The sequence below is a fragment of the Umezawaea sp. NPDC059074 genome (genome assembly GCF_042738955.1).
Classification (GTDB): domain Bacteria; phylum Actinomycetota; class Actinomycetes; order Mycobacteriales; family Pseudonocardiaceae; genus Umezawaea.
This window is the reverse complement of the sequence record NZ_JBHYHC010000002.1, coordinates 22,105-78,262: the sequence shown is the minus strand read 5'-3', so window position 1 is coordinate 78,262 and position 56,158 is coordinate 22,105. Positions and strand designations below refer to the sequence as shown.

Genomic DNA, 56,158 nt, shown 5'->3' with positions numbered 1-56,158 from the left:
TCCTGTTCCCCACCAACCCCTGGGCACAAATCGGCTTGGTGGTGGCAATGCGCATCGCCCTCCCCGCAGCCACCGGCGGCTGGACACTGGGCGGCTGGCTGATGCGCTACCGCATGCGCCGCCTGGACGGCGGCCGAGCCGACCCAGCACGAATCACCGTCCGAGAACTGCTGGGCGTCACGGGCTTGGTCGCCTACGCAGTACTCCTATCACCAAGACTGACGTCCTGGACCGGCTTCGGAGTCGACCTGCTGGTGGTCTCACTGGTGCTACTGGGCTCCTTCGCCGCCCCGGTATTCCGCCGAGACCAGCTGGGCTGGCACGAACGAGTAGCGGGAACCAGAGGAATCATGACCACACGAACCCCAGCACCCCGCCCCAAGACCAGGGCATAACTCCCACCAACACCGCACCAACCGCCGGGGCCCTTCTGGGGCCCCGGCTCCATTTGGCACCGCCCCAGACCGCAGATGCCAGGCCCCCGGCCCCAACTCGCACCACCGACCGACTACCAGAGCCCCTTTGGGGCCCCCGGCCCTAACTCGCACCGCATCCCCACCGCAGGTGCCAGGGCCCCCCGCTCTAACTCGCACCGCACCCAACAGCAGCCATCTCGGGCCCTCGACCCCAACCTGCACCGTCGACTGGACCACTAGGGCCCCCTGGGCCCCGACCGCCACTCGCACCGCACGGAACTGGTCTTTATCTCTTCCAGCCCCGGCTGGCACCGGCACCGCACGGGACTGGCCTGTCTTCTTCCAGCCCTCGGCTGACACCCGCACCGCACGGGACTGCGCTGTTCTTCTTCCGGCCCCCGGCTGACACTCGCACCGATCGGAACTGGCCTGTCTTCATCCGGTCTCCGGCTGGCACCGGCACCGATCGGAACTGGCCTGTCTTCCGGCCCCCGGCCGGCACCAGCACCGCACGAAACTGGCCCGTCTTCATCCGGCCCCCGGCCGGCACCCGCACCGGGACCAACCGCCAGGGCCCTTTTGGGCCCCCGGCCGCCACTCGCACCGCTCGAGATCCGGACCGTGCCGGCAGGTTCTTTTAACCCCCACCCCGGCCGACCCCCGATTGTTTTTGCGCCCCCACCCTCTTTCGTCTTGTCAAGGCATCTTTCCCGCCTTGACAAGACGAAAGAGGGTGGGACAATCGGCGCAATCGGGGGTTAGCCCCCAAACCCCCGCAAAGCACCACATCCCCGCAGGTCAACACCCACCTCAAGCACTACGCCCCCGCCAACTCCCCCCACCCCCGAACCACCGAACGACCTCATCGATCCCCTCTTCCCCCAGAGGCGTCAACGGCCGAAACTCCGCCCCATCCCCCACCTCAACCTCACCCTCGACGACCTCTTCAGCCATCTCCGGCCTCAACCACGACTCCACAGCCTCCCGAACCCGCCCAACCCGAGCCCGAGAAGCCCTCCGCACCAACCACCGCCGAACCCCAACCCCCACACCCGCAACAACCATCACCCCGAGCACCGACGGCAACACGACCTCGACCACGTGCCACCTCCGCTCACCCTCGGCGAACCACCGACCGAACCACCGGCCCAACGATCGACCTAACCCCAACCCAGCCCCACCACACCCACCATCAACGACCGATATTCCTCCCGCAGCCTCATTGTGATGCACCCCACTGACATAACAAAGAACCATAAGCCTCTTGACGACCAGACCACCCAAGGTCGTTCACCGCGCTAATCATCTCCCGCCTCCCCTAGACCGGCAGAACCACTGGCAGAACGCGCCTAAACACTCGGGGAATGCACCCGATTCCCCTACGACATCTTGTTGCCAGCGCAATCTTCGTACCAGGCGTTTCACATTACCCACGAGTTACCCGTGACTTTGTTCCACATTCCTCGAAACCGAGGGCGTCCGGGCAGGTCACCGTGTGCATCAGGGCAAGGGGTTTGCCAGGGAATGAAAACCTGCCTAATGTGAGAGAAGCTCCAGGGACGAGCGCTGGGCGTCACAGCCCGCCGCGCATCCCCGGCGAATAAACAACTCGGGTACTTCGTCCTCGCCTTTTCGCACGCGTTTTTCCGGCGAGGACGTGAGCGCCGGCGGCGGCAGGGGCCGTTGTGCGCTGCAACCGGTCGAGGGGTCGGCAGGCCACGCCATCGTCTGCTGCCCCCTTGCCCGGCTCGAAGATGGTCAGACCTGGTCAGAGCGGTGTCACCGCAGCACAGGCGACGCGTCCACCCTGAAAGGCAGAGGACACGAACGATGTCTTGATCAGCATCCGACTTGTTCGACCTACGTCAGGAAAGATGGTTGCCACGAATGCGTAACTCGACCGACGAGCGGGCGCTCCCGACGCCCGCCGAGAACCCCGAGGACCTCGACGAAATTCTCGGTCTGGTCACCAGCACCTCCATGCGGACCACCCCCACGTGGACCTGGTGGACCGAGGAGGAGGACCAGGTTCTGGTCATGCGGATGCCGCACCCGGTCGGGACCGTCGTCGGGCAGCGGACCGTCCGCGAATACGGGCACACCGTGCGGGTCGAGCTGAAGGTCCGGCACAGCGACGCGCCCACCGGGCCGGTCGCCCGCGGCGCGATGGTGATGTCGACGCTGCGCACGACGCTGCACCGCCCGGTCGGCGGTCGGGAACTCGTGGTGTTCGCGAACGGCATTCCGCGGCCCGCCGTGCGGATGCTCGACGGATCGCACCAGGTCATCTCGGTCGAGGCGCACGAATACCCGGACGGCCCGCACCGGGCGTCCGACCCGGTTCGGGCGGGCATTCCCGACGACGGCCGCATCCCGCGCTACTACCGCGCCAAGACCCGGCTGCTCGACCTCCTTCAGGAACTCGGGCAAGGCGCCCCCCTACCCCCGGAGCGAGAACTGTCCGCCCAATTCGGCATCGCGCGCATGACGCTGCGCCAGGCCATCGGCGAGCTCGTCGTCGAGGGCAAGGTCCGGCGCAGGCAGGGCAGCGGCACCTACGTCGCGCCGCCCAAACTGGTCCAGCCGCTGGGTGTCGGCGGTCGGGAGCCCGGCGTCGAGGAGCCGGGCGAGGTCCGCAGGCTCGTCACGGCCGAGCACCTCGCCGCGGACGCCGAACTGGCGCACGACCTGGACATCGACCCCGGCGACCCGGTGGTGCACATCGAGCGGCTGAAGATCGTCGACGACGAGCCGATGCTGCTGGAGTCGAGCTACCTGTCGGCCAAGCGGTTCCCGGACCTCATCGAGGTGTTCGACGCGGACAAGCCGCTGCTGGACTGCCTGCGCGACCGGTACCGCGTGGTGCCGACCCGCACCGAGGAGCAGGTGGAGACGGTGCTGGCGTCGCCGCGCGAGGCCCGGCTGCTCGCCACCGCGCCCGCCGCGCCGATGCTGCTCCTGCACCGCGTGAGCCACGACGTCGACGGCAAGCCGGTCGAGCGGGTCCGGGCGCTGTTCCGCGGCGACCGCTTCACGTTCGCGGTGCGCTCGGAGTCGACGGACTAGCGGGCCGCGCCCACGGACTGGACGCGGTCACAAACTAGTCACCAGTTGTCCACTGGGGCTGTTCTACCGTCGTGGAACCGTGCCGCCGACTGCCTGTCGCGCTGTCGGCCGCGTCCGGACCAAGAGATCAGCAGAGTGAGGAGACCGGTGGTGTTCCGTTCCGCGCGTGCCGAGGCCGTCGCAGGCGAGTTGCTGGTGCGCAAGCTGTACGAGGAGCACGGCCGCGCGATCCTGGCGTACGCGACCAGGTTGACCGGCGACCGCCTCGTCGCCGAGGACGTGGCGGAGGAGACCCTCGTCCGCGCGTGGCGGTACTCCGAGGCGATCACGACCGGTGGTGACTGGGTGCGCGGCTGGCTGCTCACCACGGCCGAGAACGTCGTGCTGGAGCGGACGTGCTCCGCTTCGCCGTGGCGTGCCCGCTCGGAGCCCGCCGTCCGGTTACCAGCCGCGTTCCGGTCGGCCATCCGCAAGCTGAAGGTCAGCCGGATGAACGCCGTGCGCACGTCCGAGGCCCCGCTGTCGTCGATGCCCTGACGAGCCCCGTCAGGCGCCGCGCGGCACCGCGCGCGCCCGCTGGTCCGGCACGCCGCCGAACCGCCGGTCCCGGCAGGCGTAGGAGTCGACGGCCCGCCGCAGCGCGCGCCGGTCGAAGTCCGGCCACAGCGCGTCGGTGAACAGGATCTCCGCGTACCCGCCCTGCCACAGCAGGAAGTTGCTGATCCGCTGCTCGCCGGACGTCCTGATCAGCAGGTCGACCTCGGGCACGTCGGGCGCGTACAGGTAGCGGCCGAAGTCCCGCTCCCCCACCGCGTCCACGTCGACGCGGCCCGCGACGGCGTCGACCACCAGCCGCCGGGCGGCGTGCACGATCTCGGCCCGGCCGCCGTAGTCCAGGCACAGCACCAGCGTCAGCCGGGTGTTGGCCCCGGTCCGGCGTTCCGCCGCTTCCAGCGCGGCCCGCAGGTCCGCCGGTATCCGGTCGCGGCGACCGGCCCACACGAGCCGGATCCCCCTGGTGTGCAGCCATTCCACCCGGTCGCGCACCACCCGCGCGACGACGTCCGCCAGCCCGCCCACCTCGTCGGAGGGCAGCACCCGGTGCCGGGTGGAGAACGCGAACACGCTGAGGAACCGCAGGCCGATCTCCGCCGCGCCCTCGACCACGTCCAGCAGCGCCCGCTCCCCGGCGGGCCGGGACCGGCCGCGGTCGTCCATGATCACGGCGACGTGCCTCGGAACGTCCGAAGTGGACTCCTCCCGCCCGTCGACCCGCGGCGGCACCGTCCCCTCCACCTCGTCCAGGCCGAGGTGGTAGCCCGCGATGGCCATCTCCAGGAACGGCCGGCTCGACGGGTGCACGAGGTCGAGCACGGCCGTGCCCTCCTCGACCAGCAGCCGGGCCCGCCGCACCACGACGTCGACCGGCTCGTCCGGCAGGTAGCAGCGGCCGGTGCGCAGGTCGTGGCCGTAGCCGCGGCACACGTCCAGCAGCCGGAACACCTCGCCCAGCAGGGACATCTCGTGCGCGGCGGGCCGCAGCGGCTCGAACAGCGGCAGCGTCAACCGGGCGGGCGCGCCGCCCGCGCCGCGCAGGAAGCCGCGCAGGTCGTCGAACGTGGCGCAGCGCGGCGGGGCCGCGCGGTCGAGCCGGATGGCCTCCAGGAACTCCCGCAGCACGGCCACGTCCAGGCCCCACACCACGACGGTGTGCACGAACGCCTGCCGCAGCCGGTGGTCGCTGCGCCCCTCGGCGACCTCCTGGAGCGTTTCCACGACCCAGTCGGCGAAGCAGTCGTCGGAGATGTCCTCGGTGGCGGCGAAGTACGCGTGCAGCGCGTGGAAGTGCGGGTGCTTCGGCGCGGGCAGGTACGTCCTCACCAGGTGGTGGGTGTCCGGGTCCGCCGCCGCGTGCACCTTGTCGCACAGCTCGTAGGACGCCCGCAGCCCGAGGTCGAAGACCCCCGCCACGTCCAGCGAGTTCACCATCAGGTCACCCCGTTCTCCGCAGTGACCCCCGATCATTCAGCCGGCGCAAGGCGAAAAACGTTCACGGGCCCGGTTTCGGTCGAAAAGACCAAGGGATAGCCCGATGCGGTGACAGCCGGTCACCGATCGTCGCGGTGGACCGCGGCGACCGGTGACCGGGACGGCCTACTCGTCGTCGAACCCGAAGGATTCGCCGATCTCCTCGAACACCTCGCCCAGCACCATCCCGCCGACCACACCGGCCGCGACGCCGCCGACGACCGCGCCCATGCCGGGGCCGCGGCCGTGGTGGCCGTGGTCGTCGTACCCGCCGTGGCCGTACTGCTGGTGGTGGCCGCCGCCGCGCTCGGCGACCTGCGTCAGCCACTGGCCGACGACGGAGGACCAGTCGGTGCCCTCGGCGTCGCGGTGCGACAGCGCGAAGTGGCCGAACGAGTCGCCACCCGAGCTGAACATCCCGCCGCGCTTGTCGGCCTCCAGCACCACGTACAGCTCGTGCGGGTTCGCCACGAACGTCAGCTCGACCTGGCTGAGCGCGCCCGCGAACTGCGGCGGCGGGTAGAACTCGATCTCCTGGTAGAAGCCGAGGTCCTGCGGCACGCCGTGCAGGCGGCCCGCTTCGACGTCGGCCTTGCGGAACTGGAAGCCGAGCGCCCCGAAGGCGTCCAGCACGCGGTCCTGCGACGGCAGCGGGTGCACGGAGATCGGGTCGAGGTCGCCCTTGTCCGGCGCGCCCGCGATGACCAGCTCGGTGCGCACGCCGACCGTCATGCCGTGCAGGTGGGTCGAGCCGACCGCGGTGAGGGGCGTCTCCCACGGGACGTGCAGCTGGAACGGGACCGCGACCGGCTGACCCGCCGCGACCTTCACGGCCTGCGCCACGACCACCCGGTGGAACTCGGCGGTCTGGCTGCCCTCGTGGTCGCCGTGCTCGACCTCGACGCGGGTGACCAGCGACAGCACGACCTGGCCGATCTCCACGTCGTTGCTGCCGCCCTGGACGCGCACCTGCCCGGTGACGACCCCGCCGGGCGTGGCGTGCGGTGAGTCCAGCACGGTGTCGACGGACGGCCCGCCGACTCCGAACGCGCTCAGCATCCGCTTGAACATCAGGTTTTCCTCCGGGGATGGGGAGAGTGCCGGTGTCCGGCGACACCGGTCAACTTCGAGGATCGGTCTCGTCGTCGAACTCGCCGATCAGCTCTTCCAGCAAGTCTTCCGGTGCCGCGATGCCGACGACCCGCAACGTGGATCCCCGCCCCGGTCAGGCGTGCTTAGCGGTCAGGGCGTAGGACGGGAGCGGCGTGTTCCCCTTCTTCCTCGCCGTCGCGCGCAGCACGTCCACCTGGCTGGTCACGAAGTCCTGGGCCAGGTCCGTCAGGCCGGTCGTCGAGTCGACGAGGTGGAGGCAGGCCCCGATTTCCCAGTCCGCGTCCTGGAGGGCGGAGGTGTCCATCCGCCGCTCTCCCGTCGGGGTCCAGCCGGTGCGGTCCAAGCCGCGCAGGAGGGTCTCGCGGGAGAACGGGGTTCGGACGTTGCCGTCGCCCCTCACACCCATCGCCTCGATCTGGCCCTGCACCAGGACCGCCAGCAGGTGGGGCACCTGGTCCACCGCGTCGGGGCGCAGGTCCCATTCGGCGAAGCAGAGGCGCCTGGCCCACGGTCGGACGCGACGCAGGACCCGTTCCACCTGGTCCACGGAGTCGAAGTACCAGGCGCAGTGGGACAGGACGACGTGGTCGAACTCCTCCGCGGCGAACCGCACCCCGTCGTCCAGGACGTCCACCTCGAACCGCATCTCCACCCGCGCCCCCAGCGGGCTCGCGAGGAGGAACGCCGCCGAGTCGCCGATGGTGATCGGTGCACCGTAGTCCGGGCTCGCCACGTCCAGGCCCACGACCCGACCGGTAGGGCCTACGGCCTCGGCCAGCACGGCGGTCATGTCGCCCTGGCCGCAGCCGATCTCCAGGACCGACTCGCCCCGGCCGATCGCCCACCCGTCGACGAGATCCATCCGGAACCGGGTCTGGGCGAGTTGCACGGCGGGGTGTGTCGCCATGCCCGCGACGATCGTGTCGAGCCTGTCCACGCACTGCTCCGTTCGGCCGCCGAAAACCCGATCGTAAGGACCGTGCGCAACCCGAATACGCCGAAGGCCGCCACCGGGAGGTGACGGCCTTCGGGCGGAGCTCACGAGATCACATGTGGACGGCCGGGGCCGCGCCCTCCATGTTCGGCGCGCCGGAGCGCAGCAGCGCACCGGACACGACCGCGCCGACGAGGAAGATCGCCGCGGCCCAGGTGAAGGCCGTGGTGTAGCTGTGGATCGCCGCGTCCGCCATCAGCTGCGGGGTCGGCTGCTTGCCCGCCAGGAACGACGTGGCCGCCTCGGCGGCGAACGTGCTCAGCAGCGCGGTGCCGATGGAGCCGCCGATCTGCTGCGCGGTGTTCACCGTCGCGGAGGCGACACCGGCGTCGTGCGGGTCGACGCCGAGCGTGGCCACGTTCATCGCGGGGGCCATCGCCAGGCCGATGCCGATGCCGAGCACCATCAGCGGCAGCAGGACGCCGTTGGAGTAGGTGCTGGTGAGCGTGATCTGGCTGAGCCAGAACAGGCCCGCCGCGCCGATGACCATGCCCGTGGGCACCAGCGGCCGAGCGCCGAAGCGCGGCAGCAGGACGGCCGTGGCGGTGGTCGCGGAGATCATCAGCGTCGCGACCATCGGCATGAACGCCACGCCGCTCTCGATGGGCGTGAACTGGAGGTTCTGCTGGAGGTAGAACGTCAGGAACAGGAAGATCGCGAACATCCCGATGCCCAGCAGGAACACCGACGCGTAGGCGCCGCCGCGGTCGCGGTCGAGCACGACGCGCATCGGCAGCAGCGGGTGCGAGGACGTCACCTGGATGCGGACGAACACCGCGAGCAGCACGACGCCCGCGAGCAGGAAGCCCCACACCGACGCGGACGACCAGTCGTGGCTCTCCTTGTTGGCGAAGCCGTAGACGACCGCGAACAGACCGGCCGTCGAGGTCAGCGTGCCGGGGATGTCGATCTTCGGCCGGTCGCCGAGCACGGGCTCGTGGCGCAGCAGCAGGTAGGAGCCGACGAACGCGATCACCGCGAAGACGATGTTGACGAACATGCACCAGCGCCAGTCGAGGTACTCCGTCAGCACGCCGCCGAGCAGCAGGCCGACGGCCGCGCCGCCACCGGCGATGGCGCCGAAGATGCCGAACGCGCGACCGCGTTCCTTGGGATCGGTGAACGTCGTGGTGAGCAACGACAACGCCGCGGGCGCGAGGAGCGCGCCGAACACGCCCTGCGCCGCGCGGGCGACCAGGAGCATCTCGATGCTGTTGGCCGCGCCGCCCACCGCGGACACCACGGCGAACCCGGCGAGGCCGATCAGGAACGCGTACTTGCGGCCGAAGATGTCGCCGACCCGGCCGCCGATGAGCAGGAGGCTGCCGAACGCGAGCGCGTAGGCCGTGACGACCCACTGGCGGGCGTCGTTGCTGAAGCCGAGGTCGGCCTGCGCCGACGGCAGGGCGATGTTCACGATCGTCGCGTCGAGCACGACCATCAGCTGAGCGAGGCCGATCATGACCAGGATCAGCCAACGTCGAGCGTGGTGCGGGTTGTCGCCGTGCTGGGTGACGGCCCGCGGCGCCTCCACCGTGGCGGCCGGTGAATCTGGCATGAGCGTGTTCCTCACAGGTTTATGTGGAGTGGATACCTCCGGATACCCGATCAGCCTACACGCGAAGTGGAGGAGGGCCCTCAACTTGAGCTAGGCTAGGGGCATGACACGGGACACAGTCCCCGTCGCAACGGTGCGACCCCTGCGTCGGGATGCGGAGCTCAACCGCCGCAAGATCATCGAATCGGCGCGGGTCGTCTTCAGCGAACGCGGTTTCAGCGCGGCGCTCGACGACATCGCCCACCACGCGGGCCTCGGCGTCGGCACGGTCTACCGGCGATTCCCCAGCAAGGAGCACCTCGTCGAGGCCATGTTCGTGGAGCGCATGGACGAGGTCCGCGTCCTGGCCGAGCGGGCGCTGGAGGAGGCCGACCCGTGGGACGGCTTCGTGAGCTTCCTGACCCACACGGCCGAACTGCACTCCGACGACCGCGGGCTGCGGGAAGTCATGCTGTCCAACAACTTCGGCCAGGGCCGAGTCGCCGAAGCGAAGAACCGGATGGTCCCGCTCGCGATCGAACTCGTGCGGCGGGCCAAGGAGTCCGGCAGCCTGCGCGCGGACTTCGAGGCGACCGACCTCGCGGTCATCCACATGATGATCGGCTCCGTCGCCGAGTACACCCAGGACGTGCGGCCCGACCTGTGGCGGCGCTACCTCGGCGTGCTGCTGGACGGCCTGCGCGCCGACTGCGACCGCAAGAACCCGCTGTCGCCGCAAGCACTCGGCTTCGACGGGCTCGACGTCGCCATGTGCGCGTGGAAACCGCGCACCTGACCTGAGCCGAACGGGTGCGCGCCCCTTCGTCCACACCGCTTCGCTACGTTGGGCGGACAGCTTGGACGAGGGGGGACCCGCCCATGACCACTGTGCTCGCCGACGCGACGTTCGACCCGCCCGGAGTGCCGGACTTCTTCCCACCGGCGATCGTCGCCGGGATCACCAAACCGATGGTGCTGCTCGTGCTGTCGGTCGTCATCGTCGCGGCGTTCTTCCTCATCGCCACGCGCGACCTGAAGCTCGTGCCCGGCAGGCTCCAGTTCACCGCCGAATCCGTCTACGACCTCGGCCGCGACAGCATCGCCAGGGAGCAGATCGGCGGCAAGGACTTCCAGCCCTACGTGCCGCTCATCGTGACCCTGTTCAGCTTCATCCTGGTGAACAACCTCTTCGGCATCGTGCCGCTGGTCCAGTTCCCCACGATGGCGCACTTCGGGTTCCCGCTGGCGCTGCTGGTCGTCCTGTACCCGCTGTTCCACGTCGTCGGCATCCGGCGGCACGGCCTCGGCCGCTACCTCAAGCTCCAGCTGTTCCCGGCGGGCGTGCCGAAACCCGTCTACGTGCTGCTGACGCCGATCGAGCTGTTCCTGCGGTTCTTCATGGACCCGCTGGCGCTGGCGATCCGGGTGTTCGCGGCGATGTTCGCGGGCCACCTGATCCTGCTGGTGTTCACCCTCGGCGGCGAGTTCCTGCTGCTGGAGGCGAGCGCGGTCCTCAAGCCGGTGTCGGTGGTGGCCTTCGCGTTCGCCATCGCGATGACGTTCCTGGAAGCGCTCGTTCAGGTGCTCCAGGCGTACATCTTCGCGCTGCTCACGGCGAACTACATCGGCCGCGCGCTCGCCTCGGACCACTAGAGCCCGGCGAGGAAGTCCACGCAGCGCCGCCACACCAGTTCGGCGGCGCGCTCGTCGTAGTCCGGCAGGTCCTCGTCGGTGAAGAGGTGCCCGACGCCGGGGTAGCGGAACGCCTCGGCCTTCGCGACGGCCGCGTCCCGCATCCAGCCCGCGACCTTGTCCGGCGGGGCGTAGGCGTCCGGGTCGGCCACGTGCAGCTGCATCGGCAGGCCCGGCCGCACGTTCTCCGGCACCGCGCCGGTGCCGTGCAGGAACAGCACGCCCGCGCACTCGGGGCGTTCGGCCAGCAGGCCGCCCGCGATGCTCGCACCCATGGAGAACCCGCCGAGCACCGTGTCGTCCGGCAGGCCGCGCAGGACCGCGCGCGCCCGTTCCGCGATGGTCGGCCACCCGATCCACTCGGCCAGGGTGAACCCGTCGTCGAGGGTCTCGGCGATGCCGCCGTAGTACAGGTCCGGTGTCACCACGGCGTGCCCTGCCTGGCGGAACCGGCCCGCTGCTGCGAGCACGGCGGGCCTGAGCCCGTAGGCGGAGTGGAACAGCACGACGGTGGTCATGGACCCATTATCGACTTGATCGCGAACGCCGCGACCACGCCCATGGCGTAGACCACGCCGGGCGGGGTGACGCGCGGCACGCCGCCTCCCCGCTTGACCGCGGGGAGACGACCGCCCATATTGGCCGGAGGCGCCCAGCGGAGGAGTTCGTCATGGCCAGGCCGAGCGTGCGGGAGCAGATCGTCGACGCGGCGTCCGAGCAGTTCCACCGCCACGGGTACAACGCCTGCGGGGTCAAGCTGATCACGGACAGCGCGGGCGTGCCCAAGGGGTCGTTCTACAACCACTTCCCCAGCAAGGAGGACCTCGCGCTGGAGGTGATGGCGCGCTACGCCGCGTCCCGCCGGTTCGAGGAGCTCTCCGCGGCCACCCCCGCGCCGCTGGAGCGACTGCGCCGCAACTTCGAGTTCCTCGCGGGCGAGATCACCGGCTACGGCTACGAACGGGGTTGCATGTTCGGCAACTTCACCACTGAGGCCGCCGACCACAGCGCGGCCATCGGCGACGGCGTCCGGCAGGGTTTCGCGGACTGGACGACCGCTGTCGCCGCCGTGCTGCGCGAGGCGCAGTCGGACGGGACCCTGGCCGCGACGCACGACGCGGACGTGCTGGCGCTGTTCGTCGTGAACGCCTGGGAGGGCGCGATCGTGGGCGCGCGGGCGGCGAAGGACGGCTCGTCGTTCGCCGCCTTCTTCCACGTGGTGTTCGACTCGCTGCTGACCTGACGACCGAAGACCACGTTCAGCTGACCGGACTTCACGATTTCGGGGATCCCCCGAGTCCGAGCCGTGACAGCAGGCGTCGACGGCTCGGACCGCGGGCGAAGTCGTGGACCGTCCGAAGAGGACGGTGGGGCTCAGCCCTTGCCGATGACCCGGTGCAGCACGGACATGTCCTCCTCGCCGAACCCGGCCTCCACCGCCGCGTCGAGGTGGGCGAGGGTCGCCCGCGCGCCCGCGAGGTCGACGGCGTCGCCCCCGGCGTCGAGCACCAGCCGGGCGTCCTTCGCGGCGAGCCGGGCGGAGAAGCTGGCCGGGTGCTCGTCGGCGATCATCTGCTTGCCCTTGACGTGCGCGTACGGCGTGTCCACCGCGCCGCCCTTGATCGTCTCCAGGAACAGCGCCGGGTCGAGGCCCAGACTTCCCGCCAGGGCAAGGCTTTCCGCCAGCGCGTTGGTCAGCGACAGCACCCACGCGTTGGCCGTCAGCTTCAGCGCGCTGCCCGCGCCCGCCTCGCCGACCCACACCGTGCGGCCGCCGACGGCGTCGAACACCGGCGCGCAGCGGTCCCGCGCGTCCGACGGCCCGGACGCCAGCACCACGAGCTTGCCCGCCTCGGCGGGCTGCTTGGTGCCGACCACCGGCGCGTCCACGTACACCGCGCCCGCCTTCTCGGCGATCGCCGCCAGCGTCGCCGCCCACTCCACGCCGACGGTGCTCATCTGCACCCAGAGCTGTCCGGCCGCCAACCCGGCGTCCGCGATCACGGCCTCCACGCCGGGACCGTCGGCCAACACCGTGACCACGATGTCCGCCCCCTCCACGGCCTCGCGCGGGGTGTCCACGACCACGACGCCGTGCTCCGCCAGCGGTTCCGCCTTGGCGCGGGTCCGGTTCCACGCCCGCACGTCGAGCCCGGCCTTGGCCACGTTCGCGGCCATCGGGGCGCCCATGACCCCGGTCCCCAGAAAAGCGATCCTCGTCATGCCCCCGATCCTGCCCCTGTTCGGCGGCGCGCACGAACCGAGGCCCCGTCGCGCCAGAACGCCACGCCGTCCCGCCGCAGCTCCACGCCCTCGGACGTCACGACGAGCGCGTCGGCGGGACCGGCGACTTCCAGCACCACGCCGCCGTCAGCACCTCGCACCCGGAGCACGCCGTCGTCGTCGAGCACCAGGCTCGTGTTGTCGGCGCCCAGGTACCTGTCCCACTGCCACGTGCCGTCCGCGGCGTGCAGCACGAGCCGCTTGTCGTCGCGGTGCGCGAACACGACCGTCCCGTCGGCGGAGGTCAACGACTGCCGCCGCAACGACTGGCCGGGCAGCAGCGTGTCACCGCGGCCCACCTCGACACCGGTCGCGGCGCAGCCCGCGTGGCCGTCCAGCACCCACGACGTGCCGTCCAGCCGCACGGTCCCGTCGTCGGCCACCACGAGCCGGGTAGCCCCGGTCGTGCCCGCGCGCCACACCGGAGCGCCGTAGAACGTCCGCAGCACGAGGTCGCCGTCGGTGAGGTCCACCCAGCCGTCGCCCACCCAGTGCGTGCCCGTCGCCCACACCGCCCGGTCGCAGTACAGGACGAGGTTGCCGTCGTCCTGGTGCACGAGGGTGTGCGCCCCGTTCGGCGAGGTCAGCGACTGGTGCCGCAGCCTGCCGCCCGCGGGGAGTTCCGGGCCGCCGTGGGCGTACGGCGTCGAGGGCGGCGCCTCGGCGGGGGTGTTGTGGTTCACCTCCCGCCACAGCGGGTTCCCGTCCCGGTCGACCAGGCACAGCCGCCAGTACGCGACGCGCCGGTCCGGCAGCTTGCGCCAGGTCAGCTCCGCGCCGTCCTGGTCGAACCAGCTGGTCAGCGCCTCCGGCAGGTACATCCCCGAGATGCCGCCGGGCGTGTCCTCGCTCGCCCGCAGCAGCCCGCAGTGGCCACGGACGACGGTCCGCCTGCGACGGCCGGTCTGCACGAGGTGGGCGGACTCGGTGATCGCGCTCACCGGGGCGGACCCGCGCAGCACGGTGGTCTCCACGGCCCCGGTGCGGGAGTTGACCAGCCGGACCCGTTCGGTGCTGAGCAGCTCCAGGTCACCCGAGTCGGTGACGCGGAGGGCGTCGGCGTCGGGGTGTTCCAGGTCCGACGTCCAGACCAGCTCGTACGACGAGTCCCGGACCTCGACGGCGGTGTACCCGAGCGTCAGCGTGCCCGGCGCGCCCGCCCGCCAGGTGGCCTCGCCGGTGGCGGTGTCGACCAGCGTGGCGACGTGGTCGGAGTCGTAGCCCAGCACGTGCCTGCCGTCGCACGACGTGAGCGGATCGTCGTGGAGCTGCCCGAATTGACTCATCTCGTGCACCGGCCCACCGTAGTGCGCGAACGAGCGGGGTGAACGGCGAACAACTGCCGTCCACCAGCACCGCAGACGTCGCACCCGAGGAGAGTCATGATCTTCATCACGGCGAAGTTCCGGATCAAGCCAGAGCACGCCGAGGCGTGGCCGGAGATCTCCCGCGAGTTCACCGAGGCGACCCGCGCCGAGCCCGGCTGCCTGTGGTTCGACTGGTCCCGCAGCGTCGACGACGCGACCGAGTACGTGCTCGTGGAGGCGTTCCGCGACGACGAGGCGGGCGCCGCGCACGTCGGGTCCGAGCACTTCAAGAACGCGGGCAAGACCCTGCCCGCCTACCTGGTGGCGACGCCCAAGATCGTGAACTTCACCGTCCCCGGCCAGGAGTGGTCCGAGCTCGGCGAGATGGCCGTCGAGGCCTGAGCACGACCGAGCACCCCCGAGCACCCGAGCCCGCCGACCTCCCGAGGTCGGCGGGCTCGCCGCTTCCCAGGGGGTGCGGGTCCGCGACGGCCGTCGACATCCCGCGGTGGAACACCCGGACATCTCCACGGCTTGGGAAAGCGGCTTCCACCTGCCGGTTTACCGCGCCCTAGGCGAACGCTGACGCGCCACTCGCAGTATTCGTCGTGACAGGACACCCCCGGCCAGGAGTTCGGCCGCACCACCATCCGCTGGTGACCCACTCGGAGGCCCGATGCCCACCCGCACGTCCACCGCACTGCGCCGAGCGGCGACCGGCCTGCTGGCCCTCGCCTTCGTCGGATCGGGCATGGCCGCCTGGACCGGCTCCGCGACCGCCGCCGAGCGCACCTACCAGGTCAAGACCACCCTCGACGGCCGGACCGTCAAGGATCCCGACGTCCCGGTCGGCGCCAAGCGCGTCGCCGACATGTACGTCGCGGGCAGCCCCGTCACGCTGACGTGCCAGGACCGCGGGCCGAGCTACGGCGGCAGCGACATCTGGGACCTCACCGACGACGGCCTGTGGATCCCGGACGCCTACGTCGACACCGACTCCACGGGCATGGTGATGGCCAGGTGCGCCATCCCGAAGTCCTACCCGGCGAAGACCGACCTCAACGGGCGCAAGAAGAAGGGCGAGGCCGCCACCGCTCCCGGCGCCGTCGTCGACAAGTACCGGGAGGGCCAGTCGGTCCCGGTGGACTGCCAGGCCTTGGCCGGCGGGGCGATCTGGGACCACACCACGGACGGCCTGTGGGTGCCCGACGAGTACGTGAAGACCGGCATCACCGGGTTCGTCGAGGGCCTGCCCCGCTGCGACGTCGACGGCCTGCGCCCCGGTGGCGGGGACGGCGGCACGACCACCCACGGCCGCAACACCGGTCCGGCGGGCCCGACCACGGGCACCCGCCAGCAGAAGGTGGACCGCGTGATCGCGGCGGCGAAGTCCCAGATGGGCAAGGGGCTCCTCTACTCGTGGGGCGCGGGCGGCAAGGGCGGCCCGTCCTACGGCATCCACCACTACCCCGACGGTAACCCGGCCAACGGCGACGACTACGACCGCCGCGGCTTCGACTGCTCGGGCTTCACGCTCTACGCGTTCTGGAAGGGCGCGGGCATCGACATCGGCGCGAACACCACGGCGCAGTACAAGTCCGCGCACTTCGTTCCCCTGAGCCAACTCCAGCCCGGCGACCTGATCTTCTGGGGCGACGGCGACGACCGCAACACCACCACCCACGTCGCCCTCTACCTGGGCGACGACCAGATCCTCGAGGCCGCCCCGCCGCGCGACGGCAGCAGCGTCCACATCCGCGGCACGTACGGCAGGTCTTCCTGGACGGCCCACGCCGTCCGCTACCTCAGCTGATCCATCCGCACACCAAGATGGGGGATTCACCGAGATGAAGCTCAACGCGCTCGTGGCGGCGGGCATCGGCCTGCTCGTCAGCGTCGGCGGCATGGCCGTCGGCGCCGGGATGGCCGTGGCCGACCCGAACTTCCAGGTCCCGTTCCCGTGCAACCAGACGTGGGAGGGCCAGACCCGCAGCGACCACAGCCCCGCCAACGCGGTGGACTTCAACCGCGCCAACGACGACGGCGACGCCGTGGTCGCGTCCTCCTCCGGCACCGTGAGCCGGGTCGCCAACGAGGGCTCCACCAGCTACGGCAAGTGGATCGAGATCAACCACGGCGGTGGCTGGACCACCCGCTACGCCCACCTGTCCGCCCAGCGCGTGTCGGTCGGCCAGAGCGTCTCCACCGGCCAGACCATCGGCAACGTGGGCAGCACCGGCGGGTCGACCGGTCCACACCTGCACTTCGAGGAGCGCCTCGACGGCAGCGCGGTGAAGGCCAAGTTCAACGGCACCACCGCCCTCTACTGGGGTTCCAGGAGCTACAAGAGCAACAACAGCTGCGGTGGCGGCGGTTCCGACGACAACCCGTACGACGCCGAGGAGGTGTGCGGCTCGGGCTACAAGGTCGTCGACTCCGCGGCGCTGGGCACCAAGGGCCGCGTCTACCTGACCTACAACGCGGGCAACGGCAACAACTGCGCCGTCACGATGAAGCACACCAAGCTGGGCACGGCGTCGGCGTCCTCCGCCTTCCTGGAGGTCCAGGGCTCGGCGCGGACCACCGACTCGGGCAACTTCTCCTACTACGCCGGTCCGGTCCGCAAGGCCGCGCCCGGCAAGTGCGTGAAGTGGGGCGGCTCGGTGGACTCGGAGTCCTACACCAGCGGCTTCGAGCACTGCGGCTGACACCGGTGAGGGGAACGCCCCGGTCCACAGTGGACCGGGGCGGACCCGTTGGCGGGCAAGGGAGTGGGGGATGTCAGTCGACGAGCACCGGGTCGAGGTAGCCGAGGAACGACTCGAAGAACACGGGCAGCCGCACGTCCACCCCGTCGAACAGCACGCGCGCCGTCCGCTGGTGCAGCGCGGCCTCACCCGCCTGCCCCTCGGCCAGCAGCGCGCGGGCCAGCTGCCGGTGCCCCGCCGCCCGGCCGTACGCGCTGCCCAGTTCGCTGGTCATCGCCAACGACGTCCGCGCGTCCTCCAGCGCCGCGGCCGGGTTCCCCTGCCGCAGGTGGATCTCCGACCGGCTGAGCAGCGTCGTCCACTCGTCCTCGCGGTTGCCGACCTCCCGCGCCCGCGCCATGCACTCGTCGAGCAGCAGCAACGCCCGGTCGAGGTCGCCGAGGTGCCCGTGGAGCAGGCCGAGGTCCGCCACGCAGATCGCGATGCTGTGCGGCGCCCGGTTCTCCCGCGCCAGGTCGAGCGCGTGGCTCGCCAACGACACCGCCGTGGTGTCGCGGCCCGCCAGGTGGTGGGCGCGGGCCAGCACGTGCAGCGTGCCGACCCCGGCCCCCGGCGCGCCGTGCTCGTCCAGGATCGCCAGCGCGCGGTCCAGGTGCGGCACCGCCTCCTCCGCGAGGCCCAGGTAGTTCGTCAGCAGTCCGCCGAGGCTGACCAGCACCCGCGCCCGCGCCAGGTGGTCGTCCCCGGCCAGGTCCAGCGCCCGCTCGTACCGCTCGCGGGCGGGCCCGTACCGACCGGCGACCTGGTCGGCGAACGCCCGCACGACCAGCGCGAGCCGTTCGGTCGCCGGGTCGAGCACGGTCGTCGCCACGGCCGCGGCGATGCGGCCGGTCCGCGCGATCTCGGCGTGCAGGTCCTGCTTCCACAGGTGTTCCTGGAGCATCCGGGCGATCCGCAGCGCGAGCACGCCGCCGTCCGGCCGGGCCGCGGCCTGCGTCGCGGCCACGAGCAGGTTCGGCGTCTCGGCCGCCATCCACGCCAGGCACTCCCCGATGCCGCCGGGGTGCTCCGGCGCGCCGTCCGGGCGCGGGACGTCCAGCGGCCGCAACGTCGACTGCACGGCGCGGAGCGTGCGGTCGTAGTGGGTCAGCGCGCGCGTCACGGCCGCCGACCGGTCCTCCGCGGTCTCGTCCCGCTCGGCCTGCTCGATGGCGAACAGCCGGAGCAGGTCGTGCATCCGGTACTCCCCCGGCGCTCCCACGTCCACGAGCCCGGCGTCCACGAGCGGGTCGATCGCCCGTTCGGCCTCGATCGGGTCGAGCCCCAGCAGGGCGGCGGCGACCGGCAGCCGCAGCGTCGGCAGGGTCAGCAGCCCCAGCAGCCGGAACGAGTGCGCCGCGACCCGGCCGCGCGCGGAGCCGTCGCGGGTCAACTCCTCGTAGCTGAGCCGCACGCTGGAGCGCACCGCGAGGTCGTCGAACCGCAGCTCGTCCAGCCGGTGCCGCTCGTCGTCGAGCCGGGTGGCGAGCGAGGCCAGCGTCCAGTCCGGCCTGCTGCGCAGCCGGGCGGCGGCGATCCGCAGCGCCAGCGGCAGGTAGCCGCAGCTGCGGGCCACCTCGGCGGCGGCGAGCCTGCTCGGCTCGTCGGTGACCAGGCCGGTGACCGCGCTGAGCAGCGCGACGGCCTCGTGCTCCGGCAACGGGTCCAGCGCCAGGTGCAGCCCGTCCAGGGTGGCGAGCATCCGCCTGCTGGTGACCAGCACCGCGCTGCCGGGCCCCGCGGGCAGCAGCGGGATCACCTGGCCCGCGTCGATCGCGTTGTCCAGCACCACGAGCACCCGCCGTCCGGCGAGCGTCGACCGGTACAGCGCCGCGGCCTCGTCGGCCTCGGACGGGATCGCCAGCGGCGGAGCGCCGAGCGCGCGCAGGAAGTGCTGGAGCACCTGCACCGCCTCGACGGGGTCGCGGCCCGGCGTGGAGCCCTGGAGGTCGACGTAGAGCTGGCCGTCGGGGAACAGGTCGGCCGCCAGGTGCGCGACCCGCAGCACCAGCGCGGACTTGCCCCGACCACCGGGCCCGTGGACCGCGCCCACGACGGGGTCCGCGGCGGCGAGCGCCAGCAGGTCGAGCAGCACCTCCCGCTCGCGGTCCCGGTTGACGAACACCGCGGGGTTCGCGGGCAGCTCACGCGGCGCGAGCCGTTTGACCTCGGGCACGGCGTCAACGGGGGCGGGGATGTCGCCCGCCAGCACGGACGCGTGCAGCGCCCGGAGCTCCTGGCCGGGGTCGAGGCCCAGCTCGTCGGCCAGCAAGCGCTTGCCGTCGGCGAACACCGACAGCGCCTCGGCCTGGCGGCCGGAGTGGTGCAGGGCGAGCATCAGCTGGCCGCGCAGGCGTTCCCGCAACGGCTGCTCGGCGACCAACGCCGTCAACTCCGGCACGAGGTCGCGGTGCCGCCCGGCCCGCAGGTCGGCGTCGACCCGGTACTCGACCGCGCCGAGCCGCTCCTCCTCCAGCGCGTCGCCGAGCCGCCCGCCCCGGCCGGTGTGCCGCAGTTCGGGGACCGCCGTGCCGCGCCACAGCCGCAGTGCCTCGCGCAGCAGGTCGCCCGCCACCACCGGGTCGGCCGCGGCCGTGGCCCGCCGGACCAGCTCGCGGAACGCCTCCAGGTCAAGCGCGCCCGCCGGGATGTCCAGCCGGTACCCCTGGCGGGAGCCGGACAGCGTCGCGCCGGGCCCTTCGCCGAGGAGTCTGCGCAGCTGCGACACGTACACCTGGACGACCTTGCGGCCGCTCGCGGGAGGCTCGTCCTCCCACAGCACGGCGAGCAGGCTCTCCACCGACACGACGTGGCCCGCGCTGAGCAGCAGGCTGGTCAACAGCCTGCGCTGCTGCGGGGCGGCTATCTCGAGCGAGCGCCCGTCACACCGCACCTCCAACGGCCCCAGAACCCCGAACGACCAGCTCACAAGTCCACCCAGACACGCGTCGGCCGACCACCGTCCACAGGGCTGACCGCTCCCCGCCGCTACACACGCCGGTGGGGTCCACGGCGTTGCCCCGGTCAGCCGATCGCGACGATAACAGCACGGCCCGGTCTCGCCAGGTCGTTGAACGGTGCGCAAATCACCCCGGCGGGAGCCGCGGGATCGACTGCTCCGCCCGGCACGTCCGGGCCGAACGGGTCAGTGGTTCGGTGACGCGGGCGGGGTCTTCCCGCTGAACGCCGTCAGGAACTTGTCGCGGAAGGCGTCCATGCGCCACACGGGTGCGTTCGCGCCCGGCTTGAGGCCGTCGTCCCAGCCCCAGCCCGCGACCTTGTCGAGCACGGCGGGGTCCTTGGCGACGATCGTGATGGGCACGTCGTGGCCCGCGTCGGCCCCGGTGACGACCTGGGCGGGCTGGTGGTCGCCGAGGAACACCAGCACCAGGTTGTCGTCGCCGAAGTTCTTCACGTACGACACGAGGGTGTCGAGCGAGTACTCGACGGACTTGGCGTAGTTGGCCCGCACGGTGGCGGGATCGCTGCCGAAGATGGTTTCCGGGGCCTCCGCGCCGGCGGTCATCTTGTCGTACACGGACCCGTCGCCGACGTCCTTCCAGTCGATCGGCTCGGGGATCGGCGTCCACGGCGCGTGGCTGGACAGCAGCGGCATCGCGGCCATCACCGGCGCGTGGCCGGGCGTCGAGCGCTCGCGCTGCTGGAACGCGGACAGCGTGTACTGGTCGGGCATGGTGGCGTAGCCGAAGCGCGGACCCCGGTACCCGATGTCGTTGCCGGGGTAGATCTTGTCGTAGCCGAAGTACTCGCCCTCCGGCCACGCCTGCGTGATGCCGGGCATGACGCCGACCGCCCGCCAGTCCGCCTTGGCGAACGCGCTGGGCAGCGACAGCCGGTCGCTCGCGACGAGCGTGCGGTACCGCTGCTGGTTCTCGATCCACAGCCCGGACAGCAGCGTCGCCTGCGCCAGCCAGCTGCCGCCGCCCGCCGTGGGCGAGGTCAGCCAGCCGCTGCGGGAGCCGTACCCGGCCGCGCGCAGCTCGGCGCCGCCCGCGTCGAGCGCGGCGGTGACCCTCGGCGCGATGTCCGGGTTCTCCAAGGCGTTCTTGCCGTAGCTCTCGACGAACGAGATCAGGACGTCCTTGCCGTGCAACGAGGTCAGCAGCTCCGAGGGCGGGGTGTCGCGGAACGCGTCCACCGCCGCCTCCTTCGCGAACGCCTCGCGGTCGTTGAGGCCCGCCCGCACTTGACGCGCGTGGTCGTAGACGAACTGCGACGCGGTGCCCGTGGAGATCGGCACGCCGGGCACGGCGAGGGTGATCCAGGCGACGGCCAGCAGCGCGACCAGGCGGGTCGACGCGGTGCGGTGGCCGGAGACGACGCGCGACAGGCGCAGCACCGCCCGCGCGGTGAGGACGATCAAGCCGATCACCAGCGCGACGGTCGCGACCACCGCGCCGATCGACGCGACCCGACCGACCGTCACGTCGACGTAGTCGACCGCGGGCCCGAGCAGCGGCCAGTCCAGCACCAGGTCGAACGGCCGGTACAGCACGGCGTCGAAGCCGATGTCCATGATCTTCACCACGAGCAGCAGCCCCAGTGCCGCCCCACCGACCACCGCGAAGATCCGCCGCGCCCTGGGCGGCAGGACGAGCACGAGCACCACGCCCAGCAGGCCCTCCACCGGGATGCGCAGGAACGCGCCGGGCGTGAACTTCTCCAGGTCGGCGGGGGCCACCAGCGCCGCCAGCACGAACAGGCCCGCGAGCACGGTGGTCGCGTACCCCAAGCCCCGCCGCCACCCGCTCCGGCCGGTGGGCGCGGTGGTGTCGTCGTCAGTGGTCGCCGGTTCCTCGGCGGACCGCCGGAACCGAGTCAGGAACGACATTCTGCGAACCCTCCGCCGAGGTGGAACGACCGGTGCACTGACAGGGGTAACGCTTGCGGTCGCCGGATGGTTCAGCGAGTGGCGAACCCGATCCGGTGGGTACCGTGAGGCCCGTGACCCGTCCGCACGTACTGCTCAGCGTCGCCGTCAGCGTGGACGGCCACATCGACGACCGGAGCGGCCACCGCTTCCCGCTGTCCAACGCGGACGACTTCGACCACGTGGACCGGATCCGCGCCGAGTCGTGCGCCATCCTCGTCGGCGCGGGAACCCTGCGCGCCGACAACCCGCGCCTGCTGGTCAACGACCCCGATCGGCGGGCCGCGCGCCTAGCGGACGGCAGGGCCGAGTTCCCCATCAAGGTCACCGTGAGCGGGTCCGGCGATCTCGACCCGGAGTGGAAGTTCTGGCACCACGGCGGCGAGAAGATCGTCTACACCAGCGATTCCGGCGCTCGGAGGGCGTCCGCCGCGCTCGGCGGGCTGGCCGAGGTCGTCGCGCTCGGTCCTACCGTCGACTTCGGAGCGCTGCTGGACGACCTGGGCGGCCGCGGGGTCGACCGGTTGATGGTCGAGGGCGGCGAACAGGTGCACACGGCGTTCCTGGCGGCCGGGCTGGCGGACGAGATCCGCATGGCCGTCGCCCCGATGCTCATCGGGCAGGCGTCCGCACCGCGCTTCGTGGGCGCCGCCGACTTCCCCGGCGGGCCCGCGCACCGGTTCCACCTGGAGGAGGTCACGCGGCTCGGCGACGTGGCCGTGCTGCGCTACTTCCCCAAGCACTGACCGCGGTCAGACGTGGGCCAGCACCAGGGCCCGCTCGGTGACGACGCGGTGGCGGAACAGCCACGCGGTGTCCCGCCCGAACGACCACACCAGTGTCGCCAGCGCGAACCCGACCAGGTACTGCGCGAACGGCACGAGACCGGACGCGGCGACCACCAGCAGCACGCCCTGAACGGCGGCCACGGTCTTGCGGGCGAAGCTCGGCGGCAGGTCGGCCCGCAGCCACGGCAGCGCCCAGGACGCGGCCACGAAGGCGTAGCGCATCGCGCCGATCGCCAGCACCCACGGGCCGAACGAGAACGCCACGTGCGCGCTCAGCACCAGGATCAGGAACGCGTCGACCTCCATGTCGAAGCGCGCGCCGAGCACCGACGACGTGCCGGTGCGGCGGGCGACCTGGCCGTCCACGCAGTCGAGGGCGAGCGCGACGGCGGTGAACGCCACCATCATCGTCGTCGGCACCCCCTCGCCCACGCGGTCGACCACGATCGCGGTCACGGAGCCGACGAGCACACCTCTGCCGAGGGTGACCCGGTCGGCCGGTCCGAGCGCGGTTCCCGTGCGTTGCAGCGCGTACCCCAGCAGGGACCAGGTCGCGACGGCGTACAGGACTCCGGTGAGCCAGCCCAACGGGCCCAGCCCCACCGTGCGCTCGACGACGGCGAGCAGAATGATCTGCGCACCGGCCCACGCCGCGTGCTCGGGCACGGCGGACGCGGTCTTGCTGTGCTGGAGTGTGGTCATCGTGCCCCTCGTGATGTGGGCCCCGTTTTTTCGGAGGTTCTTGGATGACACGCGCAGCGAGGGCACTTTGGTTCACCTCAAGCGGAAAAAGTGAGATCCGACCCGTGGATCTGGCCGCGCCGGGGCCGGACGAGGTTCTGGTGCGCACGCTCTACTCCGGGATCAGCCGCGGCACCGAGACGCTCGTGCTCAGGGGCGGTGTCCCGGAGAACCAGCACGCCGTGATGCGCGCTCCGTTCCAGGAGGGCGACTTCCCGTGGCCCGTCAAGTACGGGTACCTCAACGTGGGCGTGGTCGAAACCGGTCCCGCGGATCTGGTGGGCCGCACCGTTTTCTGCCTCTATCCACACCAGACGCACTACGTGGTGCCGGTCAGCGCCGTGACGCCCGTGCCGGATTCCGTCCCGGCCGAACGCGCGGTGCTGGCCGGGACGGTGGAGACGGCGGTGAACGCGCTGTGGGACGCGGCTCCGCTGATCGGCGACCGGATCGCGGTCGTCGGCGGCGGGATGGTCGGGTGCAGCGTCGCCGCCGTGCTCGCGAAGTTCCCCGGTGCCAGGGTCCAACTCGTCGACAGCGACCCGAGTCGAGCCGACGTGGCATCGGCTCTGGGCGTGGACTTCGCGCTGCCCCAGGACGCGCGGGAGGGCTGCGACCTGGTCGTGCACGCCAGCGCGACCGAGCAGGGCCTCGCGCGGTCGTTGGAACTGCTGGTGCCGGACGGTCGGGTCGTCGAGCTGAGCTGGTACGGGGACCGCCGGATCAGCGTGCCGTTCGGCGAGTTCTTCCACTCCCGCAGGCTGACCGTGCGCAGCAGCCAGGTCGGCACGATCGGCCGTCCCAACCGCACGTACGCGCAACGGTTGGCGCTCTCGCTGGACCTGCTCGCCGATCCCGCGTTCGACGCGCTGGTCACCGGCTCGACCGCGTTCGACGACCTGCCGGACGTGCTGCCGAAGCTGGCGGACGGCAGCGTTCCGGCGCTGTGCCACCGGATTGACTACCGTGCGGGACATGCTCCCGTTTGACACCACCACCGACGTCCGCGACCGCGCGGCGACCACGGCCGTGCTGCCCGTCGGCAGCCACGAGCAGCACGGCCGGTTCCTGCCGCTGGCCACCGACACCGTGATCGCCTGCACGATCGCGCGCGGGATCGCGGCCGCGCACCGCGTGCAACTGCTGCCACCGTTGACGATCACGTGCTCGCAGGAGCACTCGGCGTGGCCCGGCACGGTCAGCATCTCGGCCCGCACGCTGCACGCCGTGGTGACCGACATCGCGGACTCGCTGCGCCGCTCCGGCGTGCGGAACCTGGTGCTGGTCAACGGTCACGGCGGCAACTACGTGCTGTCGAACATCGTCCAGGAGTCGGCGAACATGGCCCTGTTCCCGCAGATCGGGGACTGGACGGCCGCGCGCGCGGCGGCGGGCATCGAGACGTCCGCCGACAGCGACATGCACGCGGGCGAGCTGGAGACGTCGATCCTGCTGCACGCGCACCCGGAACTGGTGCGGTCCGGCTACGAGACGAGCGACCACCTCGCCGACGACCGCCCGCACATGCTGACGCTCGGCCTCGGCCCGTACACGGAGTCCGGTGTGGTCGGTCGCCCGTCGCTGGCGTCAGCCCGCAAGGGCGAGGCCCTGCTCGCGGGGTTGACCGACGCGTTCGGGCAGTACCTGCACCTCCTCGACGGGCTCGACGCGTGAGGTCCGGCCGCGCAGCAGCACGACCACGCCGGGCAGCGCGGCCACCATCGCCAGCACGCCGTAGACGACCCCGGTCGTGAGCCCCTGCGCGGCGCCCAGTCCCGCGGCGCCGAACGCCACGGCCAGGAACGCCTCGCGGGGGCCGAAGCCGCCGATGTTGACCGGCAGCCCCATCACCAGCAGCGCCAGCACGATCAGCGGCACGAGCTGCGCCACCGACGCCGTCGACCCGGCCGCCCTGGCGGAGACCAGGAACAGCGCGACGTGACCGGCCAGGGTCGCCGCGGACAGCACCGCGACCCTGGGCGCGGCGTGCCGGGAGAACAGCCCGACCCGAGCGTCCGCCCAGGTCGTGGCCAACGCGCCCCGCACCTTGGCCGACCGCGCCGCGACGACCGCGACGAGGGCGAGCCCGGCCAGGATCGCGACCAGCACGCCGGTGTTCGGCACGAGGTCCACGGCGAGCACGGGCTGCGTGAGCAGCACCGCTATGCCGACGGAGATCAGCACCACCTGGCCGGCGAACCGCTCGAAGACCACCGCGCGCACCCCGCGACCGACGTCGCCGGACGCCTTGCCGTGGTGCACCGCGCGATCCACGTCGCCGAGCACGCCCGCGGGCAGCACCGAGTTGAGCAGCAGGCCGCGGTAGTAGTCGCCCACCGCCTTGCCGAGCGTGAGCGGCAGGCCGAGGGCTCGGGCGATGACCACCCAGCGCCACGCGCTGAGCACGGTGGTCAGCAGCCCGATGCCGAGCGCCGCCGCGATGGTCCAGCCGTTGACCGCGCGCAGCCCGTCGAGGAACGCGTGGGTGCCCAGGCGGACGCCCAGCGCGACCAGGATGCCGACGGCGACGAGCAGCCGCAGCCACGGCCAGACCCGGCGCATCAGGCGGCCCTCGGCAGCGCGAGCAGGTCGGTGTGGTGGACGACGGCGGTCACGCCGTCGAGCCTCCGACGCAGGTACTCGGGGGCCTCCGCGGCGAGTCCGGGCTCCTGCTCGACGGCCGCGCCGACCCACCCCCGCAGCCACTCGGCCGTCAACGCGGCCTGATCGGGCCCCAGCCGCCACGGACTGGGCCGGGTGACCACCTCGGACCCGACGCGCTCGAACGCGGCCACAGCGGCCGTCACGGCGTCCGGGCCGAGCAGCCGACGGCCGTCGACGACCCGCCGCTGGTGGGCGTTGAAGGCGTCCTGGAACACGACGTCGAGGGGGTCGGCGGGCTCCAGCTCGACCCGGCCGGCGACGGACAGCGTGAACAGCACCGGGATGCCCGCGCACGCCTCGGCCAGCCCGTCCACCTCCTCGGCGGTGAACAGGTCCAGCAGCGCCGACGCGGTCACCAGCGAGGTGCCCGCGAAGTCGTCGCCCCGCAGCGCGGTGAGGTCACCCTCCCGCGTCTGCACGGTCACGCCCTCGCGCGTCATGCTCGCGCCCGCCAACTCGAGCAGACGGGGGTCCAGGTCGTGCAGCACCCAGTGCTGCCGCCCTGCCAGCCGTCCGGCGAGCCATCGCCCCATCGATCCGGTTCCACACCCTAAATCACGTACGACGAGGGGTGTTCGGTTCAGAAGTGCTTCGCGAAGGGGGTCGAGAAGATCCACCGCGCGGGCCTCGGCGTCGGCCTTCTCCCGCAGTGCCAGCCATTCCGGAGCGAAGCTCATCCGCGCACCCTAACCAGCACGCGGGCCATCTCCTCGGCGGCTTCTCGCCATCCCGCGAGCCGGTCCCGCCGCAGGTGAGCCGCGTCACGGAGGTCCCGGCGCACCCGCTCGTCGCCGAACCAGCGCCGGAGTTCACCGGCCAGCGCGGCGACGTCACCGGGCGGCACGAGCACCCCGCCGCCGCCCAGCGCGTCGGGCACGGAACTGGCCACGACCGGGATCCCGCGGGCCAGCGCCTCCGTGACGACCATGCCGTAGGTCTCGGCGCGCGACGCCAGCACGAACAGGTCCGCGGCCGCGTACGCCCGGTCGAGCGGCTCGCCGTCGAGCGGGCCGGTGAACCGGACGCGGTCGCCGAACCCGTCGGCCACGCGCCGCAGCCGCCGCACGTGCCCGTCGTCCCGCAGCGGCCCGACGCAGTCCAGCGTCCACGGCACGTCGACCAGCGTCGCCAGCGCGTCGAGCAGCACGTCGTGCCCCTTGCGCGGGGTCACCGACGCCACGCACAGCAGCCGCGACACCCCGTCCGTGCCGGGCGCGAGGTCCGCCGGGTCGACACCCGGCGTGACCGTGCGCACCCGGTCCGGGGCCAGGCCGTGGTGCTCGACCAGCCGCCGCGACGCCCACGGGCTGGTCCCGACGACCGCGGCGGCCGCGGCCAGCACCCGCCGTTCGGCGGCGTCCAGCCCGGCCGCGACACCGGGGTCGATCCCGGTCTCGTCGGCCAGCGGCAGGTGCACCAGCACCACCAGCCGCAGCCGGTCGGCGTGCGGCACGACGACGTCCGGCACCCCGCACGCCACCAGCCCGTCCAGCAGCACGACCCCGCCGTCCGGCACCTCCGCAAGCGTTCGCGCCAGCTCCTCGCACGCCTGGGGCCCCGGCCGTGGCCAACCCCCGGCGACGGCAGTCTCGCGCACGTCCACGCCCAGCCCGACCAGCTCCCGGAGGACCCGCCGGTCGTAGACGTTGCCGCCGCTGGGGATCGACAGGTCGTCGACCCCAGCGGGCAGCACGACGTGGATCGTCACAGCGCGCGTTCGTAGCTCGCCCACGCCACGTGCGACTCGTGCAGTGTGACCTCGATCGCCGACAAGCCCTTCGCGCCTTCACCGAGAGCGCCCGCGTGCACGCGCTCCGCGAGCCGGTCCGCGATGTGCTTCGCGAGGAACTCCGTCGAGGTGTTGACGCCCTCGAACTCGGGTACCTCGTCCAGGTTCCGGTAGTTGAGCGCGGCGAGGACGGTGCCGAGCTCCGATGTGGCCAGTCCGATGTCGACCACGATGTTGTCCGCGTCGAGATCAGTCCGTTTGAACCGTGCGTCCACCACGAACGTTGCTCCGTGCAAGCGCTGGGCCGGACCGAAGACCTCGCCGCGGAAGCTGTGCGCGACCATCACGTGGTCGCGGACGGTGATGCTGAACAGGGTGACCTCCACCAGGTGAGCGGGTTACGGTGCAATCCCGGCCGAGCGTAATGACGTCCGACCGGTGTCGGGTGACGAGGGGATCGGATGTACGAGCAAGCCATCAGTCACGAAGACGTCGCCGAGTCCGATCTGGTGACACGCCGCGGCACCTTCCGCGCCGTGGCCTTCCGGGCCGACGGGCACGAGCACATGGCGCTGGTCTACGGCAAGACGCGCATGCGCGAGAACGTGCTCGTCCGCGTTCACTCGGAGTGCATGACGGGTGACATCTTCGGCGCCATGCGCTGCGAGTGCGGCGAGCAGCTCGACGCCGCGCTCGACCGGATAGTCGCCGAGGGCAGCGGGATCCTGATCTACCTGCGCGGCCACGAGGGCCGCGGCATCGGGCTGGTGGAGAAGGTCCGCACCCACGTGCTCCAGGACGAGGAGGGCCTCGACACCCTCGACTCCGCCACGACGCTCGGCCTGCCGATCGACACCAGGGACTACGGCCCCGCGGTGAAGGTCCTCAAGCACCTGCGCGTCGCGTCGGTCCGGCTCATGTCCAACAACCCGGACAAGATCCAGGCGCTCGAGTCGAACGGCATCACCGTCGCCGCCAGGGTCCCGCTCCTGGTGCAGCCGAACGACCACAACATCGGCTACCTGACGGCCAAGCGCGACCGCTTGGGCCACGACCTCCCGCAGGTCGACGTGTTCACCACGGACCTGCACCACGCGGCCGACCGTTGACCTACCGCGACCTGCTCCCCATCGCTCGCGAAGCCGTGGCGATGGGGAGCAGGATCATCCACTCCCGCCCGTTCGACCACGTCACCGCGAAAACCGAACGCGACCTCGTCACGGACATCGACCTCGCGGTGGAGGACGCCCTCCGCACCTTCCTGCGGGCCGAGGCACCCCACGTGGGCGTACTGGGTGAGGAACACGGCCACACCGGCCCGACCGACCTCTGGTGGGCCCTGGACCCGGTCGACGGCACCACGAACTTCGCCCGCGGCATCCCGTTGTGCGCGGTCTCCCTGGCCTTGGTGGACGACACCACCAGCGTCCTGGCGGCCATCACGTTGCCGTTACTGAACGTCGACTACCACGCCGTCCGCGACGAGGGCGCGTACGCAGGCGACCGCCGACTCCACACGTCCCCGGTGACGGACGTGGCGGACGCCGTCATCTCCATCGGCGACTTCGCCGTGGGCAAGGACGCGACCACGAAGAACGCCGTCCGCATCGCCCTCCTGACCCGCCTGGGCGCGACCGCCCAACGCATCCGCATGATCGGCACCGCCGCCATCGACCTCGCGTGGGTGGCGGAGGGCAAACTCGACGCCACGGTGATCCTGTCCAACATGCCGTGGGACACGATGGCGGGCGCACTACTGGTCCACGAATCAGGCGGCCTGGTCCTGGACCTGGACGACACCCCGCACACCTCGGCCTCCACCGCCACGATCGCGGTCACCGCGGGCCTGCGCCAGGTGGTCATGAACACCCTCAACCAGTCCTTTGAGGACGCTCAGGCCTGACCCGCCACTCCTGCCGCACTCACCCCGCTCTCCCTTCCGGCTGACCCCTGCCCTTTCAGCCGCACTCACCCCGTCTTCCGACCCTTTCCCAACCGCGCCCTTCCCTCTTCCGGCCACCTCCTGCCCCACCAGCTACTCGCACAGGAGTACTCGCCCTTGACTACCTGAGGTACTCGTGTTTGAGTACCTCCCATGAGTGCTACCCGGTTGTTCATCCTCGGCGCGCTGGCCCGTGGCGGACCCATGCACGGCCACCAGATCCGGCGGGCCGCGCAGGAGGACCGCACCGAGCTGTGGGCCGACGTGAAACCGGGTTCGCTCTACGGGGCCCTGCACCGGATGGCGACCGATGGCGTGATCGAGGCCGTGCGGACCGAGCGCGACGGGAACCTGCCGGAGCGCACGGTCTACGGCGTCACGGACGCCGGGCGCGCGGAGTTGGCGAAGCTGCGGCTCGGGATCCTCACCGACGCGCGGCTGCGGCCCGACCCCATCGACCTCGCCCTCGTCTTCACCGACGACCTGCCGCGCGAGGAGCTGCGCGCGCTCGTCGAGACCCGGCGCGCGGCCGTCGACACGACGTTGTCGGGCTGGCTGGAGTTGCGCGAGCAGGCCGCCCCGTACCTGACCGGTCTGGAGCCGCTCGGCTTCGACCACACGATCATGCGGCTGGAGACCGAGCTGGCGTGGCTCGACCGGCTGCTCGACGAACTGGGGAGAGAACCATGACCAAGGTGCTCATCGCGGGCGGTGGTGTCGGCGGTTTGGCGCTGGCGCAGGCGTTGCGGAAGGCGGGCGTGCCGGTGGAGGTGTTCGAGCGCGACGCCGAGGCCGACGACTGGCTGCTCGGCTACCGCATCCACGTCAACCGCCATGGCGGCCAGGCGTTGCGCCGCTGTCTGCCGGAACCGCTGTGGGAGGCCTTCGTCGCCACCGCGGGCCGCCCCGGCGCGGGCTTGACGTTCCACACCGAGCAGCTCACCGAACTCCTGCACGTCGAGGAGGAGCTGATGACCGGCGGTTCCCCGGACGGCCACCACGCGGTCAGCCGCATCGCCTTGCGCCGCTTGCTCCTCACCGACCTGAACGTCCACTTCGGACGGACGTTCGAACGCTACTCCCACAACGACGACGGCACTGTCACCGCGCACTTCACGGATGGCTCCACGGCTGTCGGCGACGTCCTGATCGGCGCGGACGGCGCGAATTCCACGGTCCGCGGCCAACTCCTCCCCGACGCCAAGCGCGTCGACACCGCCGTCCACGGCGTGGCGGGCCGCCTCCCCCTCACCGACGAAACTCGTTCCTGGCTCCCGGACCGCGTCAAGAACGGCCTGAGCATCGTCCTGCCCACCGACGACGAGTTCTTCTTCAGCGCCGTGTTCGACGGCCGCCGCCGCACCGCCGACGCGCTGGCCGCGGGCACCCACTTGGTCGACGAGGAGATGCTGGACAACGTCTCGGACTACCTCCTGTGGGCGTTCGCCACCCGCCACTCGCCCGCGGACGGCGTGGCCCCGCTCATCCGCGACTGGCACCCGACGCTCCAGCGCATGGTCGCCGAAACCGACCCCGCCACCGTGCACACCATGCGGTTCAAGACGTCCGCCCCGGTCACCCCGTGGCCCACCACCAGGGTCACGCTCCTCGGCGACGCCATCCACAACATGACCCCCGTGATGGGCCTGGGCGCCAACACCGCCCTCCGCGACGCCGCCCTGCTCGCCCACCAGCTCACCGCCGTCCACCACGGCGCTCCCCTGCTCGACGCCCTCGCCGAGTACGAACGCCGCATGCTCGCCTACGGTTTCGAGGCGGTCACCACGTCCCGCGACCGCGCGTACGAGTTCACCTCGCCCAACCCGATCGCCAAACGCGCCATGCGCGCCTGGCTGCGCCTCTGCGCGGCGATCCCGCCGATGAAGCGCGCGGCCTTCGGCGACAAGTGGACCGACGACACCGCGGGCCTCCCACCCGTCACCGCGCCGTCCCGCTGATCAGGCCCGCACGACCGGCAGGCTCTCCAGCCCGCGCATGACCCGCGACGGCCGCCACCGCAGATCCCGCTCGTCGACGGCGAACCGCACGTCCCCCAACCGCTCCAGCAGCAACCGGAACGCCACCGCGCCCTCCATCCGGGACAGCGCCGCCCCGACGCAGACGTGCGGGCCCCGCCCGAACGCGAGGTGCTCGTTCGGCGTCCGCTCCAGGTCGAGCCGGTCCGGGTGCGGGAAGCGGATCTCGTCGCGGTTGGCCGACCCGATCAGCAGGCTCACGACGTCACCGGGGTTGATCACCTGGTCGCGCACCCAGATCGGCGCGACGGCCACCCGGAACGTCGCGTCCCGCACCGGCGAGTCGTACCGCAGCAGCTCTTCGAGCCCCGTCCGGATCAGCGCGGGGTTCCGCCGCAGCCACCGCATCTCGTCGGGGTGGCGCAGCAGCGCGTGCATCCCGTTGCCGATGAGGTTCACGGTCGTGTCGTGCCCCACCAGCAGCAACAGGTAGGCGGTGCTGACCAGTTCCTCGTCGGTCAGCTCCACCTTCGCGTTGACCAGCGCGCCGAGGAGGTCCAGTTCCCCGACGGGCTTGCCGCGCTTGCGCTCCACCAGCTGGTTCAGGAACGCCCGCAGCCGCTTGTCGCTGCGGTGGCCGCTGGTGGGCACGACGGTGTTGGACAGCATCTTCCGCGTGGCGGGGGTGTTCATCTCCTCGGGCACCCCGAGGATCGCGCAGATCAGCGCGAACGTCAGCGGCAGCGCGAACTCGCCGACCACGTCGACCCCGCGTTCCGGGTCGACCCGGTCCAGCAGCCGCGTCGCCGTCCGCTCGACCAGCGGCTCCAACGCCGCGATCCGCTTCGGCAGGAACGCCGCCCCCACCAACCGCCGCAACCGCGTGTGCTCGGGCGGGTCGGCGTGCACGAGGTGCTTGTTCAACCCCTCGGGCCCGGCCCGGTACCCGGCGACCCGCTCGGGGTCCTTGCTCAACCTCTCGTCCGCGAGCAGGCACTTCACGTCGTCGTACCGCGACACGTGCCACACGACCCGCCCGTCCCGCTTCACCTCGGGGTACGCGGGCGCGGTCTGCCGCAACCACCGGAAGTACGGGTACGGATCGCTGCCCCTCAACTCCAAGAGCACGGAAGGCGGCTTCACCAGCACAGGTGCGTCAGCCATGGACTCACGTCCCCTTCACTCCGGCGGATTCGCCCCGAAACTAATGACCCCCACCACCCCCGTCCACTCGATCACCACACCCCGCCACAGCCCTTCTCACTCCCCGTACAAATCCCCCACCACGAACGGGCAACCACCCACCACGAAAGACTGAACTTCCCCTCTGCGCTCCCACCACGCACGAGAAACGCGTCACCGCGACCAGCGCCTCACCGCCGCAAGAACAACCCGTTCGGGAATCGCGTCACCACGCACCCGACCACCAACGCAATCGGACACACGCGGAAAAGCCACGGATTCAAAACCTCTTACCCCGCACACGACGCTCACCGAAAAATCGAAATCCGCACCGTTCACCGGCGTGGGAATCAGTACCTAGTCCTCCAGGTCGATCCGCGCGTGCGGACCGCAGAATCCGGTGACCCGGTCGAGCACGTCGCGCAGCACTTCCGCCGCGTCGTCGTCCGCGGCCCGCTCGACGCCCGAGGTCAGTTCGGCGATCAGGTCGGACCGGCTCGTTCCCGCCGCGTTGGCCGACTTGAGTTCCGCGACCAGGGATTCGACATCGCCCCCGGACGCCGTGGCGTCGATGAGCGCCGCCCGTTCTTCTCCGTCCACTCCTGCTCCTGCCGTGTTCGCGCACGCCGAGCTGGTCGCCGTTGGCGTTTCCGATGACCGGCATGCCGCTGGCGGCGTCGAGCAGGATCCCGCGGAAGACGATCGGCATGGTCGCCCCTACCCGGCGTGGTGGTTGTACGCGACGAAGCAGTAGCTGGCCACGCCGGCGGGCTTGTCCTTCACGTCGTGCGCGCAGGCGGTGACCATGTAGCAGTCGACGATGAGCCCGTCGGGGAAGTTGTAGCGCTTGGAGAACGGCGTCCAGTCCAGCGACTCCTCCTTGAACCGCGCGGCGAACAGCCCGCCGAGGTTCTGCGACAGCTCGATCGAGTCGGAGGGCGCGATCGAGTCCTTGAACACGCCCTGGAGGTAGGCCGTGATGTCCTTGATGCCGTCGCTTTCGCGAGCGCCTCAAGCGCAATCGCCGCAAGAATCTTCACCACTGTAATAACGCCCTGCCCCATGACCGACCTCCAGCTGCCTCGACCTTTACCGCATTGCCGAATTCAGGAGTACGGCAGCACAAAGATCCAAACAAGTTCCCCCGACCCGAACACCCATTTGCGGCACCTAGTGGGTGACAGCGTGACATTTTACTGTTCCGACAGAAATTCACGGAACATCTTCACGTAAAAGGAAACGACAAGCGCCAACCGGGACGCGATCGCCCACCACAGCCACAAAACGAAGATCGCCCGCCGACCCTGTTCGCACAGGCCCAACGGGCGATTCTCCTACTACTGCATAAAATTGTGGAGCTGAGGGGACTCGAACCCCTGACCCTCACACTGCCAGTGTGATGCGCTACCAGCTGCGCCACAGCCCCGTGCTACTTACCACGTTTCCCGGTCGGTCACCCGTCGTTCTCGTGTGGTCATACCGTACAACATCGTCCCCACCGAATAAAAATCGGGCCCCCCCGCAACGGCGTTCGCGCTGATGGGGCCCGGTTTCCCGGCGACCGGCCCGGTGGTCCACAGGGCCGGTCGGCGGTGGTCGATCTCAGGCCTTGAGGAGGTCGGAGATCCAGTTCTCGTTGTCGATGCTGATGAGCTTGTCGCCCACGGCCACCGACGGGGTGCCCTGGAAGCCCTTGCTGCCGTCGCTGCGCTCCGCCTGGAGGTGCGGGGTGTTGTCGGCCTTGTCCAGGTCGGCCTCGAGGGCCTGGTGGTAGGTGCCGCTCTCGACGCAGGTCTTGAACGTGTCGCCGGTGATGCCCAGGTCCGTGCCGAGCTGCACGAGTTGGGCGATCGTGTAGCCGGCGCCGTTCTCCTCGGGCTGCTTGGCGTAGAGGGAGTCGTGGTACTCGGGGAACTTGCCCGCGTCGGCGGCGCAGACCGCCGCGTTCGCGGAGTCGCGGGAGTAGCCCTCGGGGTCGGAGAGGCGGACCAGGAGCGGCAGCACGTGGTAGCGGATCTTGAGGTCGCCCGCCTCGACGTGCTGGCGGAGCTGGTCGCCGTACTTCTTCTCGAACGTGCCGCAGATGGGGCAGAGGAAGTCCTCGTACACGTCCACGGTGACCTTCGCGGTGTCCTTGCCGACCAGGACCGTCGCGTCGGGCTGGCGTTGCACGGGGACGGACAGCGCCTTCAGGTCCGGGGCCGGGGTGAGGGCTTCGGGGGTGGAAGGCCTGGTCAGGAGCACGCCGCCGACGACCGCCACCGCGAGGACCACCACGACGACCACGCCGATGAGGACCTTGTTGCGGTTGCCGGACGACTGCCCGCGGGCCGCGGCGACCGACTTGGCCGCCATCTGCTGCTTCTTCTTGCGAGCGTTCCGCTCCGCGCCACCCACGTCGTCCAAGTCCTTCCGAAACCCGCGCCTGTACTCCCCGGAGGCTAGCGGCGAAGACTGAGCGGAACCTGAGCGATCAGGTGTCCGAGCGGCCCACGCGGACACCGGTCGGCAGCTCCGGACCCTCGTCGAGGCACTCGGCCGGGCCCTCGTCGGCGTCGTCGACGGGCCGGGTTTCCTCGGCCACCAACCAGAAGCCGAGCGCGAGGATCATCGTGACACCGGTCACCGTGAAGGCGACCTGGTAGGAGAAGGCGTCGGCGAGGACGCCCGCGAGCAGCGGGCCGATGATGACGCCGAGGTCGGTGACCATCTGGAACGCCGCGAGCACGGGGCCGCCCTTGGCCTTCGAGCCGATCACGTCGGCGACCACGGCGTTCTGCGGCGGGTTGAGGACGCCCGCGCCGATGCCCGCGACCAGCGAGGCGATCATGAACAGCGTGATCGTGCCGCTGAAGCCCATGCCGATCGTGCCGACGGCCGACACGGCGAGCCCGGCGATGCCCAACGGCTTGCGGCCGAGGCTGTCGGCGAACTTGCCGGACACCATGAGGGCGGCGGCGTTGCCGATGGCGAACACGGACAGGGAGATCGCGGCGACGGCCGGGCTGCCGTCCAGCGCCTTGGCCACGAACAGCGGCACCAGCGAGACGCGCAGGCCGAACACCGCCCAGCCGTTGGCGAAGCCGGAGGCGAGGGCGGCGCGGTAGGCGCCGGAGCGGAACGCGTCGCGCACGAGCATGGTCGGCTGGGTGTTGTTCTGGTCCAGCGCGGCGAGCGTGGAGCCGCGCAGGAACCACCAGACGAACACCGCCGCGACCACCAGCGACACCGCGTAGGCGATGAACGGGGTGCGGATGGAGACGCGGACCAGCGCCGCGCCGATGATCGGACCGCCGATGCTGCCGAGCAGGAACCCGGTGGCCCACAGGCCGGAGGCGCGGGCGCGCAGCGTCGGCGGGGTGAGCCGGATGAGCAGGCCGACGGCGGCGACGGTGAACATGGTCGAGCCGACGCCCGCGATCGAGCGGAACGCCACGAGCTGCCAGTAGTGGGTCGCGAAGCCGCACGCGCCGGTGGCGAGTGCGACGATCAGGATGCCCGCGATGTACGTGCGCGGCTCGCCGAAGCGCGTGACCAGCTTGCCGCTGACCGGCGCGAACGCCAGCCGGACGAACGCGAACGAGCTGATCACGACGGCGACGGCGGTGGTGCCGACGTTGAAGCTGTCCGCGTAGGCGGGCAGCACCGGGGCCACGATGCCGAAGCCGACGGCGATGATGAAGCTCGCCACGACGAGCACCCACACCTCTTTGGGCAGGCGGGGTCTGACGACGTCGATGCCCTGCACGCGCGGCCTCCCGTTATCGTTTAGCTGTGCTAAAGATATAGGCCGGGACCGGGGAATCTCAATCCAAAAGCTCGTCGACCCTTCGGGCGTACGCCGTCACCGGGTATCCACCGGCGAATCCACAGGCCTCGGCGAACCGCTCCCCCGCGCCACCCTCGTCCACGTGAGCCGCCACGAGCGCCGCGCCGGCCGACCGCAACGCCGCCACCGTGCTCGCCACCAGCTCCGACCCGAGCCCCCGCCGCCGACGGGCGGGCAGCACCACGACCTGCTCCACCAGCCCCACCCCGCGCTCGACGAACCCGCCGGCGAACCCGACGAGCCGCTCCCCGTCGTCGACCACGAGCTGCACGCACCGCGGGTCGTCCCACCGCTGCCCGAGATGCCTCACGAGCCGTTGCTGCCCACTCATCCGCAGCCCCAGCTCGTCCGCGACGAGCCCACCGACCTGTTCCAGATCGGTGTCACGTGCCACCCGCACCCGAGACGACACCTCCGCGGGCCCGCGGTGCAGCACGGCCATCGACTCCTCGACGGCGAACCACCCGGCGTCATCCGCGATGCCCTCGATCTCGGCCACGGTCGTCGGCGACGCGTACACCACGGCCTCCGCCCGCCCGATGTCGGCGAACGTCTGCTCGAGCCGCATCATCGTCCCCGCGACCTCAGCCGACGAGCCGTCCAGCGCACAGGCGAAGTTCCCGGACGGGAAGGGGTTGTCGCGGTTCACGACGACCGTCGCACACCCGACCTTCCCGACCTTGCCGTACCGAACAGCCCCGGACGCGACCCGCGCCCCCTCCACCAGCCGAGCCAGCTCACGGGCCCGGTAGGGGTCGAGCAGATCGGGATCATCGGGATCGTGCAACGGATCAACCACCCACCCAGCCTGACACGCCCCACCCCCTCCCCGTCACGCCGCCGAGCACTAGGGCTGTTGGCGTGACGGCGCGGTCACCGAGGGATGCCGACACGCCGCACTGGGGGCGATTGGGCGGGGAGGGGTGGTGACTCGGTGTTGGTGTGAAAGGTCCGTTCAGCCACGGGTTGCCGAGCGGGGATTCGCCGCGAGTCGATGAAAGGTCCGTTCAGAACAGGCGAGGACGAGGCAAGACCAGGCTGAGTTGGCCCGGCGAGGGGGCAGGCGGGGCGGAGCAGGGCGGGGCGGAGCAGAGCAAGGCGGGGCAGGGCGGAGCAGAGCAGGGTGGGGCAGAGCAAGGCGAGGCAGGGCAGGGCAGGGCGAGGCAAGGCGAGGCGGAGCAGGCCAAGCGGGCTGGGCGAGCGAGGCGAGGGCAGCGTGGTGTGAACGGTCCGTTCAGCCATCGGTAGCCGAGTGAGAAGTCGCCGCGAGCAGATGAACGGTCCGTTCAAGCCGGACCGAGTCGAGCTCGACCAGGCATGGCCAGGGCCGGGGCGAGCAGGTTGAGCCGCGCGAGCAAGCAGGTTGAGCCGCGCGAGCAAGCAGGTGGGGCTGCGTGGGTGGGTGTGAAAGGTCCGTTCGGCCCGCGGTGGTCGAGGTTCTGCTTCCTCCTAGGTGTGAACGGTCCTTTCACCACTTGTTGGCCGAAGTCCGATGCCTGGACGGTGTGAAAGGTCCGTTCAGCGCTGGTTCCCCGAGTGAGATGTTGTCGTGCCCCGGTGAACGGTCCGTTCGAAACAAGCCGGAACCGGCAGGGCGGGGTGACCCAAGGCCGGATCGGGCGGTGGGCTGGCGGGACCGACCCTGGTCATGGTGAGGCGGGGCAGGTGGTGGTGAAAGGTCCGTTCGGCGAAGGATCACCGAGGGCTGGTTCCGTGGCGGGGTGAACGGTCCGTTCACGCCTTGGCCGCCGGAAGTCCGGGGTTGGTCGGGGTGAAAGGTCCGTTCGGTCGCCAGCCCGCGAAGGTGGTGTGAACGGGCCGTTCGCGTGTGCGCTCGTCCCTCCTCACTGGTCGGTTGGCAGACTGGCTCGTTGTGGAGCTGCCGAACCTGCCAGTCCGGGCTGTGCTCGGTGATGTCGTTCGTGTGCTCGCCGAGCACGGGTGTGCGGTGTTGGTTGCTCCGCCTGGCACCGGGAAGACCACGTTGGTGCCCTTGGCGTTGGCCGAGGCGCACGCTGGGCGGGTGGTGGTGGCCGAGCCGCGGCGGATCGCGGCTCGGGCGGCCGCCGCGCGGATGGCGGCGCTGCTGGGTGAGCCGGTGGGGCGGACGGTCGGGTACTCGGTGCGCGGGGACCGCAAGGTGTCGTCCGCGACGCGGATCGAGGTGGTGACGTCCGGGCTGTTGGTGCGCAGGCTCCAAAGCGATCCGGAACTCGCCGGCGTCGGCACGGTGTTGTTGGACGAGGTCCACGAGCGGCACCTGGACGCGGACCTGCTGTTGGCGTTGCTGCTCGACGCGCGGGCCGGGTTGCGGCCGGACCTGCGGTTGCTGGCGACGTCGGCGACGGTCGCGGCGGATCGGCTTTCGGAACTGCTCGGCAACGCGCCCGTGGTGCGCGCGGAAGCCCGGACGTTCCCGACCACCACGGACTACGTGCCCCCCGCGCGCAAGGAGCGGATCGAAGGCTGTGTCGCCCGTGCAACGAAACGCGCTTTGTCCGAAGTGGACGGTGACGTGCTCGTCTTCCTGCCCGGAGCCAAGGAGATCCGGCACACGGCGGCGTTGCTGACACTCAAGGACGTCGACGTGCTCACCCTCCACGGACGGCTGTCAGCGGGCACGCAGGACGCCGCCCTCAAGCCCGGCTCACGTCGTCGGATCGTGCTGTCCACGGCCATCGCGGAGTCGAGTCTGACCGTGCCCGGCGTGCGCGCGGTGGTCGACTCCGGGTTGGCTCGGGTGCCGAGGGTCGATCACCGGCGCGGGCTGTCGGGGCTGGCCACGGTGCGCGTGTCGATGGCCGTGGCCGACCAGCGCGCCGGACGCGCGGGCCGTGAGGCTCCCGGTCACGTCTACCGGTGCTGGCCGGAGCACGAGCACAGCACGTTGCCGCGCTACCCCGAGCCCGAGATCAAGACGGCGGACCTCACCCGGCTCGCGCTGGAGCTGGCCTGCTGGGGCACCCCGGACGGCACGGCGCTGAGCTGGTGGGACGCTCCCCCGACCGGGGCGCTGGAGGTCGGCCGCACGGTGTTGCGGGCGTTGGGCGCGCTCGACGCCTCCGGGCAGGCGACCGACCGGGGCCGGAAGATGTCCGGGCTCGGGCTGCACCCCCGGCTGGCCCGCGCCCTGCTCGACGGTGCGGCCGAGGTGGGCGCGCGGGCGGCGGCAGAAGTCGTGGCGCTGCTGGACGACGACGCCCTGACCAACAGCGCCGAGCTGGCGACCGCGTTGCGGGACCTGCGTTCCGGGCACAACGACCGGTCCAAGCGCTGGTCGCGCGAGGCCCGCAGGTTGGCGGAACTGGTCAGCGGTCGGGGTCACGACGACCCGGCGCTCGTCGTGGCGCTGGCGCACCCGGAGCGGTTGGCGCGCAGGCGGTCCGGCGGTGGCGGTGTGTACCTGATGGCGGGCGGCACGGCGGCCGAGCTGCCGCACGGCAGCGGGCTCGGTGACGCCGAGTGGCTCGCCGTCGCCGTGGCCGACCGCGAACCCGGTCGCAGCCACGGCCGCATCCGGTTGGCCGCGCGAGTGGACGAGAACCTCGCCGTGCGGGCCGCCCCCGCGCTGGTGTCCACTGTGGACGACGTGCGCTGGGACCACGACGTCGTGGCGAACCGGGTCCGCAGGCTGGGCGCGATCGTGTTGTCCAGCAAGCCGTTGCGCGATCCGAGTCCGGCCGCCGTCCGCGCCGCGCTCGTCACGGGGCTGCGGTCCGAGGGCCTCGGACTGCTCCGCTGGCACGCCGACGCCACGCGCCTGCGGGAACGGCTGGCGTTCCTGCGCCGCGTGCTCGGCGACCCGTGGCCGGAGATGACCGACGAGGCTCTGCTCCAGGGCGTCGACGGCTGGCTCGACAACGCCCGCAAGCGCGCCGACCTGGCGAAGGTCGACGCGGAGAAGGTGGTCCGCCACCTCCTGCCGTGGCCTGCCGCCGGCCGGCTCGACGAGCTGGCGCCGGACCGGCTGGAGGTGCCGTCGGGGTCGCGGATCCGGGTCGACTACACCGGCGACAACCCGGCGCTGCCGGTGAAGGTGCAGGAGGTGTTCGGGTGGGTCGACACGCCCCGCATCGCGGACGGCCGGGTGCCCGTGGTGCTGCACCTGCTGACCCCCGCGGGCCGCGCCACGGCGGTGACCGGTGACCTCGCCTCGTTCTGGCGGACCGGATACCCGCAGGTCAGGTCCGAGTTGCGCGGCCGGTACCCGAAGCACCGCTGGCCCGAGGACCCGATGACCGCCCCGCCCGCACGTCGGTGACAGCGGTTGTCCGCGATCCGCTCTACGGTCTCGGGCATGAACCTGGACTGGACGAAGGAGCTGACCGACCAGCTCGACTTCTTCTGGCAGCGGCAGTTCCTGCCGCGGCTGGAGGGCCTCACCGACGAGGAGTTCCTGTGGGAGCCGGTCGACGGCTGCTGGAGCGTGCGCCCGGACGGCGAGGGCGGGACGCGGTTCGAGTGGACCTACCCGGAACCCGTGCCGCCGCCGTTCACCACGATCGCGTGGCGGATCTCGCACATCGGCGACGGCGTGCTGGGCGCGCGGGCGGCCAACCACTTCGGTGACGGCTACGACCGGGAGGCCGTCCGCTACCCGATCACCGCGCGGGAGGGCCTGGACTACCTGCACGAGTCGTACGCGTTGTGGCACAAGGGACTCACGACGCTGGACGACGAGGCGCTCGCCCGGCCGTGCGGACCGGCCGAGGGCCCGTACAGCGAGTACTCGTTCGCCACGCTCGTGCTGCACATCACCCGTGAGGTCGTCCACCACGGCGCCGAGGTCTGCGTCCTGCGCGACCTCTACCGGGACCGCACCAGGGGCAGGTAGACCTCGTCCACGATCTCGACCAGCACGTCGTCCGGCGCGCTCGGCACGCCTCGGGTGACGAACTCGGTGCGCAGCAGCGCGACCGCGACCGTGGCCACGCGCGGGTGCAGGGCTTCGGGCCGCACCTCGCCCCTGGCCACGGCGCGGCCGAGGATCGTCAGCCACAGGCCCGCGCCGCCGTCGTTCGGCCGGTCCTTCAGCTGCGCCAACGCTTCCGGGTCCGCCAGCAGGCCGCGCAGGATCTCCCCGTACGGCGAGGACCACGTGCGGTTCGCCATCCGCAGCAGTTCCAGCGCGTCGGTGCGCAGGTCGCCGGTGTCGGGCGCTTCGACGGTGGTCGTGGTGAGCCGGTGGTACGCGGCGATGCCGAGCGCGGCCCGGTTCGGCCACCGCCGGTAGAGCGCGTTCTTGTTGGTGCCTGCCCGTTTCGCGACCCGGTCCATGGTCAGGCCGGGGTAGCCGGATTCGGTCAGCTCGTCCACGGCCGCCTGGAGGATCGCGTCCTCCAGCTCGGCCCCGCGCCGCCGCACCTCCGCCATGCACCCTCCCGACGAGAATTAGGTACCAACCGTACCTTGCGCGACCGCGCCACGACCAGATAACTTCCCCAACAAGGTACGGCCAGTACCTTATAAGGGAGGAACCATGAAGCACGGCATCACCTACGACACCGGTTTCCGCAGCGGCGGGTCGAGCACGCACGAGCCGTTCGACCCGGACGTGGTGCGGCGCGAGATGCGGATCATCCGCGAGGACCTGCACTGCGACGCCGTGCGGATCACCGGCGGCCACGTCGACCGCCTGGAGGTCGCCGCCGTCCACGCCGCCGCGGTCGGCCTGGAGGTGTGGATCTCCCCGTTCACCAACGACCTGACCACCGGCGAACTCCTGGACCTGCTCGCCGACGTGGCCGAGCGCGCCGAACGCCTGCGGCGGTCCGGAGCCGAGGTCGTGGTCGTCACGGGGTCCGAACTCGCCCTGTTCACCATCGGCTTCCTGCCCGGCGACACGCTCGCCGACCGGCTGGAGCTGATCACCACCCGCCCGCCGGAACTCGGCCCCGCGGTCGCGGCCGTCCCGGCGCTGCTCAACGATTTCCTCGGCAAGGCAGCCGCGGTCGTGCGCGAGCGGTTCGGCGGGCGGATCACCTACGCGTCACTGGGTTTCGAGCGCGTCGACTGGGAGCCGTTCGACCTCATCGCCACCGACGCCGGCTACCGCTCCAAGGAGGTGGAAGCGGTGTACGAGGCCGAGATGCGCGCCTTCGGGGCGTCGGACAAGCCCGCGGTGATCACCGAGTTCGGCTGCACGACCCACCGCGGCGCGGCCGACCTCGGCGCACGGGGCGCGTTCATGGTCGAGTGGGACGGGGCGGGTCCCGTGGCGCTCAAGGGGGAGTTCGTCCACGACGAGCAGGAGCAGGCCACGTACCTGAGCGAGGTGCTCGACGTCCTGGAGGCCTCGGGCGTCGACACCGCGTTCGTGTGCACGTTCGTCAGCTACAACCTCCCGTACAGCACCGACCCCGCGCGGAACTTCGACGTGGCGAGCTACGGCGTGGTGCGCGTGCTGGAGGACGGGTTCGGCGAGACGTACCCGGACCTGCGCTGGGAGCCCAAGGCCGCGTTCGCCGTGCTGGCCGAGCGCTACGCCTGACCCGGCACCGGGAGCTTCCCCTCGCGCACCAACGACATCGCCTCCTCGGCGAGCGCGCCCATGTCGGCGGTGCCGCCGCTGTCCACCCAGATCCGGACGACGGTCTCGATGACGTCGACGACCACCGCCGCCGTCAGCCGGGCGGTGAGGACGCGGGAAGGGCAGTCGTCGAGCCGCGTGGCGATCTCGGCCACCAGCTCGTCGCGCCAGCTCCACAGCACGTCCGCCAGCTGCGCCCGCACGGACGCGTTCGGGCCGCAGATCTCGTACACGGCCAGCACTCGCGCCGGGTCGGTCGCCATGACGTCGAGGACCTTGCCGATCACCGCGGTCAACACCACCGGGAGCGGCGCGGGCGGCCGGGCGCGCAGGTCCTCCAGCGCGTCGAACAGGCTCGTCTGGACGAACTCGACGACGAGCGTCTCCTTGGTCGGGAAGTAGCGGTAGAGGGTTCGGGGCCCCACCTCCGCCGCCGCGGCGATCTGCTCGATCGTGGTCCGGTGGTAGCCGTTGCAGGTGAACAGCTCGAACGCCTTGTCCGAGATCAGCCGCCTCGTCCTGGCCATCTTGAGCTCTCGGATTCCCATGTCCACCTCCTCGGGGTCGGACAACCGAAGGGAGGCTAACACCGCCACCAGCGCGTATCCGGGGCGTGACTTCGGCCACTTGTCGTGATGGCTCCATCACTGGCAGTGTGAACGTCGTGGCAGTAACTGCCACGAATTCACCACCACAAGGGGTACGCCATGACCGAGGCACCGAGCAAGCCGACCACCGGAACGTTCCCGACGACACGGGCGGCGGAATGCCCGTTCGACCCCGCCGTCGGCTACTCGGAGTTCCGCGAGAACGACCCGATCGCCCGCGTCTCGTGCCCGGCCGGCATCGACGCGTGGCTCGTGACCAGGTACGACGACGTGCGCACGGTGCTCAACAGCCCCGGTCTCAGCTCCGCGGTCCCGGTCATGGGCCACGCGAACCCGCAGGCGGACTTCACCGCGCCGATCACCACGGGGTCGATCATCCAGAGCGACGGCGACGCCCACGCCCGGCTGCGCCGCCTGCTGACGGCCGAGTTCACCGTCAAGCGCATCCAGGCGCTCCGCCCGTACATCCAGCAGCTGATCGACGACCACATCGACGCGATGCTCGCGAGCACCGAGCCCGTCGACCTGGTCCGCGACTTCGCGCTGCCGATCCCGTCGCTGGTGATCTGCGAACTGCTCGGCGTCCCCTACGAGCAGCGCGACCGGTTCCAGCAGCAGAGCGGCATCCTGACCTCGGTCGACGTCGAGCCCGAGATCGCCATGCAGGCCAACGCCGAGATCCAGGGCTTCGTCGCGCAGCTCGTCGTCGACAAGATGCAGAACCCGACCGACGACCTCATCTCGCGGCTGATCAAGCGGGCGCAGGACGCCGGCCAGCCGCTGACCGTCGAGGAACTCGTCGTGCTCGCCCTGTCCCTGCTGGTCGCGGGGCACGAGACGACCGCGAACATGATCACGTTGAGCACGGTCACCCTGCTCCGCAACCCCGACCAGCTCGAGGAGCTGCGCGCCAACCCCGACCTCGTGCCCTCGGCCGTCGAGGAGATGCTGCGCTACCTGTCCGTCGTGCAGTTCGGCCTGTTCCGCGCCATCACCGAGGACATCCCGCTGGGCGACGAGACCCTGCGCGCGGGCGAGTGGCTGATCACCTCGCTGGCCTCGGGCAACCGCGACACCTCGGTGTTCCCCGACGCCGACCGGCTCGACGTGCACCGCAAGGCGTCCGCGCACCTCGCGTTCGGCTACGGCGCCCACCAGTGCCTCGGCCAGCAGCTCGCGCGGGTAGAACTTCAGCAGGTGTTCGGCACGCTGTTCACCCGCATCCCAACCTTGCGCCTGAACGCCCCGTTCGAGGACCTCAAGTTCAAGGACAACACCCTCGTCTACGGCGTCCGCTCGCTGCCCGTCACCTGGTGACCCACCCACTTCGTTCAAGGAGAACACCCCCATGCGCGTGACCATCGACGAAGACGGCTGCGTCGGCGCGGGCCAGTGCGTCCTGGCCGCACCCGACGTCTTCGACCAGCGCGACGAGGACGGGATCGTGGTGCTGCTCGACGAGACGCCCGCTCCCCACCTGCACGACGCGACGCGCGAAGCCGCCGTGCTCTGCCCCGCGCTCGTGATCCACCTGGCCGAGTGATGACCGACATCGGACGCGTTGTCGTCGTGGGAGCCTCCGCGGCGGGGCTCACCACGGCGGAAGCCTTGCGGCGCGAGGGTTTCGCGGGCCTCATCACGCTCGTCGGCGACGAGCTGCACCTGCCCTACGACCGGCCGCCGCTGTCCAAGCAGGTCCTGCTCGGCAAGTGGGAGCCGGAGCGGACCTCGTTCCGCGACGACGCCACGTACCAGCGGTTGGAGATCGGTCTCCGGCTCGGCGCGACCGCGACCGGCGTGGACCTGGACGCGCGGACCGTGTCCCTCGCCTCCGGCGACCGCGTCCCCTACGACCGGCTCGTCATCGCCACCGGCGTCCGTCCGCTCCGGCTCAGGCAGGGCCACGAGCTGCGCGGCGTGCACGTCCTCCGCACCCTGGACGACACCCTCGCGCTCCGCGCGGCGCTGGCCGGGTCCACCTCCGTCGCCGTGGTGGGCGCGGGGTTCCTCGGTTCCGAGGCCGCGGCCGCCGCCCGCACGCTGGGCAAGGAGGTCACGCTCGTCGACCTCGTGCCGGTGCCGCTGTCCCGCCAGTTCGGCGACGAGCTGGGCGGCTGGATCGGCGATCTGCACCGCGACCACGGCGTCACGCTGAGGACCGGGGTCGGCGTCCGAAAACTGCTGGGTGACGAGGCGGTCACCGGGCTAGAATTGGCCGACGGCACCACCGTCACCGCGGACGTGGTCCTCGTGGCCATCGGCTCGAAGCCGGCGACGGACTGGCTGGCCGCGAGCGGTGTCCCGCTGGACGACGGTGTCCTCTGCGACACCACGTGCGAGGCGGTTCCCGGCGTCTACGCCGCGGGCGACGTGGCCCGGTGGCACAACGAGCGCTTCGGCGTCTCGATGCGGGTGGAGCACCGCATGAACGCCACCGAGCAGGGCATGGCGGTGGCGAAGAACATCACCGGCGACCCGAAGCCGTTCACCCCGATCCCGTACTTCTGGACCGACCAGTTCGACGCCAGGATCCAGGCCTACGGGATCTTCCCGCCCGACGCGAAGATGACCGTCGCGCAAGGCGATCCCACCACTCGCAAGCTCATCGCCCATTACCACCACGATGGCGACCTGGTCGGCGTGCTCGGCTGGAACATGCCCCGCGAACTCCGCGCGGCACGAGCCCTGCTCACCAGGGACTAACACCCACCGCGGTGGGGGGGCCCCCCCGGCGAGCCCCCCCCCCCCCCACCCCCCCGCGGCGAAGAAGCCCCCCCCCCCCCCCACCACCCCCCCGCGCCCCGCCCCCTCCACACCCGGCACAACCCCCCCCGGGGGGGGCGTCCCCCCCGCGCACCCCCACCGCCCACCACACTCCGGGGAGACGATGACGCCCACCACCGAGACCAGCCCGGCAAGACTCAAGCTGGTGGGCCTCCTGGGGGCGCTGTGCACCCTCGGCCCGTTGTCGATCGACATGTACCTCCCGGCCTTCCCCGGCATGGCGACCGAACTGGAAGCCGCGGCCCCCCAGATCCAGCTCTCCCTCACCACGTTCATCATCGGCCTGGCACTGGGCCAACTCCTGGCAGGCCCGATCTCCGACGCCATCGGCCGCAGAAAACCCCTGCTCATCGGCCTGGCCACCTACATCACGTTCTCCCTGCTCTGCGCCCTGGCCCCCACAGCACTGACACTGGCGGGCCTCAGGTTCATCCAGGCCCTGGGCGTGGCAGCGGGCTTCGTAGTGGCCACCGCGGTGGCACGAGACCTCTTCTCGGGCTTGGCGATGGCCAAGTTCATGAGCCTCTTGATGCTCGTCAACAGCCTCGGCCCGGTAATCGCCCCGGTACTGGGCGGCCAAATCCTCCGCCTCACGAGCTGGCGAGGCACCTTCTTCGTCCTGGCGGCAATAGGCGCGATCCTCTTGACGATCCTCGCCTTCGCCCTCCCGGAAACCCACAAGCCGGAAAACAGGGCCCCCGCAAACCTCAAGGGCACCCTCAAAACCTTCGGCAAACTCCTCAAGGACCGCTACTTCCTCGGCTACGCCTTGGCGGCCTCCTTCGCCCTGGGCAGCCTCTTCGCCTACGTCTCAGGCGCCTCTTTCGTACTCCAAAAAGTCTTCGGCCTATCGCCCCAGCAATTCAGCCTCGTCTTCGCCGTCAACTCCCTGGGCATCCTCCTGGCAGGCCTCCTCAACACCTGGCTGACCGGCAGACTGATGCCCAGAACCCTCCTCAAAGCAGGCCTGACACTGGCCGCCACCGGCGGTCTCGGCCTCCTGGCCGCAGGCCTCACCAACACCGGCCTACCCACCTTCCTACCAGCCCTTTTCCTGCTGACGACCAGCGTCGGCGTCCTACTCCCCAACGCCGCCAGCCTCGCCATGAACCGCCACCCAGAAGCAGCAGGCAGCGCCTCAGCCCTACTCGGCGTACTCCAATTCCTCGCAGGCGGCCTCATCGCCCCGGTAGTGGGCGCGGCAGGCACGGAAAGCGTCCTCCCCATGGCAACGGTCATGGCCGCCCTCACAGCCTCAGCCGCACTAGCCTTCGCCCTGCTCACCCGAGGCGACAAGGGCATCACCAGAGACCCGGACCCCGTGCCAGAGCCCGCGGTAACCGCAACCCCTCACTAAAACGAAACGACCCATGTCCGCGCTCTTCGCGGACATGGGTCGTTCAGTCGTGGAGGTGCCGGGAATCGAACCCGGGTCCTCTGCCGGCTCATCAGGGCTTCTCCGTGCGCAGTCGACTACGTCTCTACTCGGCCCGACCGATCACGTCGACAAGTTCGGTCTGACAGGCCCAGACACTGTGGGATTCCCAACCAGTACCCGTGCCCGGTACTGGAGGTGAGCCTCCTAGCTGATGCCGGGATCCGGAACGGAGGCGCTTCCGGGCCGACAGCGTTTTCCCTAGCCTCAGGCGGCGAGGGCGAACGCGCGCTGGTCGTTAGACTTGGCGCTTATAGGTTTGCGATGACGCTTGCGGTGGTCTCTCGCCTGCACCGGCACGCTTCCCCTGAATCAACGAACAAAGTCGAAACCGTTCACCCCCGTCGGGCGTTGCTGGTGTTGCCTCGTACAGCATAACGCCCCCGGCCCTGGGTCTCATCCCAATAGGCTTGGGTAGGGCTGGCCCCACCACGGGGACGCTGGCCTACCTGATGGTTCGAGGCCCGCGTTCCGGTGATGCTGGTCTGGCACACCGGGCGGACCTAGGCGGGGACATGACGACGCGAGCACCTTCGAACATCGCCAGGACCAGCGCGTTCCTGTTGATCGAGTTCTTCTTCAGCACGTTGTGGTTCGTGCTGCTCGTGGCGTTGTTCTCCACCAGCATCGGGCTCGCGGTCATCTGGGTGGGGGTGCCGCTGCTCGCCGTCACGCTGGGGGTGGCGCGCGGCGCGTCGGCCTTGGAGCGGGGTCTGGTGCGGTCGATGCTCGGGGTACACGTCCAGAGCCCGTACCGGCCGATGCCCGAGGAGGGCGGGCTGGTGCCGAGGGTGAAGACGGTCATCACCGATCCGGCGAGCTGGCGGGACTTCGGCTACTGGATGCTGATGTTCCCGTTGAGCATCGTCGAGTTCGTGGCCGTCGTCGTGTTCTGGCCGGTGGCGCTGAGCCTGGTGGCGTTCCCCTTCTACTACGACTGGCTGCCCGCGTACTTCATCGTCGAACTCCCCGGCCGCGGCGGCGAGTGGGCGGTCAACACGTTCACCAGCGCCCTGCCCGTCACGGTGCTCGGCCTGCTGCTCGGGCTGCTCACAGTGCCGCTGGTCCGCGGTCTCGGCAGGCTGCACGGGTCGCTGGCCCGCGGCATCCTCGGCCCGTCCCGCACCGCCGTGCTGTCGGCCGAGACGAAGCGGCTCGCGGCGAGCCGGGCGCGGGGCGTGGACTCGGCGGAGGCGGAGCGGCGGCGCATCGAGCGGGACCTGCACGACGGCGCGCAGCAGCGGCTGGTGTCGGTGGCCATGACGCTCGGCAGGGCGAAGACGAAGATGGAGTCGGACCCGGAGGCCGCCCGCGAGCTGATCGCCGAGGCGCACACCGACGCCAAGCTCGCCATCTCCGAGCTGCGCGACCTGGCCCGCGGCATCTACCCGTCGGTGCTGGGCGACCGCGGGCTCGACCCGGCGCTGTCGTCGCTGGTGTCGAAGTGCCCGATCCCGGTCGACCTGAGCGTGGACGTGGAGCCGCGGCCGCCGACGGCGGTGGAGAGCGCGGCCTACTTCACCGTGGCCGAGACGTTGACGAACATCGCGAAGCACGCGGAGGCGACCCGTGTCGGCGTGAAGGTGTTCCGGACCGACCGCTCCGTGGTCGTGGAGGTCACCGACGACGGCAAGGGCGGCGCCGAGGTGCGTCCGGGTGGTGGGCTCGCGGGGCTCGCCGACCGGGCTGCGACCATTGACGGCGTGGTCGTCGTGGTCAGCCCCGTCGGTGGGCCGACAGTGATCCGGACGGAGCTGCCGTGCGCGTGGTGATCGCGGAGGACTCGGTCCTCCTGCGGGTGGGGGTCCAGCGCCTGCTGGCCGACGAGGGCATCGAGACCGTGGCCGCGGTCGAGGACGGGGTGGCGCTGCTCAAGGCCATCGAGGAGCACCGGCCGGACCTGGCGCTGGTGGACGTGCGGATGCCCCCGACGTTCACCGACGAGGGCCTGCGGGCGGCGATCGAGGCGCGCAAGCGCATCCCGAACCTGCCGGTGCTGGTGCTCTCGCAGTACGTGGAGGAGCGCTACGCGGTCGAACTGCTGGCCGGTGGCGCGAGCGGCGTCGGGTACCTGCTCAAGGAGCGGGTGGCCGACGTCGCCGAGTTCGTGGCGGCCGTCCGCCGGGTCGCCGACGGCGGCACGAGCATCGACCACGAGGTCATCACCCAGCTCATGGCCCGCAGCAAGCGCAATCCGGTCGACAACCTGACCGCGCGCGAACGCGAGGTGCTGGGGCTGATGGCCGAGGGGCTGTCGAACGCGGCCATCGCGGCGTCGCTCGTGGTGTCCGACGGGGCCGTGGAGAAGCACGTGGGCAACATCTTCGCGAAGCTCGGCCTGGAGCCCAGCACGTCCGAGCACCGGCGGGTGCGGGCCGTGCTCGCCTACCTCGACGTCGGGTAGCCCAGGAGGCGCGCGGCGTTGTCGTGCAGCACCGCGCGCAGGAACGCCTCGTCGTCGGACCACCCCGCGATGGCCCGCAGCTGCTCCGCGTAGGAGTACGGGATGTTGGGGAAGTCGGTGCCGAGGACGATCCGGTCCGGCACGTCCGCGATCCGCGCGGGCCAGTCCGCGGGCAGCGGCTGGTTCCGCTCGGTGAACGCCACCCCCACCATCGTGGTGTCCAGGTGCACGTTCGGGTACCTCGCCACGAGGTCCAGCGCCGCGCCGTAGTCCGGCATGCCCGCGTGGGCGATCACCGCCGTCAGCCGGGGGTGCCTGCGCAGCACGGCCTCGTAGCGGTCCAGCCCGGTGTGCGCGCCGGGCACCGGCCCGTGGCCGCAGTGCACGACCGCGGGCACGCCCGCCTCGGCCAGCAGCCCCCACGCGGTGTCCAGCAACGGGTCCGCCGGGTCGTAGCCGCCGACCTGCACGTGCGCCTTGACGCACCGGGCGCCCGCGTCCAGCGCCTTGCCGAGGTAGACCTCCACGCCCGGCTCGGGGAACAGCGTCGCGGTCGGCACCGCCCCCGGCGTTCGCCTGCCGAAGTCGACGGCCCACTCGGTGAGCCACTCCCCCATGCCGGGCTTGTGCGGGTACACCAGCGGGGCGAACCCGATCACGCCCAACGCCCGCAGGCGGTCGAGGCGGTCCGGTTCGGGCAGGCGGTAGTGGATCGGCCACTCGGTGCCGTAGTGCGCGGCCGCGGCGTCGAAGAACGCCCACACCTTCGCGAGCACCCGCTCCGGCATGAAGTGCACGTGCACGTCCACGAGACCGGGAAGTCCCAGGCCGGTGACCCAGCCTGGGACTTCCTCGTCGTTCTCGGGCCCGTTCAGTACCGGCCCCCGCGGCCCTTCAGCGCCCGGCCGTACGCCTTCTGGATGTCGCGGTCGGCGTCGCGCTTGGCGATGTCCTGGCGCTTGTCGTAGGACTTCTTGCCCTTCGCCAGTGCCAGCTCCAGCTTCACGTACCCGTCGCTGAAGTACATCGACAGCGGGATCAGGCTCAGCCCGCTCTCCTTGGTCTTGCCGATCAGCCGTTCGATCTCGCTCTTGTGCAGCAACAGCTTCCGCCGCCGCCGCACCTCGTGGTTGGTCCACGTCCCCGCCACGTACTCGGGGATGTGCAGCGCGTGCAACCAGATCTCGCCGTCGTCGACCTGGGCGAAGGCGTCCACAAGGGACGCACGCCCCAACCGGAGGCTCTTCACCTCGGTGCCGACGAGCACGACACCCGCTTCGAAGACGTCGAGGATGGTGTAGTCGTGCCGAGCCTTGCGGTTCGACGCGATCACCTTCCTGCCGCGTTCCTTGACCATGATGCGACTTTACGTGACCGGGCCAGCGGTTAAAGCCGGACGTAGAGGCGCAGGGTGACGTAGCCGGTCAACGCGGAGATCAACACCGAGACGCCGAAGAGGATCGGCGCGATCAGCAGCACGTCGAGCTGGCCCAGCGTCGGCAGGATGCCGGACGAGAACAGGTCGCCGAGCACCCGGTCGAGGATGAACGCCTTGAACAGCACGAGGCCCACCACCGAGACGATCGCGCCGATGATGCCCGCGACCACCGCCTCGATGAGGAACGGCAACTGCGTGTACCACCGCGTCGCGCCCACCAGGCGCATGATGCCGACCTCTGTCCGCCGCGTGTACGCGGAGACCTGGATCGTGTTGGAGATCAGCAGCAGGGCGGCGAGGGCTTGCAGGAGCGCCAGGAACAGCGCGCCGTCCCGGACGCCGTTGAGGACGTTGAACAGCCGGTCCAGGAACTTGCCCTGGTCGTCGACGCTCTTCACGCCCGCCTTGCCGGTGAATTCGCGCACGATCACGTCGGCGCGCTCCGGGTCTTCCAGCTTGACCCGGAAGGTGGCCGGGATGGCCTCCGGACGGGCCAGCTTCACCAGCTCCGGCTGGGCTTCGAAGATCCGCTTGAAGCGCTCGAAGCCCTTCTCGCGGTTCTCGAAGACGACGGTCTCGACGCCGGACGTCTTCTCCAGCGAGCTGCGCAGCCCGGAGCACGGCTGGCTCGCGCAGTCGAGGTCGTTCGCGCTGACGTCGTTGGTGAGCAGGACCGCTACTTCGAGCTTGCCCTGGTAGTTGGCCTGCATCTTGTCGACCATGCGGACGACGAGCAAACCACCACCGAGCAGGCCGAGCGAGATAGCGGTCGTGAGGATCATCGCGATGGTCATCGTGACGTTCCGGCGCAGGCCGGTGACGACCTCGCTGAACACGAAGCTGGTACGCATCGGGGGTGGCGTTCCTTGGGGTCGGGGAAAGGAGTGCGCGAGTGGTCTAGCGGCCTACGCCGTAGACGCCGCGCGCGTCGTCGCGGACGACCCTGCCGTTGTCGAGTTCGACAACGCGGCGCCGCATGGAGTCGACGATTCCGTGGTCGTGGGTGGCCATCACGACGGTCGTGCCGGTGCGGTTGATCCGCTCCAGCAGCAGCATGATGTCCTGGCTGGTGTCGGGGTCCAGGTTTCCGGTCGGCTCGTCGGCGATGAGCACGAGCGGGCGGTTCACGAACGCGCGCGCGATCGCGACGCGCTGCTGCTCACCACCGGACAACTCGTGCGGCAGACGGTCCGCCTTGCCCTCGAGACCCACCAGCTGGAGCACCTCGGGCACCACCTTGACGATGGTGTTCTTGGGCTTGCCGATGACCTCGAGGGCGAACGCGACGTTCTCCGCCACGGTCTTCTGGGCCAGCAGTCGGAAGTCCTGGAAGACGCAACCGATGGACTGGCGCAGGCGGGGGACCCTGCGCCGGGACATCTTCGCGACGTCGAAGTTGGACACGTAGACGCGTCCCTTGCTCGGTACCTCTTCACGGAGCAGCAAGCGCAAGAACGTGGATTTTCCGGACCCGGAAGGTCCGATGAGGAACACGAACTCGCCCTTGTCCATCTCGACCGAGACGTCGTCGAGCGCGGGGCGCGTGGAGGTCTTGTAGACCTTGGAAACGTGTTCGAGGCGAATCACGAGGGCGAAGTCTACCCGTGGCCTGGGTAAAGCCTTCGTCTCGCCCGCCGAAGTGCGGAGCGTGACGATTCATCACCGATCAAGACGACTGCTGCTGCTTGCGCCACCGGATGCCCGCCTCGAGGAAGTCGTCGATCTCGCCGTCGAGCACGGCGCCGGGGTTGCCGACCTCGTGCTCGGTCCGGAGGTCCTTGACCATCTGGTACGGGTGCAGCACGTACGAGCGCATCTGGTTGCCCCAGCTGGACCCGGTGTCCTTCAAGGCGTCCATCTTGTCCTTGTCCTCCTGGCGCTGCCGCTCGAGCAGCTTCGCCTGGAGCACGGCCATCGCGGTCGCCTTGTTCTGGAGCTGCGAGCGCTCGTTCTGGCAGGACACGACGATCCCGGTCGGGATGTGGGTCAACCGCACCGCGGAGTCCGTGGTGTTGACGCCCTGTCCACCAGGGCCGGACGACCGGTACACGTCGACGCGGAGTTCCTTCTCGTCGATCTCGACGTGGTCGGTCTGCTCGACGACCGGCACGACCTCGACGCCCGCGAACGACGTCTGGCGGCGGCCCTGGTTGTCGAACGGGGAGATGCGCACGAGCCGGTGCGTCCCCTGCTCCACGGACAGCGTGCCGTAGGCGTACGGGGCGGTGATGCGGAAGGTGGCGGACTTGATGCCCGCCTCCTCGGCGTAGGACGTGTCGAACACGTCGACGCCGTAGCCGTGGCGTTCGGCCCAGCGGGAGTACATGCGGAGCAACATCTCCGCGAAGTCGGCGGCGTCGATGCCGCCCGCTTCGGCACGCACGGTGACGAGAGCGTTCCGCTCGTCGTACTCGCCGGAGAGGAGCGTGCGCACCTCCAGGGAAGCGATTTCCTCCCGCAGCTTCGCCCGCTCGTTGTCGGCGTCGGCGATGCTGTCCGCGTCGTCCTCGGCCTCGGCGAGCTCGTACATGATGCCGAGGTCCTCGAGGCGGCTGCGCAGGTTGGTGATGCGGCGGAGCTCGCCCTGCTTGTGCGACAGCTCGCTGGTGAGCTTCTGCGCCTTCTCCTGGTCGTTCCACAGGTCGGGGAGCGCGGCCTGCTCCTCCAGATCGGCGACCTGGGCGCGCAACGTGTCGAGGTCCATCACCGCCTCGATGCTGCCGAGGGTCGCGGAGAGGTCCTTGATGTCTGCTTCGACGTCCGGGTTCACGACGAAAGATTACGCCGGCACCGGTCGCGATGAGCGACCGGTGGCCGGGTGACGTGAACGTCAGGCGGTCGGAATGGCGTCCAGCAGCTTCAGGACGGCCTTCGCGTGGGCGAGACCGAACTCGGCCACCGCCTTCGCGTAGGGGTCCTCAGCCGTCTTCACGGCGGTCTTGGCGGCCTCCTGCTCGGAGCCGTACACACCGCGGGCGGTGTCCACCAGCCCGGAGCGCTGCTTCGCCGTCAACGACCCCGCGTGCACGAGGCGGAGGATCAGCGGGCTGCGGAGGTGGTCGGGGCCGGGCTCGGAGAGCAGCCAGTTCTTGAACGCCTTCTTGCCCGCCGCCGTCAGCACGTACTGCTGGCTGGAGCGGGGCCCCTGCTTGCCGAGGCGCAGGAGCCCGGCTTCGGCGAGCGCGGGCAGCTCGCGGTACACCTGGCTGCGGGTGACGCTGAAAAACGCGCCGAAGCGCTCTCCGGCCTCAGCCACGAGCTGGCCACCGGTCTTGGGTCCGTCGTGCAGCAGCCCGAGCAGGGCGGCGGCGGTCGCGTTGAGGTCCGACATAACACCAACGGTGCCACGATGTCGGACCGCTGTCCACAATGGTCAACCGTTCTGTCCACTGTGGCTGATCACGGGCTAGTGGTATTGGGCCATGCGGAGCAACGGAAAGCTTCGTACGGTGACGACGCCCTGATCGACACCACGCTTTCGGCCCCTTGACCGGTCATGTCCAGCTCACGTGGAAAACCCCTGAAGCGCAAAGGAAGTCCGGCCCTCCCGCGCGGCCGCTCACTCCAACGGCAGCAGTTCGGCCGCCGATCTCACTCGCCGCAGCCAAACCCGCCGAATGCGGACCGACCCCGTTCGCACAACAGGTTGGACTTCGCCGCGAGGGCTGGCGCGGCCCCCTGGGACTGGAACGATCGGTCTTGGCGCGTGGCCTGGTCGGGGCTCGCCCGAGTCGGAGGTGCGGGAGATGGGCATCAAGTGGATGGACGGCAAGGTCGCTCGAGGCGCCAAGGTCGTGCGGGGCGCGCGGGCGTGGGCCAGCGGCACGATCCCCGAGCAGTCGGGGAAGGACGAGTGCATGGTGTGCGGCAAGCAGATCCGCCGCAGCCGCAACGTGAGCGGAGAGGGCCGCATCTGCTCCCTCGCGTGCAACCAGTACTGGGTCGAGAACATGAGCTGACCGCTCGGCCCTCGGCGTTCGGAAGTGGCCCGGCCCCACCAAGGGGGGGGGCACAAACACCATAAAAAGGGTGTAC

54 protein-coding genes, 1 tRNA gene and 1 other RNA gene (1 of these 56 cut by a window edge) are annotated in these 56,158 nt (G+C 70.8%); 26 read left to right on the top strand and 30 right to left on the bottom strand.

Translation table 11 applies throughout. The features are described 5' to 3' along the window. From ACFWW9_RS01570 to ACFWW9_RS01560, 3 genes are all read left to right on the top strand, one after another. Window positions 1–395 carry the end of a VanZ family protein gene (locus ACFWW9_RS01570; protein ID WP_390370499.1) on the top strand. It extends 688 nt beyond the left edge of the window, so 395 of the gene's 1,083 nt are visible here — the last part of the coding sequence; its start codon lies off the left edge, out of view; it ends in the stop codon at window positions 393–395. Between the two features lie 2,283 nt (window positions 396–2,678). After that, entirely contained in the window at window positions 2,679–3,482 is an 804-nt protein-coding gene (locus ACFWW9_RS01565; protein WP_390370498.1) for a GntR family transcriptional regulator, read from the top strand. A gap of 150 nt (window positions 3,483–3,632) precedes the next feature. Then, on the top strand, window positions 3,633–4,019 hold the full coding sequence (locus tag ACFWW9_RS01560) for a sigma factor (protein ID WP_390370423.1): 387 nt from the start codon (window positions 3,633–3,635) through the stop codon (window positions 4,017–4,019). 9 nt (window positions 4,020–4,028) lie between these two features. Here ACFWW9_RS01560 and uppS read toward each other — a convergent pair whose 3' ends face one another. From uppS to ACFWW9_RS01540, 4 genes are all read right to left on the bottom strand, one after another. Further along, entirely contained in the window at window positions 4,029–5,471 is a 1,443-nt protein-coding gene (uppS, locus tag ACFWW9_RS01555; RefSeq protein ID WP_390370422.1) for a polyprenyl diphosphate synthase, read from the bottom strand. 165 nt (window positions 5,472–5,636) lie between these two features. Continuing rightward, window positions 5,637–6,581 carry a sporulation protein gene (locus tag ACFWW9_RS01550; protein ID WP_390370421.1) on the bottom strand — a complete coding sequence of 315 codons (945 nt, stop codon included), beginning with the start codon at window positions 6,579–6,581 and terminating at the stop codon, window positions 5,637–5,639. Between the two features lie 154 nt (window positions 6,582–6,735). After that, window positions 6,736–7,560: a methyltransferase domain-containing protein gene (locus tag ACFWW9_RS01545; RefSeq protein WP_390370420.1), complete on the bottom strand. Its 825-nt coding sequence runs from the start codon at window positions 7,558–7,560 to the stop codon at window positions 6,736–6,738. 109 nt (window positions 7,561–7,669) lie between these two features. Further along, complete coding sequence (locus ACFWW9_RS01540; RefSeq protein WP_390370419.1) at window positions 7,670–9,175, bottom strand: MFS transporter; 1,506 nt, start codon at window positions 9,173–9,175, stop codon at window positions 7,670–7,672. 103 nt (window positions 9,176–9,278) lie between these two features. On the opposite strand from ACFWW9_RS01540, the gene ACFWW9_RS01535 reads away from it, so the two are divergent. Then, a complete protein-coding gene (locus ACFWW9_RS01535; RefSeq protein ID WP_390370418.1) occupies window positions 9,279–9,950 on the top strand; it encodes a TetR/AcrR family transcriptional regulator in 672 nt (223 codons plus the stop codon). Window positions 9,951–10,033: 83 nt separating this feature from the next. After that, on the top strand, window positions 10,034–10,807 hold the full coding sequence (gene atpB, locus ACFWW9_RS01530; RefSeq protein WP_390370417.1) for a F0F1 ATP synthase subunit A: 774 nt from the start codon (window positions 10,034–10,036) through the stop codon (window positions 10,805–10,807). On the opposite strand, the gene ACFWW9_RS01525 is transcribed toward atpB, so the two are convergent. Next, window positions 10,804–11,364 carry a dienelactone hydrolase family protein gene (locus ACFWW9_RS01525; protein WP_390370416.1) on the bottom strand — a complete coding sequence of 187 codons (561 nt, stop codon included), beginning with the start codon at window positions 11,362–11,364 and terminating at the stop codon, window positions 10,804–10,806. The two genes, atpB and ACFWW9_RS01525, sit on opposite strands and share 4 nt — an antisense overlap. Before the next feature lie 152 nt (window positions 11,365–11,516). On the opposite strand from ACFWW9_RS01525, the gene ACFWW9_RS01520 reads away from it, so the two are divergent. Next, entirely contained in the window at window positions 11,517–12,089 is a 573-nt protein-coding gene (locus ACFWW9_RS01520; protein ID WP_390370415.1) for a TetR family transcriptional regulator C-terminal domain-containing protein, read from the top strand. A 131-nt stretch (window positions 12,090–12,220) separates the two neighbouring features. Here the strand turns inward: ACFWW9_RS01520 and ACFWW9_RS01515 are convergent, their stop codons facing one another. Next, a complete protein-coding gene (locus ACFWW9_RS01515) occupies window positions 12,221–13,069 on the bottom strand; it encodes an NAD(P)-dependent oxidoreductase (RefSeq protein WP_390370414.1) in 849 nt (282 codons plus the stop codon). Next, a complete protein-coding gene (locus ACFWW9_RS01510) occupies window positions 13,066–14,424 on the bottom strand; it encodes a hypothetical protein (RefSeq protein WP_390370413.1) in 1,359 nt (452 codons plus the stop codon). The genes ACFWW9_RS01515 and ACFWW9_RS01510 overlap by 4 nt, the downstream gene beginning before the upstream one ends. An 87-nt stretch (window positions 14,425–14,511) precedes the next feature. Between ACFWW9_RS01510 and ACFWW9_RS01505 the strand changes: the two genes are divergently transcribed. The 3 genes from ACFWW9_RS01505 to ACFWW9_RS01495 all read left to right on the top strand — a co-directional run bounded on the left by ACFWW9_RS01505 (window position 14,512) and on the right by ACFWW9_RS01495 (window position 17,144). Next, window positions 14,512–14,838 (top strand): putative quinol monooxygenase, encoded by a 327-nt coding sequence (locus ACFWW9_RS01505; protein ID WP_390370412.1) that lies wholly within the window; start codon window positions 14,512–14,514, stop codon window positions 14,836–14,838. A 274-nt stretch (window positions 14,839–15,112) separates the two neighbouring features. After that, on the top strand, window positions 15,113–16,249 hold the full coding sequence (locus ACFWW9_RS01500; protein ID WP_390370411.1) for an NlpC/P60 family protein: 1,137 nt from the start codon (window positions 15,113–15,115) through the stop codon (window positions 16,247–16,249). Window positions 16,250–16,283: 34 nt separating this feature from the next. After that, a complete protein-coding gene (locus ACFWW9_RS01495; RefSeq protein ID WP_390370410.1) occupies window positions 16,284–17,144 on the top strand; it encodes a M23 family metallopeptidase in 861 nt (286 codons plus the stop codon). 73 nt (window positions 17,145–17,217) lie between these two features. Here ACFWW9_RS01495 and ACFWW9_RS01490 read toward each other — a convergent pair whose 3' ends face one another. After that, window positions 17,218–20,112, bottom strand: a complete 2,895-nt coding sequence (locus ACFWW9_RS01490) for a BTAD domain-containing putative transcriptional regulator (RefSeq protein ID WP_390370409.1) — start codon at window positions 20,110–20,112, stop codon at window positions 17,218–17,220. Between the two features lie 216 nt (window positions 20,113–20,328). After that, entirely contained in the window at window positions 20,329–22,035 is a 1,707-nt protein-coding gene (locus ACFWW9_RS01485) for a sulfatase (RefSeq protein WP_390370408.1), read from the bottom strand. Window positions 22,036–22,148: 113 nt separating this feature from the next. Here ACFWW9_RS01485 and ACFWW9_RS01480 point away from each other — a divergent pair, with 113 nt between their 5' ends. Then, window positions 22,149–22,820: a RibD family protein gene (locus tag ACFWW9_RS01480; RefSeq protein WP_390370407.1), complete on the top strand. Its 672-nt coding sequence runs from the start codon at window positions 22,149–22,151 to the stop codon at window positions 22,818–22,820. Window positions 22,821–22,826: 6 nt separating this feature from the next. On the opposite strand, the gene ACFWW9_RS01475 is transcribed toward ACFWW9_RS01480, so the two are convergent. After that, complete coding sequence (locus tag ACFWW9_RS01475) at window positions 22,827–23,564, bottom strand: CDP-alcohol phosphatidyltransferase family protein (protein WP_390370406.1); 738 nt, start codon at window positions 23,562–23,564, stop codon at window positions 22,827–22,829. Between the two features lie 44 nt (window positions 23,565–23,608). Here ACFWW9_RS01475 and ACFWW9_RS01470 point away from each other — a divergent pair, with 44 nt between their 5' ends. Both ACFWW9_RS01470 and ACFWW9_RS01465 read left to right on the top strand, forming a co-directional pair. After that, window positions 23,609–24,592 carry a zinc-binding alcohol dehydrogenase gene (locus ACFWW9_RS01470; RefSeq protein ID WP_390370405.1) on the top strand — a complete coding sequence of 328 codons (984 nt, stop codon included), beginning with the start codon at window positions 23,609–23,611 and terminating at the stop codon, window positions 24,590–24,592. After that, a complete protein-coding gene (locus ACFWW9_RS01465; RefSeq protein WP_390370404.1) occupies window positions 24,579–25,277 on the top strand; it encodes a creatininase family protein in 699 nt (232 codons plus the stop codon). Before ACFWW9_RS01470 ends, ACFWW9_RS01465 begins: the two co-directional genes overlap by 14 nt. On the opposite strand, the gene ACFWW9_RS01460 is transcribed toward ACFWW9_RS01465, so the two are convergent. From ACFWW9_RS01460 to ACFWW9_RS01445, 4 genes are read right to left on the bottom strand one after another with little or no spacing between them, the layout of a single operon-like run. Further along, window positions 25,191–26,165, bottom strand: coding sequence for a YbhN family protein (locus ACFWW9_RS01460; protein ID WP_390370403.1), 975 nt, complete (start codon window positions 26,163–26,165; stop codon window positions 25,191–25,193). The two genes, ACFWW9_RS01465 and ACFWW9_RS01460, sit on opposite strands and share 87 nt — an antisense overlap. Next, entirely contained in the window at window positions 26,165–26,944 is a 780-nt protein-coding gene (locus ACFWW9_RS01455; RefSeq protein ID WP_390370402.1) for a class I SAM-dependent methyltransferase, read from the bottom strand. The genes ACFWW9_RS01460 and ACFWW9_RS01455 overlap by 1 nt, the downstream gene beginning before the upstream one ends. After that, on the bottom strand, window positions 26,941–27,969 hold the full coding sequence (locus ACFWW9_RS01450; protein WP_390370497.1) for a glycosyltransferase family 4 protein: 1,029 nt from the start codon (window positions 27,967–27,969) through the stop codon (window positions 26,941–26,943). Before ACFWW9_RS01450 ends, ACFWW9_RS01455 begins: the two co-directional genes overlap by 4 nt. A 2-nt stretch (window positions 27,970–27,971) precedes the next feature. Then, window positions 27,972–28,370 (bottom strand): 6-pyruvoyl tetrahydropterin synthase family protein, encoded by a 399-nt coding sequence (locus ACFWW9_RS01445; RefSeq protein WP_390370496.1) that lies wholly within the window; start codon window positions 28,368–28,370, stop codon window positions 27,972–27,974. An 87-nt stretch (window positions 28,371–28,457) separates the two neighbouring features. Between ACFWW9_RS01445 and ribA the strand changes: the two genes are divergently transcribed. From ribA to ACFWW9_RS01425, 4 genes are all read left to right on the top strand, one after another. Then, the gene (ribA, locus tag ACFWW9_RS01440; RefSeq protein WP_390370401.1) at window positions 28,458–29,105 is read left to right on the top strand and encodes a GTP cyclohydrolase II; all 648 of its coding nucleotides are present in this window, start codon (window positions 28,458–28,460) and stop codon (window positions 29,103–29,105) included. Between the two features lie 41 nt (window positions 29,106–29,146). After that, window positions 29,147–29,899, top strand: coding sequence for an inositol monophosphatase family protein (locus ACFWW9_RS01435; RefSeq protein WP_390370400.1), 753 nt, complete (start codon window positions 29,147–29,149; stop codon window positions 29,897–29,899). Between the two features lie 192 nt (window positions 29,900–30,091). After that, window positions 30,092–30,628, top strand: a complete 537-nt coding sequence (locus ACFWW9_RS01430) for a PadR family transcriptional regulator (protein WP_390370399.1) — start codon at window positions 30,092–30,094, stop codon at window positions 30,626–30,628. Then, window positions 30,625–31,896, top strand: coding sequence for an FAD-dependent oxidoreductase (locus ACFWW9_RS01425; protein WP_390370398.1), 1,272 nt, complete (start codon window positions 30,625–30,627; stop codon window positions 31,894–31,896). Before ACFWW9_RS01430 ends, ACFWW9_RS01425 begins: the two co-directional genes overlap by 4 nt. On the opposite strand, the gene ACFWW9_RS01420 is transcribed toward ACFWW9_RS01425, so the two are convergent. From ACFWW9_RS01420 to ACFWW9_RS01390, 7 genes are all read right to left on the bottom strand, one after another. After that, window positions 31,897–33,078 carry a cytochrome P450 gene (locus tag ACFWW9_RS01420; protein ID WP_390370397.1) on the bottom strand — a complete coding sequence of 394 codons (1,182 nt, stop codon included), beginning with the start codon at window positions 33,076–33,078 and terminating at the stop codon, window positions 31,897–31,899. A gap of 375 nt (window positions 33,079–33,453) precedes the next feature. Further along, window positions 33,454–33,696 (bottom strand): hypothetical protein, encoded by a 243-nt coding sequence (locus ACFWW9_RS01415; protein ID WP_390370396.1) that lies wholly within the window; start codon window positions 33,694–33,696, stop codon window positions 33,454–33,456. Window positions 33,697–33,813: 117 nt separating this feature from the next. Beyond that, window positions 33,814–34,056 carry a hypothetical protein gene (locus tag ACFWW9_RS01410; protein WP_390370395.1) on the bottom strand — a complete coding sequence of 81 codons (243 nt, stop codon included), beginning with the start codon at window positions 34,054–34,056 and terminating at the stop codon, window positions 33,814–33,816. 393 nt (window positions 34,057–34,449) lie between these two features. Beyond that, window positions 34,450–34,522: transfer RNA gene (locus ACFWW9_RS01405), tRNA-Ala, on the bottom strand. A 176-nt stretch (window positions 34,523–34,698) separates the two neighbouring features. Then, a complete protein-coding gene (locus ACFWW9_RS01400; protein ID WP_390370495.1) occupies window positions 34,699–35,493 on the bottom strand; it encodes a DsbA family protein in 795 nt (264 codons plus the stop codon). Between the two features lie 76 nt (window positions 35,494–35,569). After that, complete coding sequence (locus ACFWW9_RS01395) at window positions 35,570–36,844, bottom strand: MFS transporter (protein ID WP_390370394.1); 1,275 nt, start codon at window positions 36,842–36,844, stop codon at window positions 35,570–35,572. A 58-nt stretch (window positions 36,845–36,902) separates the two neighbouring features. Beyond that, window positions 36,903–37,724: a GNAT family N-acetyltransferase gene (locus tag ACFWW9_RS01390; protein ID WP_390370393.1), complete on the bottom strand. Its 822-nt coding sequence runs from the start codon at window positions 37,722–37,724 to the stop codon at window positions 36,903–36,905. Between the two features lie 1,074 nt (window positions 37,725–38,798). Here ACFWW9_RS01390 and hrpB point away from each other — a divergent pair. Both hrpB and ACFWW9_RS01380 read left to right on the top strand, forming a co-directional pair. Continuing rightward, window positions 38,799–41,186 (top strand): ATP-dependent helicase HrpB, encoded by a 2,388-nt coding sequence (gene hrpB / locus ACFWW9_RS01385; protein WP_390370494.1) that lies wholly within the window; start codon window positions 38,799–38,801, stop codon window positions 41,184–41,186. 36 nt (window positions 41,187–41,222) lie between these two features. Continuing rightward, the gene (locus ACFWW9_RS01380) at window positions 41,223–41,759 is read left to right on the top strand and encodes a DinB family protein (protein ID WP_390370392.1); all 537 of its coding nucleotides are present in this window, start codon (window positions 41,223–41,225) and stop codon (window positions 41,757–41,759) included. Here ACFWW9_RS01380 and ACFWW9_RS01375 read toward each other — a convergent pair. Continuing rightward, entirely contained in the window at window positions 41,732–42,298 is a 567-nt protein-coding gene (locus tag ACFWW9_RS01375) for a TetR/AcrR family transcriptional regulator (protein ID WP_390370391.1), read from the bottom strand. The genes ACFWW9_RS01380 and ACFWW9_RS01375 overlap by 28 nt on opposite strands. A 106-nt stretch (window positions 42,299–42,404) precedes the next feature. Here ACFWW9_RS01375 and ACFWW9_RS01370 point away from each other — a divergent pair, with 106 nt between their 5' ends. Further along, window positions 42,405–43,415, top strand: coding sequence for a hypothetical protein (locus tag ACFWW9_RS01370; RefSeq protein ID WP_390370390.1), 1,011 nt, complete (start codon window positions 42,405–42,407; stop codon window positions 43,413–43,415). Here ACFWW9_RS01370 and ACFWW9_RS01365 read toward each other — a convergent pair. Then, the gene (locus ACFWW9_RS01365; protein WP_390370389.1) at window positions 43,406–44,002 is read right to left on the bottom strand and encodes a TetR/AcrR family transcriptional regulator; all 597 of its coding nucleotides are present in this window, start codon (window positions 44,000–44,002) and stop codon (window positions 43,406–43,408) included. The two genes, ACFWW9_RS01370 and ACFWW9_RS01365, sit on opposite strands and share 10 nt — an antisense overlap. A 159-nt stretch (window positions 44,003–44,161) precedes the next feature. Between ACFWW9_RS01365 and ACFWW9_RS01360 the strand changes: the two genes are divergently transcribed. The 4 genes from ACFWW9_RS01360 (at window position 44,162) to ACFWW9_RS01345 (ending at window position 48,203) form a co-directional block, all read left to right on the top strand. Beyond that, window positions 44,162–45,379 (top strand): cytochrome P450, encoded by a 1,218-nt coding sequence (locus tag ACFWW9_RS01360; protein ID WP_390370388.1) that lies wholly within the window; start codon window positions 44,162–44,164, stop codon window positions 45,377–45,379. A 31-nt stretch (window positions 45,380–45,410) separates the two neighbouring features. After that, window positions 45,411–45,605 (top strand): ferredoxin, encoded by a 195-nt coding sequence (locus ACFWW9_RS01355; protein WP_330878340.1) that lies wholly within the window; start codon window positions 45,411–45,413, stop codon window positions 45,603–45,605. Beyond that, window positions 45,605–46,765: an NAD(P)/FAD-dependent oxidoreductase gene (locus ACFWW9_RS01350; RefSeq protein WP_390370387.1), complete on the top strand. Its 1,161-nt coding sequence runs from the start codon at window positions 45,605–45,607 to the stop codon at window positions 46,763–46,765. Before ACFWW9_RS01355 ends, ACFWW9_RS01350 begins: the two co-directional genes overlap by 1 nt. Window positions 46,766–46,949: 184 nt before the next feature. Beyond that, window positions 46,950–48,203, top strand: coding sequence for a multidrug effflux MFS transporter (locus tag ACFWW9_RS01345; RefSeq protein ID WP_390370386.1), 1,254 nt, complete (start codon window positions 46,950–46,952; stop codon window positions 48,201–48,203). Window positions 48,204–48,250: 47 nt separating this feature from the next. Here ACFWW9_RS01345 and ssrA read toward each other — a convergent pair. Further along, window positions 48,251–48,624, bottom strand: a transfer-messenger RNA (tmRNA) gene (gene ssrA / locus ACFWW9_RS01340). Between the two features lie 172 nt (window positions 48,625–48,796). Here ssrA and ACFWW9_RS01335 point away from each other — a divergent pair. Beyond that, window positions 48,797–50,053, top strand: a complete 1,257-nt coding sequence (locus tag ACFWW9_RS01335) for a sensor histidine kinase (RefSeq protein WP_390370385.1) — start codon at window positions 48,797–48,799, stop codon at window positions 50,051–50,053. Then, a complete protein-coding gene (locus tag ACFWW9_RS01330; protein WP_390370384.1) occupies window positions 50,041–50,685 on the top strand; it encodes a response regulator in 645 nt (214 codons plus the stop codon). Before ACFWW9_RS01335 ends, ACFWW9_RS01330 begins: the two co-directional genes overlap by 13 nt. On the opposite strand, the gene ACFWW9_RS01325 is transcribed toward ACFWW9_RS01330, so the two are convergent. The 6 genes from ACFWW9_RS01325 to ACFWW9_RS01300 form a co-directional block, all read right to left on the bottom strand. Continuing rightward, entirely contained in the window at window positions 50,667–51,560 is an 894-nt protein-coding gene (locus ACFWW9_RS01325; protein WP_390370493.1) for an amidohydrolase family protein, read from the bottom strand. The two genes, ACFWW9_RS01330 and ACFWW9_RS01325, sit on opposite strands and share 19 nt — an antisense overlap. After that, window positions 51,557–52,042, bottom strand: a complete 486-nt coding sequence (gene smpB / locus ACFWW9_RS01320; protein ID WP_106196938.1) for an SsrA-binding protein SmpB — start codon at window positions 52,040–52,042, stop codon at window positions 51,557–51,559. Before smpB ends, ACFWW9_RS01325 begins: the two co-directional genes overlap by 4 nt. A 29-nt stretch (window positions 52,043–52,071) precedes the next feature. Next, window positions 52,072–52,974, bottom strand: coding sequence for a permease-like cell division protein FtsX (ftsX, locus tag ACFWW9_RS01315; RefSeq protein WP_390370383.1), 903 nt, complete (start codon window positions 52,972–52,974; stop codon window positions 52,072–52,074). 46 nt (window positions 52,975–53,020) lie between these two features. Beyond that, on the bottom strand, window positions 53,021–53,710 hold the full coding sequence (gene ftsE / locus ACFWW9_RS01310) for a cell division ATP-binding protein FtsE (RefSeq protein WP_259629886.1): 690 nt from the start codon (window positions 53,708–53,710) through the stop codon (window positions 53,021–53,023). A 79-nt stretch (window positions 53,711–53,789) separates the two neighbouring features. Then, window positions 53,790–54,893, bottom strand: coding sequence for a peptide chain release factor 2 (prfB, locus tag ACFWW9_RS01305; protein WP_390370382.1), 1,104 nt, complete (start codon window positions 54,891–54,893; stop codon window positions 53,790–53,792). A 60-nt stretch (window positions 54,894–54,953) separates the two neighbouring features. Beyond that, complete coding sequence (locus ACFWW9_RS01300; protein WP_390370381.1) at window positions 54,954–55,454, bottom strand: PadR family transcriptional regulator; 501 nt, start codon at window positions 55,452–55,454, stop codon at window positions 54,954–54,956. Window positions 55,455–55,869: 415 nt separating this feature from the next. On the opposite strand from ACFWW9_RS01300, the gene ACFWW9_RS01295 reads away from it, so the two are divergent. Beyond that, window positions 55,870–56,082, top strand: a complete 213-nt coding sequence (locus ACFWW9_RS01295) for a hypothetical protein (RefSeq protein ID WP_259629889.1) — start codon at window positions 55,870–55,872, stop codon at window positions 56,080–56,082. The last annotated feature ends 76 nt before the right edge of the window (window positions 56,083–56,158 follow it).

Excerpts from the sequence above, each read along its gene's own strand:
- ACFWW9_RS01565 (WP_390370498.1), top strand. The coding sequence starts at position 2,679 with ATGCTCGACGGATCGCACCAGGTCATCTCGGTCGAGGCGCACGAATAC.
- uppS (WP_390370422.1), bottom strand. The coding sequence starts at position 5,471 with ATGGTGAACTCGCTGGACGTGGCGGGGGTCTTCGACCTCGGGCTGCGG.
- ACFWW9_RS01550 (WP_390370421.1), bottom strand. The coding sequence starts at position 6,581 with ATGTTCAAGCGGATGCTGAGCGCGTTCGGAGTCGGCGGGCCGTCCGTC.
- ACFWW9_RS01540 (WP_390370419.1), bottom strand. The coding sequence starts at position 9,175 with ATGCCAGATTCACCGGCCGCCACGGTGGAGGCGCCGCGGGCCGTCACC.
- ACFWW9_RS01535 (WP_390370418.1), top strand. The coding sequence starts at position 9,279 with ATGACACGGGACACAGTCCCCGTCGCAACGGTGCGACCCCTGCGTCGG.
- atpB (WP_390370417.1), top strand. The coding sequence starts at position 10,034 with ATGACCACTGTGCTCGCCGACGCGACGTTCGACCCGCCCGGAGTGCCG.
- ACFWW9_RS01525 (WP_390370416.1), bottom strand. The coding sequence starts at position 11,364 with ATGACCACCGTCGTGCTGTTCCACTCCGCCTACGGGCTCAGGCCCGCC.
- ACFWW9_RS01520 (WP_390370415.1), top strand. The coding sequence starts at position 11,517 with ATGGCCAGGCCGAGCGTGCGGGAGCAGATCGTCGACGCGGCGTCCGAG.
- ACFWW9_RS01515 (WP_390370414.1), bottom strand. The coding sequence starts at position 13,069 with ATGACGAGGATCGCTTTTCTGGGGACCGGGGTCATGGGCGCCCCGATG.
- ACFWW9_RS01505 (WP_390370412.1), top strand. The coding sequence starts at position 14,512 with ATGATCTTCATCACGGCGAAGTTCCGGATCAAGCCAGAGCACGCCGAG.
- ACFWW9_RS01500 (WP_390370411.1), top strand. The coding sequence starts at position 15,113 with ATGCCCACCCGCACGTCCACCGCACTGCGCCGAGCGGCGACCGGCCTG.
- ACFWW9_RS01495 (WP_390370410.1), top strand. The coding sequence starts at position 16,284 with ATGAAGCTCAACGCGCTCGTGGCGGCGGGCATCGGCCTGCTCGTCAGC.
- ACFWW9_RS01485 (WP_390370408.1), bottom strand. The coding sequence starts at position 22,035 with ATGTCGTTCCTGACTCGGTTCCGGCGGTCCGCCGAGGAACCGGCGACC.
- ACFWW9_RS01475 (WP_390370406.1), bottom strand. The coding sequence starts at position 23,564 with ATGACCACACTCCAGCACAGCAAGACCGCGTCCGCCGTGCCCGAGCAC.
- ACFWW9_RS01470 (WP_390370405.1), top strand. The coding sequence starts at position 23,609 with ATGACACGCGCAGCGAGGGCACTTTGGTTCACCTCAAGCGGAAAAAGT.
- ACFWW9_RS01465 (WP_390370404.1), top strand. The coding sequence starts at position 24,579 with ATGCTCCCGTTTGACACCACCACCGACGTCCGCGACCGCGCGGCGACC.
- ACFWW9_RS01460 (WP_390370403.1), bottom strand. The coding sequence starts at position 26,165 with ATGCGCCGGGTCTGGCCGTGGCTGCGGCTGCTCGTCGCCGTCGGCATC.
- ACFWW9_RS01455 (WP_390370402.1), bottom strand. The coding sequence starts at position 26,944 with ATGAGCTTCGCTCCGGAATGGCTGGCACTGCGGGAGAAGGCCGACGCC.
- ribA (WP_390370401.1), top strand. The coding sequence starts at position 28,458 with ATGTACGAGCAAGCCATCAGTCACGAAGACGTCGCCGAGTCCGATCTG.
- ACFWW9_RS01435 (WP_390370400.1), top strand. The coding sequence starts at position 29,147 with ATGGGGAGCAGGATCATCCACTCCCGCCCGTTCGACCACGTCACCGCG.
- ACFWW9_RS01430 (WP_390370399.1), top strand. The coding sequence starts at position 30,092 with ATGAGTGCTACCCGGTTGTTCATCCTCGGCGCGCTGGCCCGTGGCGGA.
- ACFWW9_RS01425 (WP_390370398.1), top strand. The coding sequence starts at position 30,625 with ATGACCAAGGTGCTCATCGCGGGCGGTGGTGTCGGCGGTTTGGCGCTG.
- ACFWW9_RS01420 (WP_390370397.1), bottom strand. The coding sequence starts at position 33,078 with ATGGCTGACGCACCTGTGCTGGTGAAGCCGCCTTCCGTGCTCTTGGAG.
- ACFWW9_RS01380 (WP_390370392.1), top strand. The coding sequence starts at position 41,223 with ATGAACCTGGACTGGACGAAGGAGCTGACCGACCAGCTCGACTTCTTC.
- ACFWW9_RS01375 (WP_390370391.1), bottom strand. The coding sequence starts at position 42,298 with ATGGCGGAGGTGCGGCGGCGCGGGGCCGAGCTGGAGGACGCGATCCTC.
- ACFWW9_RS01370 (WP_390370390.1), top strand. The coding sequence starts at position 42,405 with ATGAAGCACGGCATCACCTACGACACCGGTTTCCGCAGCGGCGGGTCG.
- ACFWW9_RS01365 (WP_390370389.1), bottom strand. The coding sequence starts at position 44,002 with ATGGGAATCCGAGAGCTCAAGATGGCCAGGACGAGGCGGCTGATCTCG.
- ACFWW9_RS01360 (WP_390370388.1), top strand. The coding sequence starts at position 44,162 with ATGACCGAGGCACCGAGCAAGCCGACCACCGGAACGTTCCCGACGACA.
- ACFWW9_RS01355 (WP_330878340.1), top strand. The coding sequence starts at position 45,411 with ATGCGCGTGACCATCGACGAAGACGGCTGCGTCGGCGCGGGCCAGTGC.
- ACFWW9_RS01350 (WP_390370387.1), top strand. The coding sequence starts at position 45,605 with ATGACCGACATCGGACGCGTTGTCGTCGTGGGAGCCTCCGCGGCGGGG.
- ACFWW9_RS01345 (WP_390370386.1), top strand. The coding sequence starts at position 46,950 with ATGACGCCCACCACCGAGACCAGCCCGGCAAGACTCAAGCTGGTGGGC.
- ACFWW9_RS01335 (WP_390370385.1), top strand. The coding sequence starts at position 48,797 with ATGACGACGCGAGCACCTTCGAACATCGCCAGGACCAGCGCGTTCCTG.
- smpB (WP_106196938.1), bottom strand. The coding sequence starts at position 52,042 with ATGGTCAAGGAACGCGGCAGGAAGGTGATCGCGTCGAACCGCAAGGCT.
- ftsX (WP_390370383.1), bottom strand. The coding sequence starts at position 52,974 with ATGCGTACCAGCTTCGTGTTCAGCGAGGTCGTCACCGGCCTGCGCCGG.
- ACFWW9_RS01300 (WP_390370381.1), bottom strand. The coding sequence starts at position 55,454 with ATGTCGGACCTCAACGCGACCGCCGCCGCCCTGCTCGGGCTGCTGCAC.
- ACFWW9_RS01295 (WP_259629889.1), top strand. The coding sequence starts at position 55,870 with ATGGGCATCAAGTGGATGGACGGCAAGGTCGCTCGAGGCGCCAAGGTC.